The organism is Cupriavidus metallidurans CH34, from assembly GCF_000196015.1.
Classification (GTDB): Bacteria; Pseudomonadota; Gammaproteobacteria; order Burkholderiales; family Burkholderiaceae; genus Cupriavidus; species Cupriavidus metallidurans.
Genome location: NC_007974.2, coordinates 2000751 through 2058421, shown reverse-complemented (window position 1 = coordinate 2058421; position 57671 = coordinate 2000751). Strand labels below are relative to the sequence as shown.

47 protein-coding genes and 1 pseudogene (2 of these 48 cut by a window edge) are annotated in these 57671 nt (G+C 64.9%); 21 read left to right on the top strand and 27 right to left on the bottom strand.

Going from position 1 to position 57671, the window contains the following annotated elements; all coding sequences use genetic code 11:
- From RMET_RS27315 to RMET_RS27290, 7 genes and pseudogenes are all read left to right on the top strand, one after another.
- On the top strand, positions 1–4806 hold the 3' portion of the coding sequence (locus RMET_RS27315) for a hemagglutinin repeat-containing protein (RefSeq protein WP_011519745.1). It extends 4209 nt beyond the left edge of the window; 4806 of the gene's 9015 nt are visible here — the last part of the coding sequence; its start codon lies off the left edge, out of view; it ends in the stop codon at positions 4804–4806.
- A 630-nt stretch (positions 4807–5436) separates the two neighbouring features.
- A pseudogene (locus RMET_RS33785) lies at positions 5437–5556 on the top strand (IS5/IS1182 family transposase); the annotation flags it as partial.
- A 304-nt stretch (positions 5557–5860) separates the two neighbouring features.
- A complete protein-coding gene (locus RMET_RS27310) occupies positions 5861–6052 on the top strand; it encodes a hypothetical protein (RefSeq protein ID WP_011519743.1) in 192 nt (63 codons plus the stop codon).
- Positions 6053–6055: 3 nt separating this feature from the next.
- Positions 6056–7822 (top strand): ShlB/FhaC/HecB family hemolysin secretion/activation protein, encoded by a 1767-nt coding sequence (locus tag RMET_RS27305; RefSeq protein WP_011519742.1) that lies wholly within the window; start codon positions 6056–6058, stop codon positions 7820–7822.
- Between the two features lie 58 nt (positions 7823–7880).
- The gene (locus tag RMET_RS27300) at positions 7881–8555 is read left to right on the top strand and encodes a CsgG/HfaB family protein (protein ID WP_011519741.1); all 675 of its coding nucleotides are present in this window, start codon (positions 7881–7883) and stop codon (positions 8553–8555) included.
- A 46-nt stretch (positions 8556–8601) separates the two neighbouring features.
- Positions 8602–9039, top strand: a complete 438-nt coding sequence (locus RMET_RS27295) for a DUF4810 domain-containing protein (protein WP_011519740.1) — start codon at positions 8602–8604, stop codon at positions 9037–9039.
- The gene (locus RMET_RS27290) at positions 9036–9695 is read left to right on the top strand and encodes a DUF799 domain-containing protein (RefSeq protein WP_011519739.1); all 660 of its coding nucleotides are present in this window, start codon (positions 9036–9038) and stop codon (positions 9693–9695) included. Before RMET_RS27295 ends, RMET_RS27290 begins: the two co-directional genes overlap by 4 nt.
- A gap of 119 nt (positions 9696–9814) precedes the next feature.
- Here RMET_RS27290 and RMET_RS27285 read toward each other — a convergent pair whose 3' ends face one another.
- A complete protein-coding gene (locus RMET_RS27285; protein WP_011519738.1) occupies positions 9815–10300 on the bottom strand; it encodes an adenosine-specific kinase in 486 nt (161 codons plus the stop codon).
- 191 nt (positions 10301–10491) lie between these two features.
- Here RMET_RS27285 and RMET_RS27280 point away from each other — a divergent pair, with 191 nt between their 5' ends.
- The gene (locus RMET_RS27280; protein ID WP_011519737.1) at positions 10492–11547 is read left to right on the top strand and encodes an MBL fold metallo-hydrolase; all 1056 of its coding nucleotides are present in this window, start codon (positions 10492–10494) and stop codon (positions 11545–11547) included.
- A gap of 39 nt (positions 11548–11586) precedes the next feature.
- Here RMET_RS27280 and RMET_RS27275 read toward each other — a convergent pair whose 3' ends face one another.
- The 4 genes from RMET_RS27275 to RMET_RS27260 form a co-directional block, all read right to left on the bottom strand.
- Positions 11587–12303, bottom strand: a complete 717-nt coding sequence (locus tag RMET_RS27275) for an MgtC/SapB family protein (RefSeq protein ID WP_029310007.1) — start codon at positions 12301–12303, stop codon at positions 11587–11589.
- A gap of 118 nt (positions 12304–12421) precedes the next feature.
- A complete protein-coding gene (locus tag RMET_RS33780; RefSeq protein WP_152560239.1) occupies positions 12422–12628 on the bottom strand; it encodes a hypothetical protein in 207 nt (68 codons plus the stop codon).
- Between the two features lie 282 nt (positions 12629–12910).
- Positions 12911–14326, bottom strand: a complete 1416-nt coding sequence (locus RMET_RS27265) for a sensor histidine kinase (protein WP_011519734.1) — start codon at positions 14324–14326, stop codon at positions 12911–12913.
- Between the two features lies 1 nt (position 14327).
- On the bottom strand, positions 14328–15005 hold the full coding sequence (locus tag RMET_RS27260; protein ID WP_011519733.1) for a response regulator transcription factor: 678 nt from the start codon (positions 15003–15005) through the stop codon (positions 14328–14330).
- A gap of 177 nt (positions 15006–15182) precedes the next feature.
- On the opposite strand from RMET_RS27260, the gene zneB reads away from it, so the two are divergent.
- The 3 genes from zneB to RMET_RS27245 are packed head-to-tail and all read left to right on the top strand — an operon-like array spanning position 15183 to position 20987.
- On the top strand, positions 15183–16340 hold the full coding sequence (gene zneB, locus RMET_RS27255) for a zinc efflux RND transporter periplasmic adaptor subunit ZneB (protein ID WP_011519732.1): 1158 nt from the start codon (positions 15183–15185) through the stop codon (positions 16338–16340).
- Entirely contained in the window at positions 16333–19452 is a 3120-nt protein-coding gene (locus RMET_RS27250; RefSeq protein ID WP_011519731.1) for an efflux RND transporter permease subunit, read from the top strand. Before zneB ends, RMET_RS27250 begins: the two co-directional genes overlap by 8 nt.
- Positions 19452–20987, top strand: coding sequence for an efflux transporter outer membrane subunit (locus tag RMET_RS27245; RefSeq protein ID WP_011519730.1), 1536 nt, complete (start codon positions 19452–19454; stop codon positions 20985–20987). Before RMET_RS27250 ends, RMET_RS27245 begins: the two co-directional genes overlap by 1 nt.
- Here RMET_RS27245 and RMET_RS27240 read toward each other — a convergent pair.
- From RMET_RS27240 to RMET_RS27230, 3 genes are read right to left on the bottom strand one after another with little or no spacing between them, the layout of a single operon-like run.
- Positions 20972–22414: an ATP-binding protein gene (locus tag RMET_RS27240; protein WP_011519729.1), complete on the bottom strand. Its 1443-nt coding sequence runs from the start codon at positions 22412–22414 to the stop codon at positions 20972–20974. The two genes, RMET_RS27245 and RMET_RS27240, sit on opposite strands and share 16 nt — an antisense overlap.
- Positions 22390–23055: a response regulator transcription factor gene (locus tag RMET_RS27235; RefSeq protein ID WP_011519728.1), complete on the bottom strand. Its 666-nt coding sequence runs from the start codon at positions 23053–23055 to the stop codon at positions 22390–22392. The genes RMET_RS27240 and RMET_RS27235 overlap by 25 nt, the downstream gene beginning before the upstream one ends.
- A gap of 48 nt (positions 23056–23103) precedes the next feature.
- Positions 23104–23868, bottom strand: a complete 765-nt coding sequence (locus RMET_RS27230; protein WP_011519727.1) for a COG4705 family protein — start codon at positions 23866–23868, stop codon at positions 23104–23106.
- Positions 23869–24172: 304 nt separating this feature from the next.
- On the opposite strand from RMET_RS27230, the gene RMET_RS27225 reads away from it, so the two are divergent.
- Complete coding sequence (locus tag RMET_RS27225) at positions 24173–24484, top strand: hypothetical protein (RefSeq protein WP_008651852.1); 312 nt, start codon at positions 24173–24175, stop codon at positions 24482–24484.
- A gap of 7 nt (positions 24485–24491) precedes the next feature.
- On the opposite strand, the gene RMET_RS27220 is transcribed toward RMET_RS27225, so the two are convergent.
- Positions 24492–25112, bottom strand: a complete 621-nt coding sequence (locus RMET_RS27220) for a response regulator transcription factor (protein WP_011519726.1) — start codon at positions 25110–25112, stop codon at positions 24492–24494.
- 73 nt (positions 25113–25185) lie between these two features.
- Here RMET_RS27220 and RMET_RS27215 point away from each other — a divergent pair, with 73 nt between their 5' ends.
- Positions 25186–26811 (top strand): sensor histidine kinase, encoded by a 1626-nt coding sequence (locus tag RMET_RS27215; RefSeq protein ID WP_049799810.1) that lies wholly within the window; start codon positions 25186–25188, stop codon positions 26809–26811.
- Here RMET_RS27215 and RMET_RS27210 read toward each other — a convergent pair.
- Complete coding sequence (locus RMET_RS27210; protein ID WP_011519724.1) at positions 26801–28357, bottom strand: efflux transporter outer membrane subunit; 1557 nt, start codon at positions 28355–28357, stop codon at positions 26801–26803. The two genes, RMET_RS27215 and RMET_RS27210, sit on opposite strands and share 11 nt — an antisense overlap.
- Before the next feature lie 169 nt (positions 28358–28526).
- Here RMET_RS27210 and RMET_RS27205 point away from each other — a divergent pair, with 169 nt between their 5' ends.
- The 3 genes from RMET_RS27205 (at position 28527) to RMET_RS27195 (ending at position 33748) form a co-directional block, all read left to right on the top strand.
- Positions 28527–29741 carry an efflux RND transporter periplasmic adaptor subunit gene (locus RMET_RS27205; protein WP_011519723.1) on the top strand — a complete coding sequence of 405 codons (1215 nt, stop codon included), beginning with the start codon at positions 28527–28529 and terminating at the stop codon, positions 29739–29741.
- 51 nt (positions 29742–29792) lie between these two features.
- Positions 29793–32930, top strand: a complete 3138-nt coding sequence (locus RMET_RS27200; protein WP_011519722.1) for an efflux RND transporter permease subunit — start codon at positions 29793–29795, stop codon at positions 32928–32930.
- Between the two features lie 161 nt (positions 32931–33091).
- The gene (locus tag RMET_RS27195; RefSeq protein WP_029310010.1) at positions 33092–33748 is read left to right on the top strand and encodes a response regulator transcription factor; all 657 of its coding nucleotides are present in this window, start codon (positions 33092–33094) and stop codon (positions 33746–33748) included.
- A gap of 8 nt (positions 33749–33756) precedes the next feature.
- Here the strand turns inward: RMET_RS27195 and RMET_RS27190 are convergent, their stop codons facing one another.
- The 7 genes from RMET_RS27190 to RMET_RS27160 form a co-directional block, all read right to left on the bottom strand.
- Positions 33757–34146: a response regulator transcription factor gene (locus RMET_RS27190; RefSeq protein WP_029307050.1), complete on the bottom strand. Its 390-nt coding sequence runs from the start codon at positions 34144–34146 to the stop codon at positions 33757–33759.
- Between the two features lie 33 nt (positions 34147–34179).
- On the bottom strand, positions 34180–34455 hold the full coding sequence (locus RMET_RS27185; protein WP_008651867.1) for a XapX domain-containing protein: 276 nt from the start codon (positions 34453–34455) through the stop codon (positions 34180–34182).
- A 65-nt stretch (positions 34456–34520) separates the two neighbouring features.
- Complete coding sequence (locus RMET_RS27180) at positions 34521–36140, bottom strand: MFS transporter (RefSeq protein ID WP_011519719.1); 1620 nt, start codon at positions 36138–36140, stop codon at positions 34521–34523.
- A gap of 18 nt (positions 36141–36158) precedes the next feature.
- Positions 36159–36581 carry a DoxX family protein gene (locus RMET_RS27175; RefSeq protein ID WP_011519718.1) on the bottom strand — a complete coding sequence of 141 codons (423 nt, stop codon included), beginning with the start codon at positions 36579–36581 and terminating at the stop codon, positions 36159–36161.
- 30 nt (positions 36582–36611) lie between these two features.
- Positions 36612–38477 carry an amidohydrolase gene (locus RMET_RS27170; RefSeq protein ID WP_011519717.1) on the bottom strand — a complete coding sequence of 622 codons (1866 nt, stop codon included), beginning with the start codon at positions 38475–38477 and terminating at the stop codon, positions 36612–36614.
- 86 nt (positions 38478–38563) lie between these two features.
- Positions 38564–39385 (bottom strand): alpha/beta fold hydrolase, encoded by an 822-nt coding sequence (locus RMET_RS27165; RefSeq protein ID WP_011519716.1) that lies wholly within the window; start codon positions 39383–39385, stop codon positions 38564–38566.
- Positions 39386–39442: 57 nt separating this feature from the next.
- The gene (locus RMET_RS27160; protein ID WP_011519715.1) at positions 39443–40129 is read right to left on the bottom strand and encodes a hydrolase; all 687 of its coding nucleotides are present in this window, start codon (positions 40127–40129) and stop codon (positions 39443–39445) included.
- A 314-nt stretch (positions 40130–40443) separates the two neighbouring features.
- Between RMET_RS27160 and RMET_RS27155 the strand changes: the two genes are divergently transcribed.
- From RMET_RS27155 to RMET_RS27145, 3 genes are all read left to right on the top strand, one after another.
- Complete coding sequence (locus RMET_RS27155; RefSeq protein WP_011519714.1) at positions 40444–41130, top strand: response regulator transcription factor; 687 nt, start codon at positions 40444–40446, stop codon at positions 41128–41130.
- A 97-nt stretch (positions 41131–41227) separates the two neighbouring features.
- Positions 41228–46414, top strand: a complete 5187-nt coding sequence (locus RMET_RS27150) for a trifunctional serine/threonine-protein kinase/ATP-binding protein/sensor histidine kinase (RefSeq protein ID WP_049799854.1) — start codon at positions 41228–41230, stop codon at positions 46412–46414.
- Between the two features lie 160 nt (positions 46415–46574).
- Entirely contained in the window at positions 46575–46874 is a 300-nt protein-coding gene (locus tag RMET_RS27145; RefSeq protein ID WP_008651884.1) for a TFIIB-type zinc ribbon-containing protein, read from the top strand.
- Positions 46875–47110: 236 nt separating this feature from the next.
- Here the strand turns inward: RMET_RS27145 and RMET_RS27140 are convergent, their stop codons facing one another.
- Positions 47111–48316 carry an NnrS family protein gene (locus RMET_RS27140; RefSeq protein WP_011519712.1) on the bottom strand — a complete coding sequence of 402 codons (1206 nt, stop codon included), beginning with the start codon at positions 48314–48316 and terminating at the stop codon, positions 47111–47113.
- 315 nt (positions 48317–48631) lie between these two features.
- Here RMET_RS27140 and RMET_RS27135 point away from each other — a divergent pair, with 315 nt between their 5' ends.
- Positions 48632–50260: a methyl-accepting chemotaxis protein gene (locus tag RMET_RS27135; protein WP_035821769.1), complete on the top strand. Its 1629-nt coding sequence runs from the start codon at positions 48632–48634 to the stop codon at positions 50258–50260.
- Here the strand turns inward: RMET_RS27135 and RMET_RS27130 are convergent.
- Positions 50230–51531, bottom strand: coding sequence for a cytochrome-c peroxidase (locus tag RMET_RS27130; RefSeq protein ID WP_011519710.1), 1302 nt, complete (start codon positions 51529–51531; stop codon positions 50230–50232). The genes RMET_RS27135 and RMET_RS27130 overlap by 31 nt on opposite strands.
- Before the next feature lie 10 nt (positions 51532–51541).
- Positions 51542–53071, bottom strand: a complete 1530-nt coding sequence (locus RMET_RS27125; protein ID WP_011519709.1) for a metallophosphoesterase family protein — start codon at positions 53069–53071, stop codon at positions 51542–51544.
- Positions 53072–53123: 52 nt separating this feature from the next.
- Here RMET_RS27125 and RMET_RS33775 point away from each other — a divergent pair, with 52 nt between their 5' ends.
- On the top strand, positions 53124–53279 hold the full coding sequence (locus tag RMET_RS33775) for a hypothetical protein (protein ID WP_196776427.1): 156 nt from the start codon (positions 53124–53126) through the stop codon (positions 53277–53279).
- A 27-nt stretch (positions 53280–53306) separates the two neighbouring features.
- Here the strand turns inward: RMET_RS33775 and fliR are convergent, their stop codons facing one another.
- The 7 genes from fliR to fliL all read right to left on the bottom strand — a co-directional run.
- A complete protein-coding gene (gene fliR, locus RMET_RS27120) occupies positions 53307–54092 on the bottom strand; it encodes a flagellar biosynthetic protein FliR (protein WP_011519708.1) in 786 nt (261 codons plus the stop codon).
- Between the two features lie 45 nt (positions 54093–54137).
- Positions 54138–54407, bottom strand: coding sequence for a flagellar biosynthesis protein FliQ (fliQ, locus tag RMET_RS27115; protein WP_011519707.1), 270 nt, complete (start codon positions 54405–54407; stop codon positions 54138–54140).
- Between the two features lie 13 nt (positions 54408–54420).
- Positions 54421–55215, bottom strand: a complete 795-nt coding sequence (gene fliP, locus RMET_RS27110) for a flagellar type III secretion system pore protein FliP (RefSeq protein ID WP_011519706.1) — start codon at positions 55213–55215, stop codon at positions 54421–54423.
- Positions 55212–55772 (bottom strand): flagellar biosynthetic protein FliO, encoded by a 561-nt coding sequence (gene fliO / locus RMET_RS27105; protein WP_011519705.1) that lies wholly within the window; start codon positions 55770–55772, stop codon positions 55212–55214. The genes fliP and fliO overlap by 4 nt, the downstream gene beginning before the upstream one ends.
- On the bottom strand, positions 55769–56239 hold the full coding sequence (fliN, locus tag RMET_RS27100) for a flagellar motor switch protein FliN (RefSeq protein ID WP_011519704.1): 471 nt from the start codon (positions 56237–56239) through the stop codon (positions 55769–55771). Before fliN ends, fliO begins: the two co-directional genes overlap by 4 nt.
- Entirely contained in the window at positions 56232–57242 is a 1011-nt protein-coding gene (fliM, locus tag RMET_RS27095) for a flagellar motor switch protein FliM (protein ID WP_011519703.1), read from the bottom strand. The genes fliN and fliM overlap by 8 nt, the downstream gene beginning before the upstream one ends.
- A gap of 146 nt (positions 57243–57388) precedes the next feature.
- Positions 57389–57671, bottom strand: partial view of a flagellar basal body-associated protein FliL gene (fliL, locus tag RMET_RS27090; RefSeq protein ID WP_017514583.1) — the 3' portion only. 206 nt of this gene lie beyond the right edge of the window; 283 of the gene's 489 nt are visible here — the last part of the coding sequence; its start codon lies beyond the right edge, outside the window; it ends in the stop codon at positions 57389–57391.

Genomic DNA, 57671 nt, shown 5'->3' with positions numbered 1-57671 from the left:
GCCACGCAGGATACCTCGACCTTCTACTGGCACCAGTCCAATGGTCCGAATAGTGATACGCAGGTTGTGGCCTATCCGACTACGCCGGCCGCTTCGACCACAATCGAGGCGCTGCCGGCCATTACTTCGGCAAACAAAGCCGTACAGACCACTGCGCAAACCATCGATGTTGCAACCGTCGATCCGCTGGGGCAGACCGTCACAGGCAGCAGCCTAACGGGTGGCATAAAGGGCGGCGGCGCAACGGGGACGCAGGCCGGTGGCGCGTCGGGTAGCCAGGGCAAGCCGACGCAGACCCTTGGCACCGCGCAGGGCGGTATCCCGAACCTCACGCTGCCAACCAACGGCCTTTACCGATACCAGCCCGCGCCAGGATCTACCTACCTGATTGCGACTGATCCGCGCTTCACGCAGTACGCCAGGTTCATCTCCAGCGACTACATGCTCGGTCAACTCGGGCTGGATCCGCTGATGACGCAAAAGCGTCTCGGTGATGGCCTCTATGAAGAGAAGCTGATCCGGGACCAGGTCACGCAACTGACGGGCCGTACGTATCTGGCCGGCTTCAGCAATAACCTCGACGAGTACCAGAGGCTGATGGACAACGGCGTTCAGTACGCCAGATCCTTCAGTCTGACGCCCGGCATCGGCCTGTCTGACGCGCAAATGGCGCAGCTTACGACCGACATGGTGTGGCTGGTCAGCCAGGATGTGACGCTGCCCGATGGCACGCGCCAGACGGTGCTGGTGCCCAAGGTCTATCTCGCGCAGGCAAGCACGGTGAACCTGCAGGACACCGGCGCGCTGGTCAGCGGCAACACGGTGAGCATGAACGCCACTGGCGACCTGTCCAACAGCGGCAGGATCGTGGGCGATCTGGCGACACAGGTGATTGGCGCGAACATCGTCAATCGGGGCGTGGTGGGCGGCACGGGTACAACGGTCGTCGTTGCGCAGCAGGATGTGCGCAACCTTGGCGGACGGATCACCGGCACCGACACGCTCGTATCGGCTGGCCGAGACGTGATCAACGCCTCGCAAACGATCACCAACACCAACACGTTGGCCAATGGCAACAGCGCAAGCGCTACTGCCGTCGGCTCCGTGGCTTCCATCGGCGGCACGAGCAACGTGGCGGTTCTGGCAGGGCGAGATATCAACATGGCCGGCGGCGACGTCAATGCGGGAAGCACTGCGTCGCTTGTGGCTGGCCGTGACCTGAACCTCCGTACTGTGGCTACGGGTACAACTCAGGATGCCACCGCGAATGGCGCACAGGACTGGCTGCGCAACCAGACCACAACCGGCGTCGGTAGCTCGGTGCAAGCCGGCAGCAATGTGGCCGCCGTCGCTGGCCGCGACGCCACGCTATCCGGTTCACTCATCGACGCCGGCGGCAATGCCACGCTGCTGGCGGGCCGCGATGTTGCCGTGACCGCGGCCATGGACACGCAGACCCATGACTCCGGCGCCTTCAGCAACAAGCAGTCGCAATTCACGCAATCGTGGTACGACGAGACAGCGCGAGGCAGTGCCGTCCAGGCCGGCAACAATGCGACGCTCGGGGCCGGGCAGTCGGCGACGGTGAATCAGGTGCTGCAGGCCAACGGCATCTCTCCCGCTGCCGACGCGATGGGTGGCACAGGCAACCTGACCGTGCTCGGCTCATCGGTCAGCACGGGCGCAGCCAATGGCGGCGGCGGGACTGCGGGCCTGATCGCCACGGGAGACGTCAACATCGGTACGGTCAACGAGACGCACGCGTCCGACAGCTGGTCGCAATCGCGCTCGTCGGGCTTTCTCTCGAAATCGGAGACCACGCGCGAGTCGAGTTCGCGCGAAAGTACCGCGGTGGGCTCGGTGGTCTCAGCCGAGACCGTGACGGGCAGCGCGGGGCGAGACCTGACAGTCAGTGGCTTTACCATGGCTGCCACGAAAGACCTGACCCTTGACGCCGGTCGCGATCTCACGATTACGACGGCGGAAAGCACGAGTTCGAGCCACAGCTTCGAGCGCACGACATCCACGGGCTTCGGCGCTGCCGGCGCAGGCATCTCCTACGGCAAGCGGGAAACCAAGGACACCGTCAACGACAACGCCGTGACGCACACCGGCAGCCTGGTCGGCAGCACAGAAGGCAATGTCAGCCTGCAGGCCGGCAATACGCTGCGCGTGACGGGTAGTCAGGTGATCGCCGCGAAGGATCTGAGCGGGGTGGGTGCCGATGTCGTGATCGAAGCGGCCAGGGGCATGGCACACCACGACGAAACCCACGAAGTGAAGCAGACCGGCTTCACGCTGGGCGTGGGCGGCGGCGCGATCGGTTCGGCCATTAACGCGGGGCAGAAGGCGGGGGCCGCGACGAAGAGCCAGGACGGCCGCGCGTCGGCGCTCTGGGGGATCGCGGCAGGGCGGGATGCCTACGACGCGGCGATGGGTGCAGGGGATGCCGTCAAGAGCCTGGCCGATGGGAAGGGTCCGGTGGGCACGGCGCTCACGCTGTCGTTCGGCACCAGCCAGAGCAAGCAGACGCTGACGCAGGACAGCACCACGCACACAGGATCGAACATACAGGCAGGCGGCACGGCCACGTTCATTGCCACGGGCGTGGATGCTGCGGGGAACAAGACCGCTGGCAATCTGGACATCATTGGCTCGGACATCGCGGCCAACAAGGTCGGGCTCGACGCCAAGGGCGATGTGAACATCGTGTCGGCCACTGACACGTACGAGAGCCGCAGCACGAACAAGTCGAGCAGCGGGAGCATCGGGGTGTCGGTCAGCGCGGCGGGCTTCGGGGTCTCGGCATCGGCCTCGACCAGCAAGGGCCATGCCGATGGCACGGGCACGACGCAGGTCAACAGCCACGTGAGCGGCAGCGAGTCCGTGTCGATCGTATCGGGCAAGGACACCAACCTTCTGGGTGGTGTCGTTAGCGGCGGCAAGGTATCAGCCGATGTCGGCGGCAACCTGAACCTCGCGAGCCGTCAGGACACCGAGGACAGCGAGGCCCGTCAGCAGAGCGTGGGTGGCGGTATCGGGTGGAGCCAGGGCGCTGGGCTCTCGGGATCGTTCACCGCGTCGATGGGCAAGGGCGACGGCAAGTACGCCAACGTGAACGAGCAAACGGGGATCCGGGCGGGCGAAGGCGGCTTCGATCTCGATGTGAAGGGCAACACGGACTTGAAGGGGGCGGTGATCGCGAGCACGGCCAGCCCGGACAAGAACCGGCTGTCCACGGGCACGCTGTCCTGGAGCGACATGGAGAACCAGTCGGACTACAGCGCCACGTCGTTAGGGGTGAGTGGTGGCTTCACCTTCGGGCCGAAGGTGGAAGACAAGAACTCGGGTCCGACGTCGGGCAGGAACACCGGCGGCGTGAGCCCGATGATTCCGCAGCACGAGAGCGGCAGCCAGCGGGGCGTGGCGCAATCGGGCGTCGCGGCGGGCACGATCGTCATTAACGATGAGGCGAACCAGAAGCAGGACGTGGCGACGCTGAACCGGGAGACGTCGAACACGAACACGACGGTGGGTAAGAACCCGGATCTGGCCAACGTGCTGGGCAAGCAGGCCGACATGATGGCGGCGGCGCAGGCGGCTGGGGAGGCGGTGGCGAAGACGGTAGGGGATATTGCGGGGAGCAAGGAGCGGGCCGCGCTCGCGAAGGCCAAGGAAGCCAGTGACGCGGGCAATCAGGCGTTGGCGCAGCAGTATCGGGATGAGGCGGCGCAATGGGAGGAGGGCGGAGCGAATCGCGCGGCACTCCATGCCGCGGGCGGCGCGCTGATCGTGGGGCTGGGCGGCGGCAATGCGGTCGCGGGTGCGGCAGGTGCGGGCGCGGCTTCGCTGGCGGGCAAGACGCTGAACGAACTGAGCCAGACGATCGCCAGCAGCGTGGGAAGCGGCAATGCCGATCTGAACGAGGCGATTGGCAATCTGGTGTCGAACGTCGCAGCGGGCGGGATTGGGTTGGCGGTGGGAGGCGGATCGGGGGCTGCGACAGCGGCGAATGTGGATCGGTTTAATCGGCAGTTGCATCCGGATGAGAAGGCCAAGATACAGGCGCAAGCGAATGGGGACAAAGTCGCAGAAGAACGATTGACCAAGGCGGCATGTTACGAAGTGAAATGCTGGGCTGAATATCCCGTCAGCAGCGATGCCTACAACAAGAACTACGTGAGCGCGGTTGAAGCATCGCAGCTTGGGCCCGAGCTGGATTGGGTGCGTCAGCAACAACAAGCGAACCTGTTTGCCTATACTCCCACGCAGAAGGCGGGGGATGCCATTCAAAGCGATCCCTTGGGCGTAGCGAAGAATGCGGCCAAAATTGTAATCGGCGGCGTAACGGCCAAAACGGGAGCCACCATATGTGGCACTACCGGAATTGGATGTGTACTTGGCGGCGGTGGGATGGTTGCATTTGGGCTCAGTGATGCCGGAGAGGGGATCGGTGGTCTTTACAACCGATTCAATGGGATAAACTCTCCAGGAACTAACATCCTTAGATATGGTTTTGATCAATTGAGCCCGACATGGGGAACGACGGCCTATGATGGCCTTAACCTGTTCTTCAGTGTTGGGGCGATGCGGGCGCAGGTCCCTTTGAAGATGGGGGTTGCAGATGGGCTTGGACGCCCGAGTTCCATGTTTGATGTTACGGTTCCAAGGTTTAATAATCCAACGCTAGTTCCTGTCATTAACAAGGCATTACCAAATGGAACCTCGCAGACAATTCTGCTATTTGGTGCTGGTGCCAAGGGTGCTACGTTAGTCAATGATGCAACTAAGGCAGGAACGCAATGAATTGGCGGAAGATGATCGCAAATGAGCGAAATATTATCCTGGTGGGCAGTATCGCCATTGCCTCTAGTGGGTTGTATGCATTCTTGCTGGCTGGTTGTGTACGACTACTGCTTGGTATAGAAGAGCGTTCATGCTTTCTCTGGGTTGGTCTGCCGGCGTTTGTTGTTCTGCTGGTCGTCCATGTTCTTCTACTCCCAAAGTATCTGCGTAAGGCCGGATTATTAGACTAGGAAATTACCCAGCTGCGAGCCGGGTTATTCGTCTATAAGACATCTATTGCTCATGCCTACGGCGGGCCCGCTGCCATTGAAATTGGGCTGGTAGCATCAGGGCTGTTTTCCGGCGCTATACCATATTTACATACTCAATCCCAGGCACTGAGGAAAGAGATAGGAGGGAGCTAGATATGGCAGCTTTTCCAGGGCCAACCTCTGAGCAGTATAAGAAGATGTCAAAGACAGCAAAGATCACTTACTGGTTGGTAATTTTATTGGTATTTACTTCGATAGCCTATGTGTGGCTATTCAAGTAGCGCTGAAATCGATGAGGCATGGGAATCAGACTAGGCATAGCCAGTGGAAGAGTGCATTTTGACACCGGTAGGAACAGGGGGTGGAATAGGCTCTTGCCAAGACGCTTACGGGACACAGTCTGTGGACACGCGCAATCGGGTCGCAGGCCACCGAAGTAGCCATCCGTGCGGAAGTGCTTAACCGCATGGTCGCGCTCGCTCGCGCACCCGCAATCCGCTCGTATCGCCTGAGTTCAGCCTCACCGAGGAGCCCCTGTTTTCAATCTCGATTTATGCAACAACGCCTCACGGAGGCGACGTGCATGCAGTAGCTTTCATAGTCGGAAAACGCTGGTGGACTGCTTGTATTGTAAAAATTACCGGGAGCAAGACTAATGCCCCTGCCGTGAAAAAAGCTTCCCGGCCACTGATCTTCATTTCGGCCAGATTTCAGAGCCAGTAGTCATCAATTACTCCAACCAAAACGGCACCAGACCGACAAACGCCCCCCCAAACCAACTCTCCGATGAGGGGCATAACTGCATGAAGAAGACGCTCGCATTTTCCCTGCCCGCAATGGCTGCCGCCATTGCGGCCTGTGGCGGCGGTACCGACAGTGGCACGACCACCGGCGCCACTGGTGTCGCAAGCAATCTCATGGCACTACTTGACGCATCGTGTATCGCCGCCATGCCTACGGGCGGCACGATGACTGGCGTCGAATTGAAGCATTAACCCATGAGAATCAAGTCGATGGCGATGACTCGCCCACTTCATGCGAGCCTGCTGCTGCTCGGCCTGTCCACGTGCGCGGAGGCGCAGCCGACTGGCCCGGGCCGGAGCCCGGCCACCACCGCCGCCGATCAACAACAACTCACCCGCCAGCAACAGGAAGCCCGCGAGCGCGCCCAGGCCATCGAGGCTCCCGGCGTGCGCGCGCAGGAGATCACGCCGCTCGTCTATCCGACGCTGCCGACCGAGACGCCATGTTTCCGCATCGACCGCTTCGTGCTCGAAGTCCCGGCCGATCTGCCCGATAGCGTCCAGGTACACGGTGCTTCTACGCTGCCGATGGACCCGTTTGCTTTTGCCCGAGCATGGCTCGATCACTATCAGGGTGCGTGTGTCGGCAGGCAGGGCCTGGATATGCTGACCATGGGTGTGTCTCAGGCCATTCTGAGTCGGGGCTATGTCACCACGCGCGTGTTACTGCCGCAGCAGGACCTCAGCACCGGGACCTTGCGATTGGCGCTGATCCCCGGCGTGATCGGCGAGTTGCGTTTTGCGGAACCGGATACGCGTGGCACATGGAAGTCCGCGTTTCCGGCACGTTCGGGCGATCTCCTGAATCTGCGCGACCTGGAGCAGGGGCTGGAGCAAATGAAGCGTGTGGCCAGTCAGGATGCCGAGATGCAGATCGTGCCGACTGCCGTGCCGGGCGTGAGCGATGTGGTCATCGCGGTCAAGCGGGCGAAGGCGTGGACCGTGGTGGCGTCGATTGACAACTCGGGCACGGAGGCAACGGGAAAATGGCTCGGCAATCTGAGTCTGGGCATCGATAACCCACTGGGTCTCAACGATCTGTTCAACGTCGGCTATATGCAGGACGTTGAGCTTGGCAATCGGAAGCACGGCACGCGCGGCTGGAACGGCTTCTACTCGGTGCCGTGGGGTTACTGGACGGGCACGCTGTCCGCGTACTCGAACACGTACTACCAGCAGATTGCGGGCGTCAACCAGACCTTTGTCTCGAGCGGGAATTCGCAGACGGTGGACATGAAGCTGCAGCGCGTGATTCGCCGCAGCCAGAGCGACGTACTGGGTCTGCAGTTCCGGCTCTCGCGCCGCTTTGGCGAGAGCTTCATCGAGGATACGGCAATCCCCCAGCAGCGGCGCAACAACACGTTTGTGGAGGCCGGCTTCACCGATCGCCATTACTTCGGCTCGGCGCAGTTCGATGGCAGCCTCGTGTATCGCCAGGGCATCGGCGGATTCGGCTCGCAGGCCGACACGCTGGCTGTGAACGGCGGGCCGACATGGCGCTACAGCATGGTCGTGGCCGATGCCAATCTGTCGGCGCCCTTCCGGCTCGGCGACCAGATGTTGCGTTACGTGACGACCTTCCGTGGCCAGTACACCGGCGATCGCCTGTATGCGCTGGACATGATGACCATCGGCAGCCGCTATACGGTGCGCGGCTTCGACGGTGAGATGCTGTTGGCCGGCGATAGTGGCTTCTACTGGCGCAACGAACTGCAGGCACCCGTCGCCAACACCGGGCAGGCGCTGTATGCGGGGCTGGACTACGGACGTGTGTTCGGGCCGTCGACGGTCGGGCTGGTTGGTACGCAATTGATCGGCGCGGTGCTGGGCCTGCGCGGTGGCTTTGGTTCGAAGTTCGGGCGGCTGTCCTATGACTTCTTTGTCGGCCTGCCCGTGTACAAGCCCGCCGCCTTTCATACGTCTGGCGTCACCGGCGGGATGCAGGTGGCGTACCAGTACTGAGTTTTCATACCGGCGGCTGTCGCCGCTTTCATCAACGTAGTCAAACAGGAGAAATTACGTGATTCGATTCAAGACCTATGCTGCGGTGGGCTTCGTGGCGGCGCTGGGGTTGGCAGGATGCGCGACCGAGACGTCCACGGCGGTGGCCGTGCAGAAGGTGGAAAGCGCCAGCCGCCCCTACAACGGCGTGCGCACGCCGATCGCCGTGGGCAAGTTCGATAACCGCTCGAACTATATGCGCGGTGTGTTCTCGGACGGCATCGATCGGCTGAGCGGCCAGGCGAAGACCAGTCTGGTGACCCACCTCCAGCAGACCAATCGATTCAATGTGCTGGAGCGCGAGAACCTGGACGAGATGAAGCGCGAGGCGACGATCAAGAATCAGGCGCAGAAGCTCAAGGGCGCCGACTATGTCGTGACCGGCGACATCACCGAGTTTGGCCGCAAGGAAGTCGGCGACGTGCAGCTGTTCGGCATTCTGGGCCGCGGCAAGGAGCAGGTGGCCTATGCCAAGGTCAATCTGAACATCGTGAACATCAGTACCTCCGAGGTCGTGTACTCGACACAGGGCGCGGGCGAGTACAAGTTGTCGAACCGGGAGGTGATCGGCTTTGGCGGCACGGCGAGCTATGACTCCACGCTCAATGGCAAGGTGATGGATCTGGCCATGCGCGAGGCGGTGAACAACCTGGTGGGCGCCATCGAATCCGGCTTGTGGAAGCCGCAGCAGTAATCGCTCTTCTTAGTAATCGCTGTTCTTTGTACGACGGGAAGAAAAAATGATGAGCATGGTCACGCTGCGCAAGGCAGCGTTTTTGTCGGCGGCCGGCCTCGTGCTGGCCGGTTGTGCGAGTGGGCCGAAGCCCCTCTATCAATGGGAGGGGTATCAGACCCAGGTCTATCAGTACCTCAAGGACGGCGCGAAGGAGGAGCAGGTGCTGGCGCTGGAAAGCGGGCTGGACAAGATGAAGGCGAAGGGTGGCTCGGCGCCGCCGGGGTATCACGCCCAGCTTGGCATGTTGTATCTGAATCTGGGCAAGGGCGACCAGATGGTGAAGGAGTTCCAGACCGAGAAGACGCTGTTCCCGGAAGCCACACCCTATATGGATTTCCTGATGCGCAACGTGAAGACCGATAAGCGGCCCGACACCAGGGCTGCGGCCAAGGCTGACACGACGGAAGCGAAGTCCGACGCCACCACCGGGAGCGCCAAATGATGCGTCGAATCCTGACCTATATCGCGGGCCTTGGTGCGGTGACGCTGTTCGCAGGCTGTGCCGTGCCGACCAAGCAGATTGACTACTCGGCGTACAAGGCCAGCCGGCCGCGTTCGATCGTGGTGCTGCCGCCGTTGAACGAGTCGCCGGATATCAATGCAACCTACGCGATGCTGGCGCAGACCACGGCGCCGTTGGCCGAATCGGGCTACTACGTGCTGCCCGTGGCGCTGGTTGACGAGACGTTCCGCCAGAACGGGTTGACCGTGCCGGGTGACATCCACGCCGTTCCGGTGGCCAAGCTGCGCGAGATCTTCGGTGCCGACGCCGCGCTATATGTGACCGTGAGCGAGTACGGTTCGAAGTATCAGGTGCTTAGCAGCGTAACGCGCGTGGCCGCGAGCGCGAAGTTGGTGGATCTGAAGACCGGCGACGCGCTGTGGAGCGGTTCGGCCGCCGCGGCCACCGACGACTCCGGTAATGCCGGCGGCGGGCTGGTTGGCGCGCTGATTGCCGCGGCCGTTGCCCAGGTGATCAACCACACGGTGGATCGCAGCTACGGCGTGGCTGGCGCTGCGAGCGACCGGTTGCTGTCGGCGGGTCAGCCCACCGGTATTCTGTACGGGCCGCGTTCGCCGAAATACCAGTCGGACTAACGGTAGGCGGCGTACATCGTCAGGCCACGACCTCGGTGATCCGGGGTTGTGGCGGTGCCTCAAGGACGATGCCGGCAATACAAGCGATACGCGCGATACGGGCCATCGCTCCCTCCAACTCAAAGCTTGTAGCCAATCTGCCGCAGCAGTTGCTTCCGGTCGGCGATATCGGCGGTGGTCTCGATGCCCAGCGGCGGTTCCCCGTCGACGACGCCGAGCACAGCCCGGCCAAGATCCGTCTGCGCGACGATGACCTCAGTCGGGTTCGCGGTGGCACAGTAAATGCGGCATACCTCCGGCACGGCGCGCACGGCGCCGAGCACGTTGACGGGAAAGAACCCACCCCCAAGAAAGATCAGGAAGGTATGACCGGCCGCGATCGCGGTGGCGTTCTGGCAGGCCAGGTCGATCATCGCCTCGTCAGTGCCAGACCAGCGCACGAGCCGTTTGCCCGACGCCTCACAGAAGGCGATGCCGAAGCGGATGCCGGGTACCGTGCCGACGAGTGCCTCGTGCAGGTCCTCGACGGTCTTGATGAAATGTGACTGTCCGAAGATGAAGTTGGTGTCTGCCGGCTTGGATACCGGCACCGCGCTGAGTTCCATGACTTGCTCTCCCGCATGGGTGCCTATCCAGTCAATGGTAGGCCGCGCGTCTTCGAATGCAAGCCGATGCATCCCGGGTGGATTAAGATAGCCGTTACGCCGCGCCGGCGTCGCCGCAGATGCAGCACGCCGGCACGTGTTCTGCGGCATCGTCAGTTTCCATCGACATCTACATTCAGAAGGACTCTCTCATGAAGCTGCATTCAGCTCCGCTTCGTGCCGGAATGGGGTCCGGCAGGCGCGTGTTCCAGACGCTGGTTTCCGCCACGCTGCTCGCGGTCGCGGCACTGGTCCTGCCCGCGATGCCGACCGATGCGCGCGCGCAGGCGCCCGCGCACGCGCAAAAGAAGACGCAGGTGCCCGGCTACTACCGCATGATGGTCGGCCAGTTTGAAGTCACCGCGCTGTACGACGGCTATATCGATATCGATCCGAAGCTGTTCAAGTACACCAGCGCGCGCGAGGTGCAACGGCTGCTCGCGCGCATGTTCGTCGAATCGACGCCCGGCATGCAGACCGCCGTCAATGCCTATCTGGTCAACACCGGCAGCCATCTGATTCTGGTCGATACCGGCGCATCGGCATGTTTCGGCCCGACGTTGGGACGCATTCGCGAGAACCTGCACGCCGCCGGCTACGAGCCGGAACAGGTAGACACCATTCTGCTGACCCACCTGCACGCTGATCACGCCTGTGGTCTGCTGTCCAATGGCACGGCGGTGTTTCCCGCCGCCACTGTCTATGCCGACAAGGCCGACGCGGACTACTGGCTCGATGAGTCGAAGGCTGCGGCAGCACCCAAGGATGCGCAGGGTCTGTTTGCCATGGCACGCGACGCGGTGGCGCCGTACCGGGCAGCCGGCCGGTTCCGCACGTTCAGTGCCAGTGCCAGTGCCGGCGCCGGTGACGAACTCGTGCCCGGCGTGCGCGCGGTGCCCGAGTTTGGCCACACGCCGGGGCATGTCGGCTATCTGTTCACGTCCGGCAAGGAAAAGCTGTTGCTGTGGGGCGATGTCATCCATAGCCACGCGGTGCAGTTCCGCAGCCCGCAGGTGGCGATCGAGTTCGATACCGACAGCCATCAGGCCGTGATTACGCGTAACCGCGTGCTGGCCGACGCCGCCCGCGACAAGCTCTGGGTAGGCGGCGCGCACCTGCCGTTCCCGGGAATTGGACATGTGCGGCGCGAGCAGGTCGGCTATACATGGGTGCCCGTCGAGTACGGGCCGATCCGCAACGATCGCTGAACGGCGCGGGGTTCACTCTGGCGGCGCCTTCGGGCGCCGCTATTCCGTGGTGCTCGGACTCCAGAACGCCTGGGTTACCGCTTCACATGCCGAAAGCCGCGCCACCACGGCATCCAGCTCGTCGCCGTCGACTGAAGTGGCCATGAGCACGGCTTCGATCTCGATATCGTTCGCGCCGAATGCGTGAACCACCAGATCGCGCGTGGGATGGTTGCTGGCTTCCAGCATGTCCGACAGCAGCCGCAATGCCTCTTTCTGGCGATGGCGCGGCGTGATCACGTAGACCGTGTTGGTCACCTCGACCGCAGGCGTGTCGATTGGCTGCTGGTTGATGCGATTGACCACGGGACGCAGCAGCGTGTTGGCGGCGAGCACGAACATGCTGCCCAAGCCGGCCTCGATGATCAGGTCTGCGCCCGCGCTGGCGCCGACCGCGGCGGAGCCCCACAGCGTGGCTGCGGTGTTCAGGCCGCGCACATTGCCTTCCTCGCGCATGATCACGCCTGCACCAAGAAAGCCGATGCCGGATACCACGTAGGCCACCACGCGCACCGCGCCGTCGTGGCCGGCCAGCCGGTTGGCCATGTCGACGAAAATGGCCGCGCCCACGGCGACCAGCACGTTGGTGCGCAGGCCGGCGGTGCGCTGGCGGTACTGGCGTTCATAGCCGATGACCCCGCCAAGCACGAAGGCGGTAACCAGGCTGATGCTGGTGTCGAGGAGCGACTCTAGGTTGATGTTCTGGATGGCTTCGATGGACATGCTCGACGGATGTGGAAATCATGACGCCACATGGCAGCCGTGGCTGGCATGTGGCGGGACACGGCACGTGCGTGCCGTGGCGTGCAACTGGCGTGCGGATCGCGGACGCGTCTTACCAGAGCGTGCGGCAGAACCGGATGGCCGCGTCGGCGTATTCCCGATCGGATCTCGGGGCGTCCGTGCGGCCGGCCTGGCCGAGTGATGTCGAGTTCGTGGTCGAGGTCGAGGTGTTCGACTGCGTCTGGGCGCGCAGGAACGGGGAGACCAGACGCTCTGTGAGCGCGGAGGTCCGGGTGGTGGATGCGAGGAACTTGCGCATTTCCTACTCCTTCGCTGTCCTGCCGACCATGGCGGAACAGCATGGTGCCTGCCGGGACAGGCGCGTGCGAGTGGCGCGCGGCGGGCTGGGGCGCCCGTGATTGCCGCTGCGTGACTTGCGATGGATCGATGCAAGCCAGCGACAAAAATGGATGCGGGTGGCCTGCTTAACCTTGTGTTGGATATCGACTAGAACAACAGTCCATTTGAGGGTCCTCCCCAGGCGAGCTTTGATGGGACGCAGTGTATCGACGGGGTGCTGCTCCGTACACTGAATTCTTCTTCAGGAACCGGCTTCACGCGGCGCCAGCGGAATCCTGACCGTGAACACCGCGCCGCCGTCGGGCCCGTTGGCGGCCTCGATACGCCCGCCCTGGGCATGGATGATCGATTGCGACAGGGCCAGGCCAAGACCCACTCCTTCGTTCTCGGACGCGCGCGCGCCAGCGCCACGGAAGAAGCGGTCGAACAGGAAGGGCAACTCGTCCGGGGGGATGCCGGGGCCTTCGTCGGTGACACGCAATGTGGCCTGGTGCGCGTCGGCGGCGCAGTCCACCACGATCTTGCTGCCCTGTGGCGAGAACTTGAGCGCATTGTCCACCAGATTGGCCAGCACCAGCCCCACCGATCCGTGCGACACCTTGGCGCCGCCCACCGCTTCGCTGCGTGCCACCAGTTCGACCTGCCGTTCACGGGCGGCTGGGCCGGCGCGCAACAGCGTTTCCGCGATCAGCGCATCCAGTGCCTGTGGCTCGCCAGCCTGGCGATCCTGCCCCGCGTCGAAGCGGGCCAGCATCAGCAGTTCCTCGATCAGCCGGGTCAGGCGGCCCACTTCATCCAGGCAGGAGCGCAGCGTGTCCACGTACTCCTGGCTCTCGCGCGGCCGCCGCAACGTCACTTCGATCTCGGTGCGCAGGCGGGAAAGCGGCGAGCGCAGTTCGTGCGAGGCGTCGGCCGTGAAGCGCCGCTGCTGGTCGAAAGCCTGCTCGAGCCGGTCCAGCATCGCGTTCAGCGTATCGACGAGCTGGCCGATTTCGTCCGTTGTGCCGGGGTGCGGCAGGCGTTCGCCAAGGTTGGCATCGCCGATGAGCCGGGCTTGCTTCACCACGTCGTTGATGCCACGGAACGCGCGCCGCGTCAGCACGCTGCCGGCGGCGCCCACGGCGGCCAGCAGTGCGGCGGCCATGATGCCGAACAGGATCGTGGCCGACTCCAGCACGTTGTGCACATCGTCCAGCGATCCCGCCACCTGGATCACCACGGGCTTGCCGTTTGCCACGGCGGGTAGGGACACCATGCGCAGCGGCTCTTCCCCAAAGCTCGGCAGCGTCTGAAAGACCGCCTGCCCCCCGGACGCGAGTTCGTCGAGCAGCGCGGGCGGAGCGGGCAGCATGGCGTCGCCCAGGTTTGAGCTGCGGGCCAGGATTTCGCCCTTGGCATTGACGATCTGCACCAGCCGGTCCAGGCGCACTAGCGATGGCGGGGCTGACCCGGGCGGGCGCTCGTGCACGCGGACCGGTTGCCCGTGGCTCTCCACCTGCATGCCGGCCTCGGTATCGGCCAGCGTCAGCAGCGCCGCGTCGAGCTGCCCGTGCACCAGGCGCGATAGCTGCCACCACCCGGCCAACGCCGAGCAGGCCACGATCACCACGATGACGGTCCAGTGGGTCAGGACCAGCCGCTGCCGGAAGTTCAGCACGTCAGAGGGCCCCCGATGGCGAGATGCGGAAGCCCTGGCCCCGCACGGTTTGGATCAGCGCCGCCATGCCCGGTGGGTCGAGCTTGCGGCGCAGGTTCTTCATGTGCACGTCGATCAGGTTGTCGATGGCGATCAGGTCCGCGTGCCAGATGTGTTCCGCAAGCTGTGCCCGGCTGACGATCTCCCCGGCGTGCGTCACCAGCAGGATGAGGATCGCGTACTCCTTCGGCGTGAGATCGAGCCGCGCGCCGGCCCGCGTGACGCCACGGGTCTGCGGGTCGATGACAAGGTCGTTCAGCGTGATCGGGGCGGGTTGGGCCAGCTCCACACGCCGCAGCAGGGCCCGCACGTGCGCGAGCAGTTCCTCAAAGACGAAGGGTTTGGTCAGATAGTCGTCGGCGCCCGTGTCCAGCCCGGTGATGCGGTCATTGATTGCATCGCGCGCCGTCAGCATCAGGATCGGCGTGCGCACGCCCTGCTCGCGCAATTCCCGGCAGAACTCGACGCCACTTTTGCCCGGGAGCATCCAGTCGAGAATCAGCAGACTGAACGCGTAACAATTGTGAGCCGCCGCCACGTCAACCGAATGGGCGGTCTCCACGTCATAACCTTCTTCTTGCAGACCACGGGCCAGCAGTCGCGCTGCCTTCTGGTCGTCATCTACCAATAGGATCCTCATGGGTTCGCCTTTCCGGGTCGGGTCTGATTCTATCAGCCGACTTTTCCGCATGTTACGCATACGGCCCTGCCTGAAGAAGAATTCAGAGTGCACGGGGGCTTGCGTGCGTACCATTGGCGGCAAATTCCCGCATGTGGCGATTCCATATCTTTTGAAACATCAGCATCGGAGTGAATGATGAAAAACAAGCCAGCCTTTCCCGGGCGCGTTGTCTACTGGCTTGCCGCGGCGGTCATACTGGGTCTCGGCGGTGCTGGTGTCTGGACGATGCGCGCCAAGGCCGAACAGAAGCGCGCGGACCCGCCCGTCGCCCTGCGTCATGAAGGCGAGCGCCTGGTAGTCCCGGCCGAGTCGCCATTGCGCCGCACCTTGGCCGTCGCGCCCGCCACGCGCGAAACCGTGGCTGCACCGTTCAATCTGCCGGCCATGATCGAAGCCGATCCGGCCAAGCTCGTGAAAGTGCTGCCGCCGCTGGCCGGCCGTATCGTCAGCCTGAACAAGCAGCTTGGCGACGAGGTCAAGGCTGGCGACGTGCTGTTCACGATCGATTCGGCCGATCTCGCGCAGGCCAACAGCGACGCCGCCAAGGCCCGCGCGGCCATGACAATGGCACGCCGCAACCTGGATCGTCAGCGGGAACTGGACAAGTCAGAGATCGCCGCAAAGCGCGACTTCGAGCAGGCCCAGAGCGACTATGACCAGGCCGCCAGCGAATCCCAGCGCGCCGATGCGCGTCTGGCGCAACTTGGCGCCAAGGGTGGCGGCACGTTGCAGGCGGGCGGCGGCCACATCCTGGCCGTGCGATCGCCGATCAACGGGCGCGTGGTCGATCTCAATGCCGCGACCGGCGCGTATTGGAACGACACCACGGCCTCCCTGATGACCGTTGCCGATCTCTCGCACGTGTTTGTCACGGCCAACGCGCAGGAAAAGGATCTGGGCCACGTGTATGTCGGCCAGTCGGCCACCGTCAAGTTCGACGCCTATGACGATCCGCAACCGGGCAAGGTGCGCTATGTCGGGCAGATCCTTGATGCGGACACGCGCACGACCAAGGTGCGCATGGTGTTCGACAACCCCGACGGACGGCTCCGTCCCGGCATGTTCGCGCAGGCTACCTTCCTGTCCCAGCCGCATGAAGGCATCGTCGTGCCGATGTCGGCCATCGTGCAGAGCGGCTTCTACACCCGCGCATTCGTCGAAGTGGCGCCGTGGCAGTTCGAGCCCCGTGTGATCAAGCTCGGCGCGCAAATCGGCGACCGTATGGAAGTGAAGTCGGGCCTGTCCGCGGGAGACCGCGTGGTGGTGAAGGAAGGGGTGCTGCTGAATGATTGAGCGCCTTGTTACCCTGTGCTTCAACCGGCGCGGCATCGTCGCGCTGGTGTTCGCGATGGTCGCGCTGTACGGCTGGTACGCGTGGAAGCAGCTGCCCCTGGAAGCGTATCCGGACATTGCCGACACCACCTCGCAGGTGGTCACGCAGGTCAACGGACTGGCCGCCGAGGAAGTCGAACAGCAGATCACAATCCCGCTCGAGCGCGAAATCATGGGCGTGCCCGGCATGCACGTGATGCGCTCCAAGAGCACGTTCGGCCTGTCCCTGATCACCGTGGTGTTCAAGGACGGCGCGGAGGACTACTGGTCGCGCCAGCGCCTGCAGGAGCGCATCAACGGCGTTTCGCTGCCGTACGGCGCGCAGCCGTCGCTTGACCCGCTGACGTCACCGATCGGTGAAATCTACCGCTATACGCTCGTCTCGAAGACACGCGATCTGCGCGAGCTGTCGGAACTCCAGTTCTGGAAGGTGATTCCGCGCCTGAAGCAGGTGGCGGGCGTGGTGGACGTGGCCAACTTCGGCGGCCTGACCACGCAGTTCATGCTCGAGTTCGATCCGGTGATGCTGTCGAAGTACAACATCTCGCTGAACCAGATCACGCAGGCGATCTCCGAGAACAATGCCAACGCCGGCGGCAGCATCCTGAATCGTGGCGAGCAAGGGCTCGTGGTGCGCGGCGTGGGCCTGATCCGTAATCTGGACGATCTGGGCAACATCGTTGTCACCCAGAAGAATGGCGTACCCGTGCTGGTGAAGGATCTTGGCCGTGTGGTGCTCGGCAACCCGCAGCGCCATGGCATCCTGGGCATGGACCGCAATCCGGACACGATCCAGGGCATCACGCTGTTGCTCAAGAACGAGAATCCGTCGGTCGTGATGGAGGGTGTTCATGCCGCCGTGCGTGACCTGAACGACAACATCCTGCCCAAGGACGTCAAGGTGGTGCCGTATATCGACCGGAGCAATCTCGTCGATGCCACGGTGCATACCGTGGGCAAGACGCTGATGGAAGGCATGTTCCTGGTGTCGCTGGTGCTGCTGCTGTTCCTGGGCAGCCCGCGCGCGGCGATCATCGTGGCCGTCACGATCCCGCTGTCGCTGCTGATGGCGTTTATCCTGATGCATCACTTCAAGATCCCGGCGAACCTGCTTTCGCTCGGCGCGATCGACTTCGGCATCATCGTGGACGGCGCCATCGTGGTGATGGAGAACATCCTGCGCCGGCGCGAGGAGGACGCGGAGAAAGAACTGCATGGCCGAGACATCATGCAGTCGGTGTTGCAGGTGGCGCGCCCGATCTTCTTCGGCATGATCGTGATCATCACGGCCTACCTGCCGTTGTTCGCGTTCCAGCGCATCGAGTACAAGCTGTTCTCGCCAATGGCCTTCGCCGTGGGTTTCGCGCTGTTCGGGGCGTTGCTGGTCGCGCTGCTGCTGATTCCGGGGCTGGCGTACTGGGCCTATCGCAAGCCGCGCAAGGTGTTTCACAACCCGGCGCTGGTCTGGCTCGCGCCGCGCTATGAATCGGTGCTGAACCGGCTGGTGGGCAGCACGCGCACGGCAATCGGTATCGCGGTGGCAACGCTGGTCGGGGTGATGATCCTCGGCGCGACGATCGGGCGGGACTTCCTGCCGTATCTGGACGAAGGCTCGATATGGCTGCAGGTGACGCTCCCGCCTGGCATCTCGCTCGAAAAGGCTGGCCAGATGGCCGATAACCTGCGTGCCGCGACGATGGAGTTCCCGGAGGTGGAGCACGTGGTGACGCAGGTGGGCCGCAACGACGAGGGTACCGATCCGTTCTCGCCGTCACATATCGAGACCGCGGTGACGCTGCACCCGTATAGCACCTGGACCTCCGGCCGCGACAAGCAGCAACTGATCGAGGCCATGGCCACGCGCTTCCGCGATCTGCCGGGTACTCAGGTGGGTTTCTCCCAGCCGATGATCGACGGTGTGCTCGACAAGCTGGCGGGCGCGCACAGCGACCTGGTGGTCAAGGTGTACGGCAACGACTTCGCCGAGACCCGGCAGGTGGCCACCGCGATCACGCGGCTGCTGAAGACGGTGCCGGGCGCGCAGGACGTGATCATCGATCAGGAGCCGCCGCTGCCGCAGGTGCGTATCGATGTCGATCGCGCCGCCGCCGCGCGGCTGGGCATCAATGTGGCCGACGTGATGGCGCTGATCCAGACAGGGATCGGTGGCAGCCCCGTCACGCAGGTGTTTGTCGAGGACCGCAGCTACAACGTGGTGGCGCGCTTCATCGGCAGCTCGCGCAACGACCCCGAGGCAATCGGCAACCTGACGCTCACGGCCGCCAATGGCGCGCATGTGGCGCTGGCCCAAGTGGCGCATATTCGTCTGGCCGAAGGCGAGACCACGATCACGCGCGAGATGAACAAGCGGCACCTGACGGTGCGCCTGAATCTGCGCGGCCGCGATCTGTCGACGTTCCTTGAAGAGGCGCGGATGCGTATAGACAAGGAAGTACCGTACGACCGTACCCATATCCAGGTGGCATGGGGCGGTCAGTTCGAGAACCAGCAGCGCGCCCAGGCACGTCTGGCGGTGATCCTGCCGATGGTGCTGGCGCTGATGTTCGTGCTGCTGTTCGGCGAGTTCAAGAACCTGCGGCAGCCCGCGCTGATCCTGATGGCGGTGCCGCTGGCAACGTTGGGCGGATTGGTTGCGCTGCATCTGCGCGGGATGACGCTGAACGTGTCGTCGGCGGTTGGCTTCATCGCGCTGTTCGGCGTGGCGGTATTGAACGCGATCATCATGATCGCCAACCTGAACCGGTGGCGCGATACCTCTGGCGTGAGCCTGAAGGAAGCGGTCGTGCGTGGCGCGGGCGAGCGGATGCGGCCGGTGCTGATGACCGCGACCGTGGCAGCGCTGGGCCTGATTCCGGCGGCGCTTGCGCACGGGCTGGGCAGCGACGTGCAGCGTCCACTGGCCACGGTGGTGGTGGGCGGGCTGATCACGGCAACCGCGCTGACGCTGGTGCTGTTGCCCGCGTTGTATTACCTGATCGAGACACGCGCGGCGAAGCAGGTGCGCGAGGAGCCGCCGGTACAGTTCGGCCCCACCAGTGAAGGGGATTTGTAATGGCTAAAATCACTTCGATCAGCGTGGCGACGCTGCTGGCGCTGGCCACCGCGGGTTGCGCGGTGGGCCCGGACTTCCAGCGCCCGGCCGCGCCCGAGACCGATCGCTACACGGCGACGACATTGCCCGCGGAGACCGCATCGGCATCCACGCCGGATGGGCAGGCGCAGCGCTTCGCGCCGGGGCAGGATGTGCCGGCGCAGTGGTGGACGATGTTTGGCTCCAGCGAACTCAACGCGCTGGTGGACGCCGCATTGCGCGCGAACCCGGACCTGCAGGCGATGGAGGCCGCGCTGCGCGTGGCCCAGGAGAACGTAGCGGCGCAGCGTGGCGCGTTCTTCCCGAGCGTTGACGCGTCGTACACGCCGTCGCGCCAGAAGATCGCCCAGATCATCGCGAGCCCGCTGTCCGACAACAGCGATCTGTTCACGCTGCACACGGCGCAGTTGAGTGTCTCGTACGTGCCCGACGTCTTCGGCGGCACGCGCCGGCAGGTGGAGTCAGGCGTGGCGCAGGCCGACGTTGCCCGGTTCCAGTGGCAGGCCGCGTACCTGACGCTGACGTCGAACGTCGTCAATGCGGCAATCCAGGAAGCCTCGCTGCGCGCCCAGATCCGCGCGACGCAAGACGTCATCGCGCTATCCACGCGCCAGCTCGAGGCCGTGCGCAAGCAGCAGCGCCTAGGGCAGGTCGGCGCCGCCGAGGTCGCCGCACAGGAAGCCACGCTGGCGCAGGCGGAAGCGGCATTGCCGCCGCTGGACCGGCAACTCGCCCAGCAGCGCAACCTGCTCGCGGCATTGACGGGCCGGTTGCCGAGCGACGCCGTGCCGCAGCAGTTCGAGTTCGAAGCGCTGACGCTGCCCGGGACATTGCCGCTGAGCCTGCCGTCGAGGCTGGTTGGCCAGCGCCCCGATATTCGCGCGGCGGAAGCGCAGATGCACGCGGCCAGCGCCCAGATCGGCGTGGCCACTGCGGCCCGCCTGCCGAATATCACGCTGACCGCCGCGCTCGGTAGCTCGTCGCAGGCGATTGGGGATCTCTTCACGGCCGGCACCGGCTTCTGGGGAATCTCCGCGGGCCTGATGCAGCCGATCTTCAAGGGCGGGATGCTGCTGCACCAGCAGCGCGCGGCCGAGGCGGCCTACAAGCAGGCATCTGCGCAGTACCGCAGCACGGTGCTGACCGCCTATCAGGGGGTGGCCGACGCGCTGCATGCGATCGAGGCCGATGCGCGGGGACTGCGCACTGCATCGGATGCCGAGCGTGCCGCGTACCGGAGCTTCAACATCGCCCAGGCGCAGTGGAAGGCCGGACAGATCGGTTACCCGGCCGTGATGCTGGCCGAGCAGACGTATCGGCAGTCGGCGATCACGCTGGTACAGGCGCGCGCGAGCCGTTACTCCGATACCGTGGGCCTGATGCAGGCGCTGGGCGGAAGCTGGGAGGATGAACCGGGCAAGACGCCGGAGAACCAGTCGGACAGCAAGCCGGCCGCAGCGCCGGAGGCCGTCGGCAAGGCTCAGGGTAACGGCTGATCCGTGGTGGCAGCCGCGTGCTGCCGACGGACGCCGCTCTCGTTGGTACCGTAGTTGCCACCACAGTTGTCACCACACGGCACGCGCACCGTCACGCGCGTGCCGTGGCGCGCGGCCGCGTCGGCGTAGTCGATCTCGACCGTGGCGCCCACCCGCTCGGCAATGACCCGGACGATGGAGAGACCAAGGCCGGAGCCGGGCGCGTCGTTGCCCGGAATCCGGTAGAACGGATCAAAGATCCTGCTTCGTTCCTCCGTGCTGATGCCGGGTCCGGAATCGGTCACGATCATCGCCACCGCATTGGGGGAAGTCTCCACCGACAGATCGACGCGGCCGTGTTTGGGCGTATAGCGGATGGCGTTGTCCACGAGGTTCTTGAGCAGCGTGATCAGCTCCACCTCCTGAATTGGCACCTGCGCGTCGGTGTCGCCAACCGCGCCAATGTCGATGTGACGCGAATCGGCCAGTGGCATCAGGTCTTCCAGCACGCGCCGGAAGGCGTGCCGCACGGAGATGCTTTCCGCTGGCGCTGGCGCGGCGGTTGCCGATTGGGCACGTGCGAGACTCAGCAACTGTTCCAGCAGGGCGCGGCTGCGTTCGATGCCGCGCCGCAGGGTGGCCAGCCGGGTGCGCGCCGCCTCGGGCATCTCGGTGCGTTCGAGCCGTTCGGCCTGCAGCGATAGCGCGGTCATCGGCGAGCGCAGTTCGTGCGCCGCGTCGGCGACGAAGCGGCGCTGCATCTCCATGGCCTGCGCGATACGGGCCAGCAGCCGGTTGATGGCCACCACGAAAGGACGGACTTCGGCGGGAAGCTCGTCTTCCGGCAATGGATACAGTTCGTGCTCGCCGCGCCGGTCGATGTCAGTGGAAAGGGTGGAGATGGGGCGGAACATCTGGCGGACCAGATAGGCCACGATCAGCAGCAGCACCGGTACGAGCACCAGAAACGGCAACACAGTAACTTGTGCGCTGTTGCGCGCGATCTCGTCGCGCATGCCGGTTTCCTGGGCAACGGCAATGCGTTGGCCGGTCGGCAGCGTCCGGATCAGCACGCGGTAGGACTCGTGGTCGACTTCGAAGGTGCCGAGACCATCGGGCGCGCTGGCGGGCAATGCCAGTATCTGCCGGGCGCTGTCACCGCCCGGTGACAGGGTCTGCACAATGACGCGGGCTTCCTCGTCGCTGTGCGGCAGTCTGCCAGCGTCCGCCAGATGGGGCGCGGGCAGATGCTGCGCGTCGAACAGCATCGACACCTGCCGCAGCAGGTCGTCCTGCATGATGTTGGCTTCGCGGAACGCGGAGGCAAACGAAAAGATGCCGCCGATGAGCGCCACCGCGAGGATCGCCAGCGATACCCAGAGGGATAGCCGTTGCTGGACCGAGTGCTTTGGCCCGGCGTGTTTCAGCCTTCCTTCGGCACCTGCCATCCCACCCCCCTGACGTTTCTGATGATGGTGCTGCCAAGCTTCCTGCGCAGGCCGTGGATCAGGAACTCGACCGCATTGCTTTCCACTTCATCGCCCCAGCCATAGATGCGCTCTTCAAGCTCGGCACGCGACAGGATTGCGCCTGGGCGTGCCAGCAACGCCTGCAGCAGCGCGAACTCGCGATTCGTGAGTTGCTGGGGCGCGCCGCCCGTCAGGGTGGCCTGCCGGGTCGACAGATCCAGCGAGACGCGGCCATTGCCGAGCACCGATGACGCCAGACCACTTCTCCGGCGCCACACAGCCCGCATTCGCGCGAGCAGTTCATCCATCTCGAATGGCTTGACCAGATAGTCGTCGGCACCCGCATCGAGCCCGCCGATGCGGTCTTCGAGTGCGTCCCGCGCCGTGAGGATCAGCACCGGCACGGCGCTGCCACGCGCGCGCAGCGAAGTCAGCACCGCATGGCCGCTCTTGCGTGGCAGGCCCAGATCCAGCAAGACCACGTCATAGTGTTGGCGATCCAGCGCGTCCAGTGCGGCCTGTCCATCCTCGACCCAGTCGGCGGCGCAGGAGGCGTCCTTCAGGGCGTCCTGCACCACCTGTCCGATCATGCGGTCATCCTCGACCAGCAGCACCCGCATCGCGTTCTCCATGCCAACGGTGTCCGACATCACGCATCATAGCGCCGCTCAATGGCTTGCGCGGGCCGCCGCCCGCTGGGGCAGCAGCAGGATGCAGATCACCATGAACGAGACCAGCGCGGCAGACGCCGAGAAGCGGCTCAGCGCCAGCCCACCCGATTGCAGCGGCTTGTCAAGAAAGTCGCCGACCACGGCACCGAGCGGACGGGTCAGGATAAAGGCGGCCCAGAACAGCAGGGTGCGCGAGATGCTGGTCCAGTAGTAGGCCGCGGCAAGCGCCGCGAGCAGCGTGACGAAAACGAGCATTCCGCCCAGATAGCCCAGGCCGATGGTGTCGGCGGTCCAGTCGCCCAGCGCCGTGCCGAGTGTCTGCGAGAACATGATCGTCACCCAGTAGAACAGCTCGGCCTTCGGCGAGTTGACCGTGTCCACCGACACCGTTCCCATCGAGCGATACCACGCGGCCAGCGACAGCAGGAGCAGCGCCAGCAGCAGTGCGCTGCCTCCGGCATAGCCGATGCCGAGCGAGCGGTCCGCGAAGTCCGCGAGCGTGGTGCCGACGGTGGTCGTGGCGACGATGGTCAACCAGTACAGCGCGGGCCGGAAAGCGCGCGCGCGGATCTGCGCGGACACGGCGGCAAGGAATACCACCGCGAATATCGCCGTGCTGACGAGGTAGCCGAGATTCAGCGACATCGACAAGGCATCGCCGCCGGTTTCCCCAAGCGTGGTGGCGGCGATCTTGATGAGCCAGAAGCCCAGCGTGATCTCGGGCACCTTGCTGAGTGCGTGATGTGTGGTGGAAGTGTTCATCGCATGTTCGTTGTCTTAAGGCTGGATTAAGCCGCGGTGCGTGCGCTAAGGTTGTACAAGGGCCGCATTAAGTCTTCATTAAGCAGCGGCGCTGCGAAAACGAGAAGCCATTCTTTCGTACAAGACTTAGCGTAGCCATAGTGCGCAACGCGGCAACAATCCCTTACAAAGCTTCCGGCCAAGGATGTGTCTGATTCGTCAACGTTCGATGGATATCTCCGTTACACGTCATAACCGCGCTAACAGTTCGCAAAGACAAGACGAACCCGGGCGCTCATAGACTTGCACGCAGGAGGTACTGCATATGAAACGAATCATGATTGCTGGCATCGTGGCCGGCGTGGCGGCACTGGCATCGGGCAGCGCGCTGGCTCGCGTGGACGTAGGGATTGGCATCGGCATTCCCGGTGTCGTTGTGGCACCGGCGGCGCCGGTCTACTACCAACCGGCCCCGGTGTATGTCGCGCCGCCGCCTCCGGTCTATGTGGCACCGCGGCCGGTCGTGGTGGCGCCGGGCTACTACGATGGCTGGCGCGGCCGGGAGTGGCGCGAGCACGAATGGCGCGAGCACGAGTACCGCCGTCGTGAGTGGCACCGCTGGCACGACGACGACTGATCGGCGCCTACGGTTTGATGAACCCCTCGGTGGCCGCGCGCACCACGGCTTCGACCCGCGTGGCCACGCCCAGTTTCTCCCTGGCGCGGTCGATATGGAAATCGACCGTCCGCTTCGACAGCCCCAGGATCGTCGCGATCTCGCCCGACGTCTTGCCGCGCGCGGACCATGAAAGCGCCTCGATCTCGCGCTCGCTCAGCGTGACGTTCTGCGGGGTGCGTTGTTGCGGTTTGACAGCGCGCGACAGCCGCGCTTCGATAATGCTCTCAAGGATGTCAAAATCCACGGGTTTGGCGACGTAGTCGTCCGCGCCCAGACGGCGTCCCTTGAGTTCGGCATCGCGCTGGGCCAGTGCGGTTAGGAAAACGAAAGGCACTTCAGCATAGCGCGGGGCCAGCGCGCGCAGTTTCGCGAGCACCTCGAAGCCGTCCATGACAGGCATGCCCACATCGCACAGGACAAGATCGGGTGGCATGCGCAGAATGGCGGCAAAGCCTTCCTGGCCGTCATGGGCGACGGTCACGGCGAAGCCTCGCTCGGTCAGTTCTTCCGCGATGAGCGTAGCGGTCTCTGCATCGTCTTCGATGCATAGAATCTGGTGGGGAGTATTGTCTGCGGATGTGACCATGTAGGGGCACTACTGTAGGGGAGCGGGCCGCAACCCGTCAATCGAACGGCATCTTGCAACTTCAAGGTAATGTATGCGCCACTTGTCTAGCGCAGAGGGAAAGATAGCGGTGGGCAGGCTTTCCGTAGCCCCGCTGGCACAGCTCAATCGATTGCGCGTGCGTCTGTCGCTGGTGTTCGTCCTGTTCCTGCTGCTCGTAATCGGGCTGGGCGCTTTCAGCATCAACCGGCTCAGCGCCTTTCACAACGTCGCGGCCGAGATCAGTGGCCGCTGGCTGCTGAGCAACCGCATCGCAGGCGATCTCAACAACAGCATCTCGGACTTCCGTGCTACCGAGGGTGAACTGCTGACCGCGCGTCGCGGCAAGGATCGGGGGCGCGCGGAAGGTTCGCTCGCGGTACTCGATGAAGAAATCGCGGATGCCAAACGGCGCTACGAAACGATCGAGCATGACCCCATCGAACTGGACCTCTACCGGCAGTTCAGCGAGCAGTGGCGGGCATATCGCGAACTGGCCAACCGAGTGCTGGTGCTTTCCCAGCGCGATGACAAGACCGACGCCATCGCGCTTTACTACCAGGAGTCCCGACGCGCCTTCACTGTGGCCAATGCCACGCTGGCCACGCTGACCGAGCGCAACGTCACCGGCGCGAACGAGGCTACCCAGGCGGAGGCCGTAGCCTACCGGCATGCCAGGGACCTGATCGTGAACGCGATCATCGTGGCGGCGCTGCTGATGATTGCCGGCGTGCTTTACTTCGTCACGGCTGTGACCAATCCAATCGCGGAACTGGTTGACCGGATGCACCGGATCTCCGACAACGAAACCGAGATCGACATCCCATCGACCGAGCGCCCCGACGAAGTGGGCGAGATCGCTCGCGCCGTGGTCCGGTTCCGCGATAACACGGTGGCGCTGGCGCAAAGCCGCGCCACGCTGGCCGAGCAGGCCCGCACGCTGGAAATCACGCTGGCCAACGAGCGGCGCATGGCGGAGCTGCAGCGCAACTTCGTGTCGATGGTGTCGCACGAATTCCGCACCCCGTTGACCGTGATCGACGGCTACGCGCAGCGCCTGAGTCATATCAAGCCGCCGCTGTCGCTTGAGGCGGTGCAGGATCGTTCGAGCAGAATCCGCGCGGCGGTGCGGCGGATGACCGCGCTGATCGAAGATATGCTCGGGGCATCGCAGGTGCTTGACCTGGCAACACCGGGGGCGTTTCAACGCACGGAGTTCTCGTTACACCTGCTGGTGCACGAGGTCTGCGAGATGCATCGCGAAAGTTCGCCGGATGCGCAGATTGTCGAGCAGTGGCACGCCGACGTACCCGAGGTTTTCCATGGCGATGCGCGTTTGCTGTTCCAGGCCGTGAGCAATCTGATCGGGAACGCCGTCAAGTACTCGCCGCCGAAGACGCCGGTCAGCGTGGATGTATCGATGGAATCGGGCGCGATCCTGATTTGCGTCGCGGACCAGGGCATCGGCATTCCGGAGAAGGATCTCGGCCACGTGTTCGAGCGATACGTGCGTGGCGCCAATGTGACCGGCACCGCCGGCGCGGGCGTGGGTCTCTATATCGTCCGGCTGGCCGCCGAATTGCATGGCGGCACGGTGTCGGTGCGAAGCGCGGAAGGCACGGGCTCGCGCTTCTTGCTCAGGCTGCCAGAAGCGCCAGCGCCAGCGCCGCTCAGCGCGTAGCGACTTCGGCGCGGGCCGGCTTGCCCGCGTCACCCACCTGCGTACCTTCGGCCTGGCGATTCCACCAGCCGCCACCCAGAGACTGGTAGAGCGCCACGGTATCCGTGAAGCGCGCGGCCTGCGCCTGTGCCGTGGCCTGCGTGGCCGTGCGCATCGTCTGTTCGGCGTTGAGCACGGCCAGCACATTGACGTAGCCGCTCGACAGTTGCTTCTCGGTGATCTCCAGCGTCGTGCGCGCGGCCTGCTCCGAGGTGATGGCCGCACGCAGCGTTTCCGCATCGGCGTCGATCGCGTGCAGCGTATCGGCCACGTTCTGGAACGCGTTGATGACGGTGCTGCGGTACTGGGCCTCCGCCTGCACGAGCGCGGCATCGGCGCCGTGCTTGAGCGCCAGCATCGTGCCGCCCGCGAAGAAGGTTTGCGCGACGTTGCCCGCCAGGCTCCAGAAGACGTTGCCGGCGCTGAACATCTGGTTGAACACGGTGGCCGTGCCGCCGTATGAGCCAGTGATGGTGAGCTGCGGCAGCATGTTGGCGATAGCCACGCCGACTTCCGCCGTGGCCGAATGCAGTTGTGCTTCGGCCGCGCGCACGTCCGGGCGCTGCCGCACCAGTTCAGACGGCAGCGACACCGGAAGTTCCGCCGGCAACTTGAAATCGTCGAACGTGAACTCGGCGTCGAGCGGATCGGCCGGCAGCTTGCCGGCCAGCGCAGCCAGCAGGTCGCGCTGCAGGGCCAGTTGCTTGCGCAGTCCTGGCAATGCCTGCTCGGCTTGCGCAAGCTGGGCCCGGGCCGCGGCCACTTCGAGACCGCTGACGAACCCGAGCGTGAATTGCTTCTGCAGCAGGTTGTACAGCTTGGTCTCGATGGCGACGATGCGTTGTTGCGCGTCGATCTGGGCGCGCAACGAAGCTTCCTCGATAGCGGCCAGGCTGATGTTCGATGCCAGCGTCAGGTAGGTAGCCTCCACCTCGAAACGCTGCGCATCCTCGAGCGCCTGCAGCGATTCCACCCGTCGGCGGTTCAGGCCGAACACATCGGGCGCGTAGCTGATCGACAGTTCCGCCGTGTGCAGGTTGAAGAGCGGATCGCCAGACGTCAGCGTCGGCGAGATCGTTCCTACCGCATTGCGCTGCCGCGATGGCGAATAGGAACCCGAGATGGTCGGGAAGAAGAAGCCCTGCTGCGCGCGCACTTGCGCCTGGGCCTGCCGCAGCGCTGCTTGCGCGGCCGTCACCGTCGGATTGGCCTTCATCGCTGCCGCGATAAAGCGGTCGAGCTTTTCCGAGTGCAACATGCTCCACCACTGCTCGGGGATCTGCATGCCTTCCACGAAGCGCTGGGCTTCGCCGCCTTGCACCGGCGCGGATGCCGTCTCGGTGGGCAGCGGCTTGGGTGTGTACGCGGTGGCATCAGGCGCCTTGGGCGTCTGGAAATTGGGGCCGACGGCGCACGCCGTCAGAACGCCGCAAACGGCCAGGGCGCAAGCCGTGCCGGCGAATGGGATTCTCGAACGAATGGAAGGGCTGCGGTGATCTGGCAGCATGGGCCGTGACCTCAAAGCGATGGCTGGTGCTGTTGGTAGAGCTATTGGTAGCGCTGGGCGGATTCTATGAGCGATGCGCCGGCCAGGCCACTGTCATTAATCACAGTAGACCGTGACGCGGCGAACTCTCATCATTTGCCCAAGTTTTCAGAATCCAGAGGGTTAGTCCATGCGTTTCGATGCCAAGTCCGCCATCCTGGGCGGGGGCGCCACCGCTGTGGTCCTGGTGGGGTTGATGTTCGCATTCAACGCGTGGACGCAGCCCAGCCCGCTCTACGGCCCGGAAAAAGGCTTTGGTCAGGGCGGTCCGTCGGCGCCCAAGGTGGCGCCGCGCGGGTCGTCCGTCACGCTGACCCAGACTCAGATGGGTACGGTCAAGGTCGTGTCGGTGCAAGACTATGCGTTCGCCAACCAGCGTGAAGCCGTCGGCAATATCGACTTCAATCAGGACCGCTCGGTCCAGGTGTTCACCGCCTACCAGGGCAAGGTCCGCAACGTGTTCGTCAAGGTTGGCGAAGACGTGGCCAAGGGAGCACCGTTGTTCGATATCGAGAGCCCGGATCTGGTCCAGGCCGAATCGACGCTGATCTCCGCAGCCGGCGCGCGCAAGCTCAATGCCAAGGCGCTGGAGCGCGCGCATCAGCTCTTTGAGATCCAGGGTATCGCGCAGAAGGATCTCGACCAGGCCATCTCCGATCAGCAGGCCGCGGAAGCCGCCTACAAGGCAGCGCGCGACGCCGTGGCCATCTTCGGCAAGAGCGCGTCCGAAATGGATCGCATCATCGAACAACGTCGCACCGATCCGGTCCTGACCGTGTTCAGCCCGATAGCGGGCCGCGTGACGGCGCGCAATGCACAGCCGGGCCTGCTGGTCCAGCCCGGCAACAGCCCGGCACCAATCACGGTTTCCGATATCTCTACGGTCTGGATGCAGGCATTCGTGACCGAAGCAGACAGCCCGCTGCTGAAGGTGGGACAGGCAGTCAAGGTCCATGCGATGGCCTTTCCGGGGCGGGAGTTCGCCGGAACCATCACGACGACGGGTGCGTCCATCGACTCCGCCACGCACCGTCTGATGGTCCGTTCCGAGGTCAAGGACCCGAAGCACGAACTGCGGCCGGGGATGATCACATCCTTCTCGATACGCACCGGTGAGCCAGATCATTCCGCGGCGGTCGCCGCCGATGGTCTGGTGCGCGAAGGCGACGGCACGATGACCGTATGGACGACCACGGATCAGCGCCGCTTCGAGCGCCGCGTGGTCACGGTCGGACAGACCCAGGACGGTCTGGTGCAGATTCTCAGCGGCCTTGCGCCGGGCGAGCTTGTGGCGAGCGAAGGGGCATTGTTCCTGAGCAATGCCGCGGCACTGGCCGCTCAGTAAGCGTATCGACCGCTCCCCAGTCATCCCGAAGAATTCGAAGACGAGGCCTCCGTGCTCAGGAACGTACTTCGGTTGTCGCTGACGCGACGGCCGCTCATTCTGCTTTTCCTCCTGGTATTTGCCGGGGCCGGCTTGTTCGCCTACTCGAAGCTGAACATCGAAGCCTATCCGAACCCCGCACCGGTGATTCTCGAGATCACCGCGCAGGCGCCGGGCTTGTCCGCCGAGGAGATGGAGCGCTACTACACGGTGCCCATGGAAGTGGGGCTGGCCGCCACGCCGGGCGTGGAAAGCATCCGCTCGACCTCGTTTTACGGCCTGTCGTTCGTGCGGGTGACGTTCAAGTACGGCGTCGACTACTACTTCGCCTATACGCAGGCCGCGCTCAACCTGCAGCAGAACGTCAGCCTGCCGAACAACGTGCAGCCGCAGATCCAGGCGTCGAGCCTGGTCGGTGAAATCTACCGCTACCAGCTCAGGGGGCCGGCGCACTTCGGGCTGACAAACCTGCGCACGCTGCAGGACTGGGTGCTCGAACGGCGACTGAAGACGGTGCCGGGCGTGGCGCAGGTGGTGAGCTGGGGTGGCACGACTAAGGAGTACGACGTCGAGGCCGACCTGCACAAGCTCGACGCGTACAACATTACGCTGCAGCAGATGATCTCCGCGCTGGGTAACGCCAACATCAACGTTGGCGGCCGGACCATCAACCTTGGACAGCAGTCGGTCAACATACGTGGCGTAGGCCTGATCGAGGACACCAAGGACATCGAGCAGGTGGTACTGACACAGCACAATGGCGTGCCCGTGCAGGTCAAGGACGTCGCCAAGGTCAAGATCGGCTACACGCCACGCCTGGGTCGCTCCGGGCGCGACAACCAGGACGACGTGGTCACTGCCATCGTCGTGATGAACCGGACGCTGCAAACCAACGAGGTGGTGGCGCGCGTCAAGGCCGAGATCGACAAGATCAACAGCGATGGCACGCTGCCTGCCGGCGTGAAGATGGAGCCGTACTATGACCGTTCGACGCTGGTCTCGGTCACCACGCACACGGTGCTGCACAGCCTGCTGTTCGGCTGTCTGCTGGTGTTCTTCATCCAGTGGGTATTCCTGGGTGATCTGCGCAGCGCGGTGATCGTTAGCGTCAACATACCGTTCGCGCTCTTCTTCAGCATCATGATCCTGGTGATGCTGGGAGAATCCGCCAACCTCTTGTCGGTGGGGGCGGTCGACTTCGGGATCATCGTGGACTCCTCGGTGATTCTGGTGGAGAACATATTCCGGAACTTCCAGATGCCGCTGGCGGATCAGCAGCGGCTGCTGATGAGTCGGGACGCGCGGGCGATCGGCAAGGGCGCGGGTATCACGGACCGCATCCGCATGATCTTCGTGAGCGCGCTGCAGGTGGACAAGGCGGTGTTTTTCTCGGCGGCCATCACGGTGGCGGCGTTCGTCCCGCTGTTCACGATGCAGGGTGTGGAAGGGCAGATCTTCGGGCCGATGGCGCGTACCTATGGCTATGCGCTGCTGGGCGCGCTGATCGCCACGTTCACGGTGACGCCGGTGCTGTGCACCTATCTGCTGCCCAAGCACATCGAGGAGAAGGAAACCATCTTGGTGCGCTGGCTGCATCGTATCTATGAGCCCGCGCTCAAATGGTCGCTTGGCAACAAGAAGCTGTCGGTGGCGATTGGCGCCGGCGTGCTGGCGGTGACGGGGGCGTTGATGCCGCTGCTGGGCACCGAGTTCCTGCCGGCGTTGGAAGAGGGCAACCTCTGGATTCGCGCCACCATGCCGCCAACCGTTTCGCTGGAGGCCGGCGTGCCGTCAGTGGCGCGAATGCGCAAGATCCTGCTGTCGCATCCTGAAGTGGCGACGGTGGTGTCCCAGCATGGCCGTCCAGACGATGGCAGCGATGCGGCGGGCTTCTTCAACGCGGAGTTCTTCGTACCGCTCAAGCCGATGGATGAATGGCCGGCGGGCATGACCAAGGACAAGCTGGTCGCGCAGGTGCAGAAGGAGTTCGCCAACGAGTTCACAGGGATCTCGCTGAATTTCTCGCAGTACATCCAGGACAATGTCCAGGAAGGCCTTTCCGGCGTGAAGGGCGCGAACTCGGTGAAGATCGTCGGCCGCGACCTGCCCACGCTCGAGAAGCTGGCCGACCAGGTGCTGCACGAGATGAAGGAGATCCGGGGCGTGTCGGACCTTGGCGTGTTCCGCGTGCTGGGTCAGCCCAACCTGAACATCAAGATCAACCGCGAGGCGGCGGCGCGTTACGGGCTTAACACCGGCGATGTCAACTCGGTGGTGGAGGCCGCGCTGGGTGGCACGCAGGCGACGACCGTGCTCGAAGGCGACCGGCAGTTCTCGCTGACGGTGCGTATGGCGCCCGAGTATCGCGGCAGTATCGACGCGATCCGCAACATCAAGGTGGCGTACCAGACAGCGGATGGCGCGAATGCCTATATTCCGTTGAGCGCGTTGGCGGACATATCACTGGATACCGGGGCGTCGTACATCTATCACGAGCGCAACCAGCGATACATCCCGATCAAGTTCAGCGTGCGTGACCGCGACCTGGGCAGCACGGTGGCGGAAGCGCAGGCGCGTATCGCCAGCAAGATCAAGCTACCCGAGGGCTACCGCATCCAGTGGGCGGGCGAGTTCGAGCAACTGGAACTGGCGAAGAAGCGGCTTGCGCTGATCGTGCCGATCAGCATCGTGATGATCATGGTGCTGCTGTACGGTCTGTTCAACTCGCTGCGGGACAGCGTCATGACGCTCGCGGGCATTCCGTTCGCCATCGCCGGGGGCGTGATCGCGCTGTTCGTGACCGGTCTGGATTTCAGTATCTCGGCGGCGATTGGCTTCGTCTCGTTGTTCGGGGTATCGGTCATGGACGGCATCCTGATGATCACCTACTACAACCAGTTGCGTGAACAGGGGCTGAAGTCCGAAGCGGCGATGTCGCAGGCGGCCCAGCAGCGGATGCGCCCGATGCTGATGACGGCGCTTTCGGCCTGTATCGGTTTGCTGCCGGCGGCCATCTCCACCGGGATCGGCAGCCAGGTGCAGCGTCCGCTGGCCACCGTGGTGGTGGGTGGCATGTTGATCGGACCGATCATGCTGCTGGTGATCGTGCCGGCGCTACGCATGGTGTTCATCGGCAAGAAGGAGACCTGACCGTAGACCTCAGACCGGCTTCTTGCCGGTAGCTTGTGACGCGCAACGGCCACGTCGATGAGTCCCGGGACAGAATGCCGGGACGCATCGCGTGGCCGCTTGCATTTCAGGGGAAAGCGCCGATAATCCCACTTCCCGGAACAAATGCCCCCAGGATCGCCATGACGCGCGACAGGATCGAAGAGGGTGGTGAAAGTGAAGAAAGCGCGGTGCTGGTCGTCGATGACGATCAGGATGTGCGCGTGGCGCTATCCAGCCTGTTCCGCTCGGCGGGACTCGCGGCGGAGTCGTTCGCCTCGGCCGAGGAATTGCTCGCGCACGGCATTCCGGATCGGCCCACCTGCATCGTGCTCGATGTGCATCTGCATGGCGCGAGCGGCCTCGACCTGCAGGCCACGCTCAACCGGGCGGGCCGCCATGCGTCGATCGTATTCATCTCCGGCCGTGGTGACGTCCCGATGACTGTGGCGGCCATGAAGGCCGGCGCCGTCAACTTCATCGCCAAGCCATTCCGCGACCAGGACCTGCTCGACGCGGTTGACGAGGCCTTGCAGCGCGACCGGGCGCAGCGCGAGGCCGAGGCGCAGAGCCGGCAGCTTCGCGATCATTTCGACACCCTGACCGGCCGGGAGCAGGAAGTCATGCAACTGGCGGCGCGTGGCCTGATGAACAAGCAGATCGCCGACGACCTCGGCATCAGCGAGGCCACGGTCAAGATCTATCGCGGTCACGCCATGCGCAAGATGCAGGCCCGCACTTTCGCCGAACTGGTCATCATGGCCCAGTCTCTCGGGCTGGTGCAGGACGACGCCGGATAGCCCGCGCGTCAGATCCCCGACCCACTCTCGCCGCTGGCCAGCGCACGCGCCAGGCACCGGAGCAATTCTCTCTCCTGAAACGGCTTGCCGAGGAATCCGGTGGCGCCCACGTCAAGGGCGCGCTGTTCGTCGCCATCCTGGGCATAGGCGGTCATGAGGATGACCGGCACATCGAGCCCGAGCGCGCGCAGCGCCGTGCAGAGCGCGAACCCGTCGATGCCCGGCATTCGCACGTCGCAGACCACGCACCGGATACGCCCGATCGAAGCGGACTGCAGCAGTGCCTGCCCGCTGGCGTAGAGTTCCACGGCCAGGTCGAACGAACGCACCAGTTGCCCCATGGCGTCCCTGACGGAGGCGTCATCGTCAACGATCGCGATTAGGGGAAGGGCAGTCACACGGTGCTCCGGACATTGGCCTCAATGGGGCCCTCATTGCTCCGGCTTGCTCTCCTTGGTGTCGGCCGCGGCCAGTGTCGGGCCGGGCGTGCCCGTGATCTTCGGCATGCATTCCTGGTGGAACCACGCCACGGTGACGGGCTCCCCCGCGATCATGCGCTTGATCGGCGGTACTACCTGCTCGCCGATAAGCATACCGAGCAGGCCGATCAGGGCCACCGCTGGCGGGGCGGGCGAGCGGACCTGCATCAGCGCGTAGATGATGCCGACCAGGATGCCGGCGCCCAATGAGATCAGATAGAGCTTCATGCGAGCCTCACGATATGTCGCAATACGAAACGGGTCATAGGAAACAGGGGGGGACGGCAGGTGCGTCATCGCTTGTTCGGTGGCAGTCCCACGCCCAGCAGATGCCGCACACGCGGTGGCGTCGTGCCACCATGGAACGCGGTCACTTCTCGCTGCAGGTCGGCATCGGCGTTCGGCACGCGGCGGTGTTGCCGCAGGTGCTCGGCCCATGACTCGACCAGAAACCACTCGGTCATCAATTCGGGATTGGTGGGGTCTTCCATCACGCCCCAACTGAATGCGCCATCGCGCAGCCGCTCTTCGGAGAGCCGGTGCACGGCGTGCAGGAAGCCGTCCCGGTTGGCCGGGGCAATCAGGTACTCGATCAGGATCATCACCGGGCCGCGATCGTGCGCGATCTCGTCGGCCATTTCGGGCTCGGGCCAGTGGCCGGCCGGGCCAAGGTCGTCTTCGCCGTGCGGCAGACGCAGCCGGTGCAGCGCCAGCGCGGCGACTACCAGGCCCGAGCCGGCGATCAGCAGCGCGGGGGGCGTGCCGAGCGCCTGCGCCACGAAGCCCCAGAGCAGGCTGCCACCGGCCAGCGCGCCGTTGAAGACCATCTGGTAGACCGCCAGCGCGCGGCCACGCACCCAGTTGGGCAGGATGGCTTGCGCCACGCCGCCGAACGTGGTCAGCGCCATGATCCATGCCGCGCCCAACAGCAACAGCAGCACCAGCGCCAGCCAGACGGGTGGCGCGACGGAGAGCGCGGCCATCACGACGGCCGTGACGATGGCGGACAGCAGCACCATCCCGTCGGCGTCGAGCCGCTTCTGCAGACGCGGCATGAGCAACGCGCCAAGAATTGCGCCCACCCCGACCGCCCCGAGCATCACGCCGTAGAGCCCCGCGCTGCCATGGAGCAGCTTGCGCGCCACGAGCGGCAACAGTGCCCACACACTGCTGCCGAACGCGAAATGCACGGCGGTACGGGCCAGCACGACATGGAGCTTGCTGTGCGCCCGCGTGAAACGCAGCCCGGCGCGGGCCGCGCTGAAGAAGTGCTCGCGTAGCGGGTCGACCGGTCGCTGGGGTCGATGCCACCAGATCAGCGCGGCAACCACGAACACGTAGCTGAGCAGGTCCACGCCGTAAGTCGCGGCCGCGCCGAACGCAGCCAGCAGCAGGCCGCCGGTGGCCGGCCCGATGGCGCGCGCGATGTTCACGCCAAGCGAGTTGAGCGCCACGGCCTGCCGCAGCGTGTTGGCGGGAACCAGTTCCGGCACGATCGACTGCCAGGTCGGCCCCATCATCGCCGAACCGATGCCGCCGGCGAACGCCAGCGCGATCAGGAGTTCGATCGTCAGCGACTGTCGCCATGCCAGCAGCATCAGCGAGCCGCTGACCAAGGCCAGGCAGAGCTGGATCACGATCAGGAAGCGGCGGCGGTCAAGGATGTCGGACAGCACGCCGGCGGGAATCGCGAGCAGGAACACTGGCAGCGTCGATGCAGCCTGGATGGTGGCCACCGCGGCCGGCGAGGTCGACAGGTCGGTGGCCAGCCATGCGCTGGCGACGTCGCGCATGAAGCTGCCGATATTGCCGAGGATCGTCGCTACCCACAGGACCGCGAAGGTCGATTGCGCAAGCGGCGCGAAGGTACCTGTGGAGGCGGGAGCGTTTGCCGTCGAGGCGGATTGCGTCATGTGGACTATCTGTCGTCTCTACGCTCGCAGGTCATGCCAGGCCACCAGCACGAAGCCGCCGACCAGACCCAGGTGCTCGAAGAATGCATTTGCCATGCCGAAACGGGCATCGGGCGGAGCGCTCCAGAAGCTGTTGGCCAGGAATGTCGCTGCCAGTGTGAATGCGGCCAGCGCCAGCGCGCCGAGCCAACGGCCGCGTCCGCTCAGGATCATGGCCGATGCGCCCAGTTCCAGCGCGATGGTTCCCGCCGCCAGCGGGCCAGCCGGCGACAGGCCGAAGTGCTGCATCTCGGCCATCGCGCTGGGAAAGTCGAACAGCTTGACCAGTCCGCCCTGCAGGTAGGCCGCGCACAGCAGCAACAACGCGACCCAGTGCAGCCAGCGCGGCAGCCGGTGAGGGCTATCGCCGGCGGATGACAGCGAAGGCATCGAGGAAGGCATGACCGGTCTCCGTTCAGATTGGCACGTGGCTCAGAACGCCCAGCACGAACAGCCGAGCGCGCCCCAGAATCCGCTCTCGTCGGACGTCGGCATGTTCGATGTCCAGGCCTTCGCGTGCGCATGGCCGTGCACGCCGCATGACGACGCGCAGCCGCAGGCGGTGTTCATCGCCAGCGTCTTTGCTTTGGCGGTTGGCCGCGGCTGATACTGGCTGCCGTAGCGGGCTGGCGACCAGTCGGGCATCGCGGGCGGAATCTCCGGCGAATGCTTGCCGAACTCGCCGTCGCCGTAGACCACCTTGCCGCCGAGCACGGTCATCACGGACGTGATGTCCTGGATGTCGTCACCGGGCACCGAGAAATAGTCGGCAGACAGCACCGCGAGGTCGGCGAGCTGGCCGGCCTTGATCTGCCCTTTCTTGCCTTCCTCGGACGAGAACCACGTATTGGCCTCGGTCCACAGGCGCAATGCGGTTTCGCGATCGAGCAGATTGGCTTGGGGGTACATCGACATGCCGCCCACGGTCTTGCCCGTGGTTAGCCAGTACAGCGACACCCACGGGTTGTAGGACGCCACGCGCGTCGCATCGGTGCCTGCGCCCACCTTGACCCCCTTGTCGAGCATCTTGCGGATCGGCGGCGTGGCCTCGGCGGCTTTCGCGCCATAACGTTCGACGAAGTACTCGCCCTGGTAGGCCATGCGGTGCTGCACGGCGATGCCGCCACCGAGCGCGGCGATGCGGTCGATATTGCGATCGGAGATCGTCTCGGCGTGATCGAAGAACCAGTTCAGGCCGGTGAACGGAATGTCGCGCGCCACCTTCTCGTAGACATCGAGCGCGCGCGTGATCGTCTCGTCGTAGGTGGCGTGCAGGCGCCACGGCCAGCGCTTCTCGGCCAGCAGACGGATCACCGGTTCCAGATCGGCTTCCATCGACGGTGGCATGTCGGGCCGCTCGACGCGAAAGTCCTCGAAGTCGGCGGCGGTGTAGACGAGCATCTCGCCAGCGCCGTTGTGCCGATACAGGTCATCGCCCTGGCCCGGCTTGACGGTGGACGTCCAAGTGGTGAAGTCGTTCAGCTCGGCCTTCGGCTTCTGCGTGAACAGGTTGTAGGCCAGGCGCACCGTCAGGTTGCCTTCCTTGTGCAGATCCTCGATGACGCTGTAGTCCTCGGGGTAATTCTGGAAGCCGCCGCCGGCATCGATCACGCCAGTCACACCCAGCCGGTTCACCTCGCGCATGAAATGGCGCGTCGAGTTCTTCTGGTACTCGAGCGGCAGCTTTGGCCCCTTGGCCAGCGTGGCGTAGAGGATGGTGGCGTTGGGTTTGGCCAGCAGCAGGCCAGTGGGGTTGCCGCTGGCATCGCGCACGATCTCGCCGCCCGGCGGATTGGGGGTGTCCTTCGTATAACCAACCGTGCGCAGCGCCGCGCCGTTCAGGATCGCGCGGTCGTACAGGTGCAGGATAAACACAGGGGTGTCCGGCGCCACGGCGTTCAGTTCGTCGATGGTCGGCAGCCGTTTCTCGGCGAACTGGTGCTCGGTGAAGCCGCCTACCACGCGCACCCATTGCGGCGCGGGGGTGCGGTCCACCTGGTCCTTGAGCATCCGCATCGCATCGGCCAGGGAGCGCACGCCATCCCAGCGCAGTTCCATGTTGTAGTTCAGGCCGCCACGGATGATGTGCATGTGGCTGTCGATCAGGCCGGGGATCGCTCGCCGGCCGTTCAGGTCGATCACCGTCGTCTGCGCGCCCGCGAGTTTCATGATGTCGTCGGGCGTCCCCACGCTGGTGAAGCGCCCGTCCTGGATGGCTACCGCGTCGGCTTGCGGGTTGGACTTGTCGAGCGTGGTGAACTTGCCGTTGACGAGGATGAGGTCGGGGGTCGATGACATGGTGAAAAGCTCCAAAGAGGCCGCCGCACGATGGCGGCGGTCGGGGCGATGTGTTGCCCGCGAGTAGCGGGTTGGGTGGCGTTGGCCTAAGTATTCAGGAAGGCCAGCAGATCCGCATTGACCGCGTCGGCATTGACCACGCACATGCCGTGCGACGCGCCCGGGTACACCTTGAGCGTGGCGTTCTTCACCAGCTTGGCAGAGAGGCGGCCGGCGTTGTCGATCGGCACGATCTGGTCGTCGTCACCGTGCAGGACCAGCGTGGGCACGTCGATCTTCTTCAGATCCTCGGTGTAGTCCACTTCCGAGAACTCGTGGATGCAGGCGTACTGGCCGACGATGCCGCCCGCCATGCCCTGGGCCCAGAATGTGTCGATGGTGCCTTGCGAGACCTTGGCGCCGGGACGATTGAAGCCGAAGAACGGCACGGCCAGGTCCTTGTAGAACTGCGAACGGTTGTCGGCTACGCCTTTGCGGATACCGTCGAACACGTCGATCGGCAACCCGTTGGGATTGGACGCGGTCTTGGCCATAATCGGCGGCACCGCGCCGATCAGCACGGCCTTGGCCACGCGCTGCGTGCCGTGCCGGCCAATGTAGCGCGCCACTTCGCCGCCGCCGGTGGAGTGGCCGACCAGCGTGGCGCCCTTGATGTCCAGCGCCACGAGCAGCGCAGCCAGATCGTCGGCATACGTGTCCATGTCGTTGCCCCGCGCGGGCTGGTCCGAGCGGCCGTGGCCGCGGCGGTCATGCGCGATCACACGAAAGCCCTTCTGCACCAGGAACAGCATCTGGGCATCCCACGCGTCGGCATTGAGCGGCCAGCCGTGCGAGAACACGACCGGCCGGCCGGAGCCCCAGTCCTTGTAGAAGATCTGCGTGCCGTCCTCAGCGGTGATGTAGCTCATGGTCTGTTCCTGGAGAGAAGGGTAGGTGGATGCCTGGATGTCCCTCTGCGGCGCGGATCAGCGGGCCGGGACCGGCGCCAGGGACTCGTGCGTCGTGGCGGTGCGCTGCGCTGCCTTGTGGACCATCGTGTAGGCGTAGTCGACGCCCATGCCGTACGCGCCCGAGTGTTCCTTGACCAGCTTCATCACGGCGTCATACGTGTCGCGGTGGGCCCAGTCGCGCTGCCATTCGAGCAACACCTGCTGCCAGGTCACGGGCACCGCGCCGGCCTGCACCATGCGTTGCATCGCGTAGTCGTGCGCTTCCTTGCTGGTGCCGCCCGACGCATCACCCACCATGTAGATCTCGTAGTTGCCTTCGAGCATTGCGCACAGCGCGAACGTGGTGTTGCACACCTCGGTCCACAGACCGGCCACCACGACCTTGTTGCGGCCGTTGGCCTTTAGCGCGTCACGTACCTTCTGGTCGTCCCACGAGTTCATCGAGGTGCGCTCGAGCGTCTTGGTGTTGGGGAAAACGTCCAGCAGTTCCGGGTAGGTGAAGCCCGAGAACGACTCGCTCTCCACCGTGGTGATGGTGGTCGGGATATTGAAGATCTTTGCCGCCTTGGCCAGACCCACCACGTTGTTCTTCATCGCCTGGCGGTCCATCGACTGCACGCCGAAGGCCATCTGCGGTTGATGGTCGATGATGATGAGCTGGCTGTTCTGCGGGGTCAGGACTTCGAGCTTGGGGTTGGACATGGGGTCGCTCCTTGGGTAGCGGGGTTGGCGAAGGGGCGTGGGCGGAGGATGTGCTGGCCGCGTGCCTTCGCATCGGCTGTTCCGCCCATCGGCTCCACCCGCCCCATCCGCAAGAGGCAGTGCGCAGCGTAGGTGCCGCGGGGAGGCTACGCCATACACCTTTCGTATAGGTGGACGGCATCGGTCGGGGGGGGAGGGCAGCGGCGGGCTGGCAACTACGACATTGGTATGGGTGGCACGCATCCGGGCGCTATGCTGAAATGCACCGCATTGGCGCGCCGGCGCATGGACCATGAACTTCCTGTGACATTGCCGTGACTTCTACTTGCCTGGAACCCGCCGCAAGTGCCGAGTACGAACCTGGCACGGTACTCGTGCTGGACGACGACGCCATGGTGCTCGACGCGCTCGGCGGCCTCTTTCGCTCGCTGGACATGGATGTGGCGCTGTTCGCATCGGAAGCCGAGCTGATGGCCTATCCGCTTCCCGATACGCCGTGCTGCCTGCTGCTAGACGTCAGGCTGGGCGGCGCCAGCGGGCTTGATCTGCAGTCGCGGCTCGGCCAGTCCGGCGTGGGGATGCCGATCATCTTCATGACGGGGTATGGCGATGTGGCGATGACGGCGGCCGCAATGAAGGCGGGCGCGGTGGATTTCCTGACCAAGCCGATTCTGGAGACGTCGCTGATTGCCGCCGTGTCCGCCGCCCTTGACAGGGACAGGTCGCGGCGGCGTGGGATGCGCAGGACCGATGCGATCCGTCGCGGCTTTGCCACGCTGACACCACGCGAGGCGGAAGTCATGGGTATGGCGGTGTCCGGCCTGCTGAACAAGCAGATTGCGGGCGAGATCGGCATCAGCGAAGTGACGGTCAAGATTCACCGGGGCCAGGCCATGCGCAAGATGAACGCGCGCTCCTTTGCGGATCTGGTGCTGATGGGTCAGGAACTCGGCCTTTACAGGGATGCCGCGCGGCGGGCACGCCAGTTCGCCGACGCATAGCAGTTGACCACCAAACGCGCAATACACGTATTGCGGGGGCACGGCTAGAATGCGTGACGACGCACTCGCCTCCACGAGCCAGCCCATCGCCACCAGCATGACCTCCCTCCCCCGCATCGAACACGCTCCCGTGCCGGCCTTCGACCCTGTCTGGCTTGCGCGGGTCGAATCGACCGTGCTGCTGACGGGAGATCACGTCCAGTCCTGCCGACTGTTTGACCCGGTCTCGCAGACCCACTGGTTTGCCCAAAGCGCGCCGCTGACGGCCACGGCCGTGTGCGAGCGCCTGCGGAACGCGGCGCGGCTTGCCACGCGCATGGAGTCATCGTGGGCGGCGATACCGGCGGCCACGATCTGGACGCCTGACCGGCTTGTGCTGATCAGCGACGCCGAGGCCTCCACCCAATTCGGCATGGTGAACGCCAGCGAGCGCGAAGACGTCCCGATCGCCGCCCGCCTGGAACTGGCAATCGGCGCGGTCAGGGCCGTGGCGGCCATGCATGGGCGCGGCCTGCTGCAAGGTGTGATCCGGCCAGAAAGCTTCCTGCTCGACGACGATGGGCGCATGCGGCTCACGGGGTTCGGATATGCCGTGGCCGTTGAGGAACCCTGCGCCGCGCTGCGGCATCCGGCTGATACCGTCTTGCCATATCTGGCACCGGAACTGATGCGGCAGGATGGGGCGCGGCCGAGCGTCGGCGCCGATCTCTACGCGCTCGGTGTCACGCTATACAAGCTACTGACCGGCGAACTGCCGTTCGTTGCGGACTCGCCGTCCGGATGGCAGCACGCGCATATGGCCATCGAGCCGGCCCCGCCGCAGTCGCGTCGGCCCGATTTGCCTGCCGTGCTTGGCCAGATCGTCATCAAGCTGATGGCCAAGGATGCCGGTAGCCGCTATACCTCGGCGGCGGCGCTGCTGGCGGACCTGCTACGTGTCCGTGCCGAGTGGCTGCAGCGCGGGCGTATCGAACCGTTCTGCCTCGACATGCCGGGCACGCTGCCGTTGCCAGGGACGGGGTCGGGCCTTCAGGGGCGGCTGTCCGGCCGCGCCAGGGAGATGGAGGTGCTGCATGGCGCGCTGGCACGTGTCCGTGCGACCGGGGTATCGGAACTGGTACTACTCGCCGGTGCGGCCGGTGTGGGAAAGTCGGCATTGGCCGAATGGCTGTGCGGGCACGCGGACCAGACCGGGGCCCGCTTCGCGGTGGGCAAGAGCGATCAGTTGCAGCGCGATATTCCCTATGCGCCGGTGGTGCAGGCCATTACATCGCTGACCATGACGTTGCTCGGCCAGGACGATGCGTCGTTGCAGCAGGTGCGCCTGCGCTGGCTCGATCGGCTGACCGGGCAGGGGCGCGCGGTCGCCGAACTGGCGCCCGTCGTCGAGTACGTACTGGGCGCCACCGTGCCGCTCTCGGAAGTGCCGGCCCGTCAGGCTCAGGCGCGGATCGAAAGCGCGGTACTGCGTACGTTTGCTGCGTTCGCCGCACCCGGTGAGCCGCTGGTGCTGTTCATTGATGACCTGCAATGGGCCGATGCTTCCACGCTTGGCCTGCTCGAGGCGTTCGCGGCACATCGCCCCGCCAACATCCTGCTGATCGCAGCCTATCGCGAGCCCGGCCACGAAATGGCGCAGCGCCTGGCGTGGTTGCAGCAGGGCAGTCGTAGCGGTGGATTGCCGGTGTCGAGCATTGCGCTCCAGTCACTGCCCGGGCGGGCCGTGGCCGATCTGGTGGCCACCGCGCTCGATGCGCCGGTGGCGCAGGTGGCGCCACTTGCCCGTGCGATCCACGCCAGAACCGGCGGCAATCCGCTTTTTTGCGTGCAGCTGCTGCGGGCGCTGATTGACGACGGCGTGCTTGCGCGTGGCGAAGCCGGCTGGGCCTGGGACGATGCCGCGCTGGCGCACCGGCGCTACTCGGACAACGTGATCGAACTGATGCTACGGCGCTTCGCGCGGCTGCCGAAGTCGGGCACCGCGCTGCTGCAGCATCTGGCATGCGTGGGCATTCGCGGTGAAGCGGCGTTGCAGGCCCGCGTGGCCGGCGTCGGGCCGGATGAACTGGCCCACGGGCTGCGTCCGTTCATCGATGCCGGGATGATCGTCGAGGTGCCGGAGGGCTTCGCGTTCCAGCATGACCGCGTGCTGGAAGCCGCCTATTCGTTGGTGGAACCGGAGGCGCGCCCGGCCGCGCATGCACGTGTGGCACGCGTCATGATCGAACACTGGGGCGAGCACGCGGCGGACCACGCGTTCGAGATCGGCAGCCAGATCGAGCGGACTGCGGGGCAGGCGCTATCCGAGCCCGAGCGGGTGATGTTCGTGCGGGCGCTCAATGACTCGGCGAGACGGGCCAAGCGTGCGGCCGTGCTGACGCGCGCGGCCAGCCATGTGGATCTGGCGTTCACGTTGATGGATGCAACCTGGTGGGACACCCACTACCCGCTGGCGCGCGACGCGCATCTGTTGCGCTGCGAGTGCCTGCTGGCGCAGGCCGATCTCGACCGCGCCGCGCGGGAGATCGACACCTTGCTGCAACGCGCGATGCCGGCGGTCGACAAGGCCGCCGTGTATCGCCTGCTGGCTACGCTGCAGACCGTACGGTCCGACTACGAAGGGGCGATCAATGCCGCGCTTTCAGGGCTGGCGCTGGTGGACGTGCATCTCGAACGACACCCGTCGCCCGCGCGAATGCGGGAGGCCTACGAATCGGTCATGGTGTTGCTTGGCGAAAGGTCCATCGACAGTCTTGGCGAGCTTCCCGTCACGGCCGACGCGCGGATGCACACGGTCATGGGGTTGCTATCGACGCTGATTTCTTCGCAGTTCGTGCGCGATGGGATCAGCTTCCTTCATGTGGCGACGATGGTGGAACTCTCGCTCGCGCATGGCGCGACACCCGAGACGCCCTATGGCCTTTCCTGGTTCGGCGTCTTTATCGCCAGCCTTTATGACGCGTACGAAGACGGCCTCGCCTTTGGGCTGGCGGCGATGGCGCTGGTGGAGCGGCATGAGTTTCAGGCCGAGCAAATTGCCACGCTGGTGGCGGTGGACCAGGTCAGCGTCTGGACCCGCCCGCTGGCGTTCGCGCTCGGACTCGCCCAGGAGGCCGTGGCACTGGGGCGGGAGTCGGGCGATATCGGCATGGCCTGCTATGCCTGCAATCACATCGTCTCGGATTTGCTGGCGATGGGCGAGCCGCTTGCACTTGTCGATGAAGAGATCGAACGTGGCGTGGGCCTGACACGGCTGGTTCGCTATGCCGATATCGAGCGGATTCTGGCTGCACAGCGGCTCTTCCTGCGCAGCCTGCGCGACGGTGGCGATGGCCCGGCATCGACGGTCGCGCAGCGGGCCGATGACGCGACCTCTTTCTCGACGCGCTTCTGGGTCTGGCTCCACGACGGCATGGCGTGGGCATACCGTGGCCAATGGATGCACGCGCTCGGCAGCCTGCGGCAGGCGGAAGCGCTGGCATGGTCGGCGCCGGCCCATATCAACGTGGCCGATTGCCGCTTGTACCTGGCATTGGCGCTGGCACATGCCGCGCCGGCCGATGTCGATGGTGTCGATGGTGTCGAGGGTCTCGATCGTGCCGTAGTCCTCGCCGCGCTGGCCGGTCACCGGGACCGCTTTGCGCGCTGGACTGCGCTGAATCCGCTGACGTTCCGGAACAAGCTGCTGCTGATCGACGCGGAAATGCTGCGTCTGCAAGGCGATGCCATGCGGGCGCTGGCGAGTTACGAGCAGTCGGCGCGGGTCGCGGCGGCATCGGGGTTCGTGCACGAGCAGGCGCTCGCTTGCGAGCTGGCGGGTGCGCTGTGTCTGGCCAACGGGCTGCCGGACTCAGGGCTGCACCATCTGCATTCGGCACGCGACGCGTATCGCCGCTGGGGTGCTCACCACAAGGCGGACCAGCTCTGCTGCCAGTATCCCGAGCTTGGTGATGCCGGTGCGGGTGGCCCGGAGCCGGTGCCAGCCGAGCCGGCGCGGGTGGCAGCCGGCTGGGAACTCGGCATGCGGGCCGCCCAGGCCATGAGCAGCGAGCGCGTCATGGATCGGCTGATTGAGTCGCTAATGGCCGATGTGGTGGTCCATGCCGGTGCGCAGTACGGGTTGCTGCTGCTGATGCGTGGCGATCGTCCGATGATCGAGGCGTCCGCGCGCGTGGTCGACGGCGCCGTTTCCACCACGCTTGGCGCCGTAGAGCCGAACGACGACCTTCTGCCGCTTACCGTCCTCAACAGCGTCCTGCGCACGCGTCAGACCTTCGCGCTGGCTGATGCCTCGGCCGATGCGCCGTCGATCCGGATGCGCGGCGCGTCCGGGCGGCGGTTGCGCTCGCTGTTGTGCCTGCCGCTGGTGCGCGGCGGCACGTTGATCGGCGCGTACTACCTTGAAAACAACCTGGCGCCGGGCGTGTTCGGTGCTGGCCGGATTGCCGAACTGGAGGTGCTGGCGCCGCAGGTGGCGATTGCGCTGGAGACTGCGCGGCTCTACGAGCAATTGATCGACGAGAACGATCGCCGCCTGGCAGCCGAGATGGGCCTGCGTTCGGCCCGTGCCGAGCTTGCGCGGACCTCTCATCTGACGGTGATGGGCACGCTGGCGGCCTCCATCGCCCATGAGGTGAACCAGCCGCTGACGGCGATCGTGGCGTCGGTCGATGCCAGCCTGCGCTGGCTCAACCGCGCCACACCAAATCTCGGCGAGGTTCAGGACGGGCTCGCGCATATCCGCAAGAATGGCCTGCGCGCAGCCGAGATCATTCGTGCCTTGCGCGCGCTGGCCAGGCAGACCCCATCGGTGATGACACCGCTGCAGCCAGACGAGGTTCTGAGCGAAGTGCTCGATATGGTGCGTATGGAAATCGCCGGACACGGCGTGCGGGTCTCGACGAGCTTGTCCACGGGCGGCGCGCTGGTGGCGGCAGATCGCGTGCAGTTGCAGCAGGTGATGCTGAACCTGATCACCAATGCTATCGACGCAATGGCGACGACGCCGCCGGATGCGCGCGATCTGGTGATTGCTTCGGCGCTGGAGAATGCCGACGTCGTGATCCGGGTCGAGGACGCCGGCCGCGGCATTCCCGACGCCATGCGTCAGCGGCTGTTCGACCCGTTCATCACCAGCAAGCAGAGCGGCATGGGCATGGGGCTTGCCATCTGCAAGTCGATCGTCGAGGCCCACGGCGGCGAGCTCGATGCGGCGCCGCGCGATGGCGGTGGCACGGTGTTCACGTTCCGGCTGCCAGTTCTGGGGAGCGCGACGCGCCCTTGATCCGCGCGGCGGGAGGAGGCCGGTGTCGTGCGAGGCACCCGTGCATAAACGGCGGATGACACCGAGATGACATTGCTGTCATGCAGCGCTTGGTGGCAGGGGTGCGCCATAGAATGGGCCGCAACGCGCCATGCGCGCACCCCACTGCAAGGAGCCCCAAATGAAATGCCCAACCTGCCCCGACTCGGTACTGATCATGGCGGATCGACAAGGTGTGGAGATCGACTACTGTCCGCGATGCCGGGGCGTCTGGCTGGACCGTGGCGAGCTGGACAAGATCCTGGAGCGCTCTGCAATGGCCACGCCAGTGTCACAGGCCTCGGCGCCGCGCGAACGGCCGGCATCACCTGCCTACCACGGTGATGACCACGGGCGCGGTGGTCATGACGGTTATGGCAGTCGCAATGGCCATCACGGCAATAAACGCAGGAAGTCCTGGCTGAACGAGCTTTTTGACTAAGATGACCAAGGCGGTCGAAGCGGTTGATACGACGGCAGGAAGCTGAAGGAAGAAAGGGGGCGATCGAGCACTGTTGATCGCCCCCTTTGACTGTAGAAGCCGTGTCAAAACGATTCTGGCGTCGTTGCGGGGACTTGCCGTACGACTTGTACTGTCTGCGGCCCCGCGTCTAGCCCGAACCGCTTCGCTTCATTTTGAAACGGCTTCTTAGTGCCTGATAACACCCAGCCCTCCGCTCAACCCTCCTTGCCGTCGATGCGTGCGCGCGTCAGGTAAGGCGTGTATTTGACAAGGTAGAGCACGAGGGACAGCGCCCACAGGACGCCCGACGCGGCGATGGCCTCGGGCTTCAGCGCCGGCAGGGCGATCGGACCGGCCACCCGCGCAATGGCGGCCAGCGCCATGCACAGGTAGGCCAGGTGTTCCATGCGGCCCGTTTCCAGGCGGCGGCCGGAATGGCCCAGCGCCGTGCGTGTCACCATCGCGATGATGGCGCCCCCGATCACGCCGACGGTCAGCGCATGGAGCGCGGTGGAACGGTCCACCCAGCCCAGCGACGCTGCGGCGATCAAGAGGAAACCTATCGGCAGGAATGCATAGGCGGCGTGCAGGATGCTGACGATCGGCTTGCGTACCGTGCGCAGCGAATCCCATCCGGCCAGACGGACGCCCTGCGCGATGGCGGCGGCGAGCGCCAGCGGCGCCAGGATGATCGCAGGTGCCAGCACTGCGCTGGCCAGCGCCGCCAGCAGCGTCAGCGGGATCACGCAGCGTTCGACCCACGCCCAGCGGCGAATGCGGATACCGGGAATCGCATTGGCGGTGAACATTGGAATCACGCGGCCACCGATCACCGTGACAAAGATGGCGACGAGCCCGATCGCGGCTTCTGACGCGTGCAGTGCCCAGTCGATCCGGCCGCTCAGCACGGCGGCGTGGAAGCCGATGTTGAAGGCCCCCATCACGCCGAGCGCGATGGCCAGGCCATAGTTGCGCTGGCTCTTGGCGCGCCGGAGGATGCGGTAGAAGCTCAGGCTGCACAGTGGCAGAAACAGCACATCGACCGTGATGGCCGCCCATGCCGGGCCGCTCCACATCAGCACACGGGCCAGCAGCCACACGCCGACCAATGCGCCGAGCCAGGCCCCCTGCGGCGTTTGCAGTCCGGTCCAGTTCTTGCCGGCGGTGAACAGAAAGCCGACCACTACCGCTGCCGAGAAACCAAACACCATCTCATGCGCGTGCCAGACCATGGTGCCGGCCCACGGCTGGCTGGCCGGCGTCCACCAGCCAAGGTACATGGCGACCCAGGCCACCACGGCCAGGGCGCCGAATGCGGCGGCCAGCAGATAAAACGGGCGAAAACCCAGCGCGAGCACGGGCAATCCGCGATAGCCGGCCTGGGAGCGGGAGGGTGGGGAGATTTGCAGCAGGACTGACATGATCGGAGGGGAAGGTGCGCGTGACGCAATCGATTCTATGAAACATGCATCTTAAATGCAATTTAAAACTTCGGATGTCATGCGTCGGGTTGCATGAGTGCAAATCCCTAGGCGCTGTTACCCCGACCCCCTACCGGAGTAGGGCGAAATCGAGGGGCCCACAGCCGTTAGCCAGCAAACAACACATGCAGGGCGTTGGCGTGATGGCGCGGACGACACCTGTAACGCGTGATACGGGGATTTTCAGTGCTCAATGCATCACACTGTGATGCAACAACATCCATATCGCCGAGGAATCGGCAACTGGGGGTAGCTGTGAAAATCCGCGATCTGTCGATCAAGACCAGGCTCCTTGCGGGGTTTGGCGCGCTGGCACTCATCGTGCTGGTGGTTTCGGGGCTGTCTTTGCGTGCGCTGAGTCAGGCGACCGACGGGTTCAGTGCCTACATCAACGGGCTCAACGCCCGTGGCGAGATGGCGTCCAAGGTGCGCACGTCAGTCGATCGTCGCGCCATCGCCGCGCGCAATCTCGTGCTGGTCACCACGCCGGCAGACATCAGTCTGGAAAAGGAAGCGGTGCTCAAGGCGCACGACGACGTGAAGGCGCGGCTGGGCCAGCTTAACGAGATGATCAAAGCCGAGGGTGTAAGCGAGACCGCCCGAAATCTGGTGGCCGAGGTCGACCGCATCGAGGCGCGTTACGGTCCCGTGGCCACGGCCATCGTCGCCCTGGCGCTCGAGGGCAAGCGTGACGCCGCCATCGAGAAAATGAACAACGAATGCCGCCCACTGCTGGCCGAGCTGATCAAGGCGACCAACACCTATGCCAGCTTCACCAAGGAGCGCCAGGACGAAATGATCCGGAAGCTGCAGGACGACTATGTCGCGCAGCGCAATCTGCTGATCATCGTGTCGCTAGCCGCGGTGGCCTTTGCCATGACCGGCGGCATGTTGCTGACCCGCGCGATCACCGGGCCGATAGAGCGCGCCGTGGGCGTGGCCAGCACCGTCGCGCGCGGCGAGCTTGGCATGCGCATCGAGGTGAATTCCACCGACGAGACCGGCCGGCTGCTCGGCGCATTGCGTGACATGAACGAGCGCTTGAGCGAAACGGTGGCGCGCGTGCGCGAGGGCAGTTCGAGCATCGCGGTGGCCACAGGCCAGATCGCCGAGGGCAACATGGACCTGTCGAGCCGTACCGAGCAGCAGGCGGCGTCACTGGAGGAAACCGCGGCGAGCATCGAGGAACTGGCGGCGACGGTCCGCCACAACACCGAGAACGCCCGACAAGCCAGCGAACTGGCCCGCAACGCCACCGAAGTGGCCCAACAGGGCAGCAGCACCGTGGGCCGCGTGGTCGATACGATGGAAGGCATCAGTGCAAGCTCGACCAAGATCGCGGAGATCACCGGCATCATCGAAGGCATTGCATTCCAGACCAATATCCTGGCGCTCAACGCCGCAGTGGAAGCTGCGCGTGCCGGCGAGCAGGGGCGCGGGTTTGCCGTGGTGGCCAGCGAGGTGCGTGGGCTCGCACAGCGGTCGTCGAGTGCGGCCAAGGAAATCAAGGAGTTGATCGACGCATCGGTTGCCCAGGTGCAGGCTGGCTCGTCGTTGGCCAGCGAAGCGGGCAAGACCATGACCGACGTCACGCAGGCCGTGGCTCGCGTCACCAATATCGTCGACGAGATTGCCACCGCGTCCGCCGAGCAGAACCGTGGCATCGAGCAGGTGAACCAGGCGATCGTGCAGATCGATCAGGTCACGCAGCAGAATGCCTCGCTGGTGCACGAGGCCGCGGAAGCGTCGAAGGCGCTTGAGGAGCAGAGCCGGTCGCTGGACGATGCTGTGGCGTTCTTCAAGCTGCCATCGGGCGGCGGGCGCCTTCATGACGCGCACCGCGCCGTCGTTGGTCAGCGGACGGCAGGCATCGCGTTCACGTAAGCCGCGTCTGTAAGCGTGCGCAGGAAGGCGACGATGTCGTCGATCTCGCCTTCCGTCAGCGCGGCCGGCATGTCTGGCCGCCGGTTCATCGGCGGCGAGTTGACGTTGATGTTGTCGCGATAGGCAGCGGGCACATCGTCGAACGTCCTGCCGCTGGCATACCACTTGCCCGGATCGATCGATCGCGTGTTGTAGAACGCCACGGCATCGCGCAGCGTCGTGAACACTCCGTTGTGCATGAAGCGCTGACGAACGGCCACGTTGCGCAGGCCGGGTGTGCGTATGTACCCGCACCACTGGTCGGGATCGGGCCAGCGCAACGTGCGCGCGGTGGCGCAGAGCCCGTTGTCGAAGTGCCTGGGATCGCGGTTGGCGGGCAGGGCGCGGTTGCGCGGCACGGCGATCGCGTCGTAGCCGAAGTCCGTGAACAGCGACCGCTCCGGCCGGCTCGCGGTATCAGACAGCGTATGGCAACTCATGCAGTTGCCCTTGTCAGGGTTCTTGAATAGTGCCAGTCCGCGCATCTCCTGCGGCGCCAGCGGTGTGCGGCGGCGCAGGTAGTCGTCAAAGCGTGACGTGAACGGCGCCATCTCGTCGCTTTGCATGTACGCCTGCAGCGCTGCGCCCAGGGCGCGGAGCATTGCCTGCGGGGCCTTGCGCACCGCCGGGCCGAACTGCGCGGCCATTGCCGGCGCCAGATCGGTGTCGTTGACGTTGCGCAGCAGCCGGGCCGGGCTGCCGTTGTTCATCTCGTTCGGATCGAGCAGCGGGCCGCGTACCTGCTCGGCAAGCGTGTCTGCGCGGCCGTCGGCGAACAGGCCACCGAACGGTGATGCCGCAGGGGCATCGTCGTCCTGATAGAAATGCCGGCGCGGCACGTAGCGCACATATAGCAACGAAGGTGGATTGCGCAGACTGAAGTGCCCTGGGCGACTGCCTTGCGGCACGCCGGGGCCACGCTTTCCGTCGTCTGGCAGCGTGGGCGAGAACGCACGCGCCGGGTCATGGCAGCTTGCGCACGACTGCCCGCGCGGTATCGACAGGCGCGGGTCGAAGAACGCGCGCTTGCCGAGCGCCACCAACGCCGGATCTGGCCGAAAGATGCCGGTAGTGGCATCGACCTTCGCGGTCACCTTGGGCGTGCCATTGCCGATGGTCGCCACCACCCGCGCGGGCGGTGCGCCGGGCAGCAGCACGGTGCCCACCGCGCCGGCGTGGCCTGTCACCGCCCAGAGTGCAAGGGCGGCGACGGCAGGTCTTGTTGGTGTCATCAAGGTGCGATCAAGGTGCGATAAAGCCGGTCTTGTCGCACGTCACCGTGTTGCCGGTCTGGTTGCAGGTGGCCATCAGCTTGCCGTCCTTCGCGTAGGCCTTGAAGGTCCACCCGGTGGCCGGCGAGGCCTTGCGGTCCATTACCAGGAAGCCGAAGCTGGCATGGTGCGTGATCCGGTCGATCGTCGTGCCCGGAGCCGGCACGCTGCCGGCAGGCAACGGATCGGGCAGCGCGACGTCGAGGTTGTCGCCGCCGTTGCCGGTCACGATCGTCGCCGGATGCGCCGACGCGAAGTTGATCGCCTGGAAGTCATGCACGTGGCCGTGCAGCGCCACGTGAATGCCAGTCGGGTAGTACGCCTGCGCATTCAGGTTCGACATCACCGACTGCAGCGCCAGGTTGCCCGGCGCCGGATTCGCGCCGGCTATCGGGGCGAAGCCGAGGATCGGGTGGTGGTTCGTGAAGATCGTGGTGGTCATGCCCGGCTTGGCAGCCAGCGTGGCCACGGTCTGGAACTGCTTCTGGTAGGCGATGAACTGCGGATCGGTGGTCGGCAACGCTGCCTTGCCAGCCTTGGCCGAGTCGAACACGATCACCTGCGAACCGCCGCCCAGCGACACCGCGTAAGGGTCGGCGTAGTTGCCGGTGCTGTCATTGACGGGGTCGTCGCACGAACGCGTGGTGTCGAACGGGCGCGGATCGAGGAAGCGAGACCAGCCCTGGCCGGCACGCGCGCATTCCTCGTGGTTGCCGCGCACCACCACCCACGGCGCCTTGGCCAGCAGCGGCGCGGCGGGCTTGAACAGGTCAGCCTGCCACGTATCCCAGCCATAGCCCCACGGGCTGCCCTGGCAACCGGCGATGTCCGGCGGGCAGGCGTTCTCGCGATAGTGGTAGTCGCCGATGTGCAGCACGAGGTCGGGATTGAAGCCCGCTGCCGTGGTTGCCACCGTGGAGAGCGGCCAGGCGTCGGTGTCGCTGCACGCCTGCCATGCGTTGTCGGCCTTCTTCAGGCGGCAGCCCGTGTCGGCCAGCACCACGATGCGCTGCGGCAATGCCTTGGGCAGCGGCAGTGTCTGCGTGCCGATGGCCGCGCTGGTGGCGGTGGAAGCCACGGTGGCCTCGCACACCGATACCGGGAACTCGGACGGCTTCGAATCGGCCGGAGCGCTCGCAGTGGTCCGCAGCGGCACGGTGGCGGGGCCCACGCGCAGCGTCATGCGCGTTGCCTTGCCATCGACGGTCAGCATCGGGCAGACGCCATTTGCACCGGCGTCGGCTGGCGCGACATAGCTGGTGACGGCGCGTGCGATGGCCTGGTTGCTGTCACCGATCTCGACCCACGCGGCCTGGATGTTGGCGCTCGCGGTGGCCGCGTCGGCCGGCGTGACCGTGGGTGGCGTGGTGGTGCCGCCGTTGCCGCTGCCGTTGTTGCTGCTATTGGCGTTGGTGTCGTCGCTCCCGCAACCGTGCAATCCAGCCACGGCGACGAGCGCTACCATCCCGGCTGTCCAGCCGAGGGCTTTTTTTGTGCGCATGGATTTCTCCCCTGTTAGGGGCGCAACCGTACAGGCCGAGTGTGTAATAAATATGACGGTCTATGCTCACGCTGAGGTGCAAGCCCGAACGCGCGGCAACGATACGTACGTGTTCGCGATCAGCCTGGATATGCCGAACCCGGGCGTCGCGCCGAAGCGCCAGGAGATTGCGCGCGCGGTGCTCAAGCAGGTGGGCGCGCTGTCCTGAGCGACGGCCCGGGTCTCTGTCTGATCGCTAGGGCGCGAGCTGGTCGAGCACGGTGGCGGCGGTCTGGAGGCCGCTTTCGATCAGGTGCTGCACGTAGGCGCCCATGTGCGGCATCACCAGCGCCAGGACCAGCATGCCGCCCAGCAGCGTGACGGGGAAGCCCACGGCGAAGATTGAAAGCTGCGGCGAGGCCCGGTTCAGGATGCCCATGGCCAGGTTCATCGTCAGCAGCGCCGCGATCATCGGCAGCGAGAGCAGCGTACCGGCGGAGAAGATCATCGATCCCGCGCGAGCCAGCACGCCCCAGCCGTGCCCGGAGAGCGGCACGCCGGAGATGGGCAGGCCCTGGAAGCTGTCGATCAGCGCGGCCAGCATCATCAGATGACCGTCGAGCGCCAGGAACAGCAGCATGGCCACCATGTTCAGGAAGCGTGACAGCACCATGGTCTGGCCGCCGGCCGCGCGATCGTAGAACGACGCGAACGACAGACCCATCTGCAGGCCGATGACTTCACCTGCCATCTGCACCGCGGCGAATACCAGGCGCATTGCGAAGCCCATCGACAAGCCGATGCCGACTTCGTTGAGGACGATCAGCAGGCCATCGAGCGAGTAGACCGGCACGGTGGGGATATTGCCGATCGTAGGGGAGATGATTATCGAAAGAGCGGCTGCCAGCAGGATCTTGAGACGCCGGGGAATCGTCGATTCGCTGAGCAGCGGCGCGGAAGAGATCAGCCCCAGCATCCGGAACATCGGCCACAGGAAGGTGGCGATCCAGCCGTACATCTGGGCGGTGGTGACCTCGATCACGGCGGGCTATTGGGAAGGAAAAGGGAAAAGGGTACGGCGGCCGGATCAGTGGGCCAGGGCGGGGATGCTCTGGAACACCTGGCGCATGTAGTCCACGAAGGTGTTGATCATCCACGGGCCGACCAGCACCATCGTCGCGAACAGCGCGATGAGCTTGGGGATGAAGGTCAGCGTCATTTCGTTAATCTGCGTCGCGGCCTGGAACAGGCTCACCACCAGACCCGCCGCCAGCGCCACCAGCAGAAGCGGTGCGGCCAGCATCAGCGTCATCTTCATCGCCTGCGTGGCGATGGTCATCACCATTTCCGGTGTCATGGCGGGCCTCCGGTCAGTTCATGAAGCTCTGCGCCAGGGAGCCCAGCAGCAGTTGCCAGCCATCGACCAGCACGAACAGCATCAGCTTGAACGGCAGCGAAATGGTGGCGGGTGGCACCATCATCATGCCCATCGCCATCAGCACGCTGGCCACGACGAGGTCGATGATGAGGAACGGGATGAAGATCGTAAAGCCGATCTGAAACGCGGTCTTCAGTTCGCTGGTGACGAACGCCGGCACCAGCACCGTGAACGGCACGTCCTCGGGGCCCTGCAGTTCGGGCGTTTTGGCCATCTGCGCGAACATCGCCAGGTCCTTCTCGCGAGTCTGACGCAGCATGAACGCGCGCAGCGGCACGGCGGCGCGCTGGGCGGCGGTCTCGAGGCTGATCTTGTTTTCGGAGAGCGGCTGGTAGGCGTCGGTGTAGACCTTGTCGAACACCGGCGACATGACGAAGAACGTCAGGAACAGCGACAGGCCCACGAGTACCTGGTTGGGCGGCGACGATGCCGTACCCAGCGCGTTGCGCAACAGGCCCAGCACGATGATGATGCGAGTGAAGCCCGTCATCATCAGCATGGCCGCCGGCAGGAACGACAGCGATGTCAACAGGACCAGCGTCTGGATCGACAGCGACCAGGTCTGGCCGCCGCCGGGTCCCGGCCGGCTGGTCACGCCGGGCAGCGACTGGGCCAGCGCCGATTCGGGCGCGAGCCACAGCACGAGCGGCAGCAATGCCAGCAGGGTGGCGGCCACGCGCGGCAGGCGCGCGGGATGCCGTGCGACGTCGGCACGCAGCGAGTTCATTTCTTGAGGTTTTCCTGCATGGCGCGCATCAGTCGCTCGCCGAATCCGCCCTGCATGTTCCGGGACACTCCTGAGTCCGCCTGGGAGCCCGGCCGCGAATCGTCCGGAGAACCGGTGTGCGGTTGTGCTTCCAGCGTGTGAAGCGGACGGATTTCATTGGGCGACACACCAAGCACCAGCCAGGTACCGCCCACTTCCACCGTGACCACCCTCTGGCGCGGACCAAGCATCAGGCTGCCGACCACCTTCATCGACGCATTGCCCGAGCCCTGGCGCACCAGGCCGACGCGCCGCGCCACCCATGCCATCGCCAGGATCAGCGCGATGACGGCGAACAGGCCCAGACCGGCTTGCGCCAGGCTGGCCCCACTGCTGATGACGGGAGCGTTGGCGCCGGTGTTGCTAGTAGTGGCGCTGGTAGTGGTGTTGGTCGCGGCGCCGCCGGTGGGCATGCCCGCCTGGGCCGTGCTGAGTACGACGTCGGCAGCCTGCGCGCCGGAAGCGGCAACGCCCGCAAGGGCAATGCCCGCGGCAAGCCGGCGCGCGGCAACCATCATTTGTTGAGCTTCCGGATACGTTCCGACGGCGTGATGATGTCCGTCAGGCGGATGCCGAACTTGTCATTGACCACCACCACTTCGCCCTGGGCGATCAGGTAGCCGTTGACAAGCACGTCCATCGGTTCGCCGGCCAGGCCGTCGAGTTCCACGACCGAACCTTGCGCCAGTTGCAGCAGGTTCTTGATGGGTACCTTGGTGCGGCCGAGTTCCACCGTGAGCTGCACGGGAATATCGAGAATCATCCCGATATCGTTGTGGAACCCCGGCGGCGCTTCCTGCGCCAGCGGCGGGAATACCGTGGAAGCTGCCGGCGTGGCGGCAGGCATGGCTTGCGCCGCCGGTGCGGCAGCGCTGGGCGCCGGCGCGGCAGTGGACGTTGCCTGCTCGGCGCTGGTCTGCTCCGCGAGGGCGCTGGCCCAGTCGTCCATTGGATCGACCGGCTTGTCCTGGGTGCCGTCAGTCATGATCGGTTTCCTTGTTGGAATCGCTGTCTTGGTAATTGAGCATCCGTTCCACGCGCAGCGCGTACTGGCCGTTCATGGTGCCGAAGCCGCACTGCATGACGGGCACGCCGTTCACCTTGCCGAAGATGTGTTCCGGCAGTTCGATCGGCAGCACGTCGCCTTCGCGCATTGCCAGGACCTCGGCCACGGTGCTGCGCAGGTGCGTGAATTCGGCCACCAGTTCCACTTCGGCGGCACGTAGCTGGTTGGAGAGCTGGCCGAGCCAGCGCTTGTCCACCTCGACCTCGTCCTGCAGCGGGTTCATCAGCAGATCGCGCAGTGGCTCGATCATCGAGAACGGGATGCAGATATGAAGCTGCCCGCCCACGGCGCCCAGTTCGATGTGGAACGCGGTGGTGACCACGGCATCGTTCGGGCCGGCGACGTTGGCGAACTTCGTGTGCATCTCCGAGCGGACATAGTCGAACTCGATCGGATGCACGGTGCGCCAGGCCTGGCCGTAGCTGGAAAGCGTGAGGTCAAGCATGCGGCGGATGATGCGCTGCTCGGTCTGGGTAAAGTCGCGGCCTTCCACGCGGGTGTGGAAACGGCCATCGCCGCCGAACAGGTTGTCGACGACGAGAAACACCAGGTTCGGGTCGTACACGAATAGCGCGGTGCCCCGCAGCGGCTTCATGTGGACCAGGTTCAGGTTGGTCGGGACGGGCAGGTTGCGCACGAAATCGCCGTACTTCTCGATCCGCACGGTGCCTACCGAGATGTCGGCGCCGCGGCGGATGAAGTTGAACAGCGCGGTGCGCAGGGCGCGGGCAAAACGCTCGTTGATGATCTCGAGCGTGTGCAGGCGGCCGCGGACGATGCGCTCCTGGTTGGCCAGGTTGTACGGACGCACGCCGCCATCGTCGGCGACCGGCGCGCTTGCCACGGGCGCATCGGATTCGCCCGATACGCCTTTCAGTAGTTCATCTACCTCGTCCTGCGAGAGGAACTTGTCGTAGGCCATCTAGTGTCCTGCCCCGTGAACGGCTTTAAGGATGAAACGGTCCATGGCCGGCTTCAGGCGCCGCGCGCGATGCGGCGGCAGAGGTGAAGTTCGGCGGGCAGTTTCATATCGGATTTGGTTCAGGGTTCGCGAGGCAGGCACACGGCTTACTGCACCACGAACGATGTAAACAAGACGTCCAGGATCTTCTGCGGCGGTAGGCCTGCGGCAAACGGCTGGCTGATGGTCGCCTGGATGTCGCGTGCGAGCTTCTGCTTGCCCTCGACGGTGGCGAGATCGGCTGGCTGGCGTGCCGAAAGCAGCAGCAGGATGCGGCTACGCGCTTCGGGCAGGTACTGCGACAGCCGTGCCTGGGTGTCGCTGTCCGCCACCTTCAGAGACAGGCCGGTGTGCAGGAAACGGTCGCCATCCTCGCTCTTGAGGTTCACG

Coding starts and splice junctions, on each gene's coding strand:
- RMET_RS27310 (WP_011519743.1), top strand. CDS start 5,861: ATGAAGAAGACGCTCGCATTTTCCCTGCCCGCAATGGCTGCCGCCATT.
- RMET_RS27305 (WP_011519742.1), top strand. CDS start 6,056: ATGAGAATCAAGTCGATGGCGATGACTCGCCCACTTCATGCGAGCCTG.
- RMET_RS27295 (WP_011519740.1), top strand. CDS start 8,602: ATGATGAGCATGGTCACGCTGCGCAAGGCAGCGTTTTTGTCGGCGGCC.
- RMET_RS27290 (WP_011519739.1), top strand. CDS start 9,036: ATGATGCGTCGAATCCTGACCTATATCGCGGGCCTTGGTGCGGTGACG.
- RMET_RS27285 (WP_011519738.1), bottom strand. CDS start 10,300: ATGGAACTCAGCGCGGTGCCGGTATCCAAGCCGGCAGACACCAACTTC.
- RMET_RS27280 (WP_011519737.1), top strand. CDS start 10,492: ATGAAGCTGCATTCAGCTCCGCTTCGTGCCGGAATGGGGTCCGGCAGG.
- RMET_RS33780 (WP_152560239.1), bottom strand. CDS start 12,628: ATGCGCAAGTTCCTCGCATCCACCACCCGGACCTCCGCGCTCACAGAG.
- RMET_RS27260 (WP_011519733.1), bottom strand. CDS start 15,005: ATGAGGATCCTATTGGTAGATGACGACCAGAAGGCAGCGCGACTGCTG.
- zneB (WP_011519732.1), top strand. CDS start 15,183: ATGAAAAACAAGCCAGCCTTTCCCGGGCGCGTTGTCTACTGGCTTGCC.
- RMET_RS27250 (WP_011519731.1), top strand. CDS start 16,333: ATGATTGAGCGCCTTGTTACCCTGTGCTTCAACCGGCGCGGCATCGTC.
- RMET_RS27245 (WP_011519730.1), top strand. CDS start 19,452: ATGGCTAAAATCACTTCGATCAGCGTGGCGACGCTGCTGGCGCTGGCC.
- RMET_RS27240 (WP_011519729.1), bottom strand. CDS start 22,414: ATGGCAGGTGCCGAAGGAAGGCTGAAACACGCCGGGCCAAAGCACTCG.
- RMET_RS27235 (WP_011519728.1), bottom strand. CDS start 23,055: ATGCGGGTGCTGCTGGTCGAGGATGACCGCATGATCGGACAGGTGGTG.
- RMET_RS27230 (WP_011519727.1), bottom strand. CDS start 23,868: ATGAACACTTCCACCACACATCACGCACTCAGCAAGGTGCCCGAGATC.
- RMET_RS27225 (WP_008651852.1), top strand. CDS start 24,173: ATGAAACGAATCATGATTGCTGGCATCGTGGCCGGCGTGGCGGCACTG.
- RMET_RS27220 (WP_011519726.1), bottom strand. CDS start 25,112: ATGGTCACATCCGCAGACAATACTCCCCACCAGATTCTATGCATCGAA.
- RMET_RS27215 (WP_049799810.1), top strand. CDS start 25,186: ATGCGCCACTTGTCTAGCGCAGAGGGAAAGATAGCGGTGGGCAGGCTT.
- RMET_RS27210 (WP_011519724.1), bottom strand. CDS start 28,357: ATGCTGCCAGATCACCGCAGCCCTTCCATTCGTTCGAGAATCCCATTC.
- RMET_RS27205 (WP_011519723.1), top strand. CDS start 28,527: ATGCGTTTCGATGCCAAGTCCGCCATCCTGGGCGGGGGCGCCACCGCT.
- RMET_RS27195 (WP_029310010.1), top strand. CDS start 33,092: ATGACGCGCGACAGGATCGAAGAGGGTGGTGAAAGTGAAGAAAGCGCG.
- RMET_RS27185 (WP_008651867.1), bottom strand. CDS start 34,455: ATGAAGCTCTATCTGATCTCATTGGGCGCCGGCATCCTGGTCGGCATC.
- RMET_RS27180 (WP_011519719.1), bottom strand. CDS start 36,140: ATGACGCAATCCGCCTCGACGGCAAACGCTCCCGCCTCCACAGGTACC.
- RMET_RS27175 (WP_011519718.1), bottom strand. CDS start 36,581: ATGCCTTCCTCGATGCCTTCGCTGTCATCCGCCGGCGATAGCCCTCAC.
- RMET_RS27170 (WP_011519717.1), bottom strand. CDS start 38,477: ATGTCATCGACCCCCGACCTCATCCTCGTCAACGGCAAGTTCACCACG.
- RMET_RS27165 (WP_011519716.1), bottom strand. CDS start 39,385: ATGAGCTACATCACCGCTGAGGACGGCACGCAGATCTTCTACAAGGAC.
- RMET_RS27160 (WP_011519715.1), bottom strand. CDS start 40,129: ATGTCCAACCCCAAGCTCGAAGTCCTGACCCCGCAGAACAGCCAGCTC.
- RMET_RS27150 (WP_049799854.1), top strand. CDS start 41,228: ATGACCTCCCTCCCCCGCATCGAACACGCTCCCGTGCCGGCCTTCGAC.
- RMET_RS27145 (WP_008651884.1), top strand. CDS start 46,575: ATGAAATGCCCAACCTGCCCCGACTCGGTACTGATCATGGCGGATCGA.
- RMET_RS27140 (WP_011519712.1), bottom strand. CDS start 48,316: ATGTCAGTCCTGCTGCAAATCTCCCCACCCTCCCGCTCCCAGGCCGGC.
- RMET_RS27130 (WP_011519710.1), bottom strand. CDS start 51,531: ATGACACCAACAAGACCTGCCGTCGCCGCCCTTGCACTCTGGGCGGTG.
- RMET_RS27125 (WP_011519709.1), bottom strand. CDS start 53,071: ATGCGCACAAAAAAAGCCCTCGGCTGGACAGCCGGGATGGTAGCGCTC.
- RMET_RS33775 (WP_196776427.1), top strand. CDS start 53,124: ATGACGGTCTATGCTCACGCTGAGGTGCAAGCCCGAACGCGCGGCAAC.
- fliQ (WP_011519707.1), bottom strand. CDS start 54,407: ATGACACCGGAAATGGTGATGACCATCGCCACGCAGGCGATGAAGATG.
- fliP (WP_011519706.1), bottom strand. CDS start 55,215: ATGAACTCGCTGCGTGCCGACGTCGCACGGCATCCCGCGCGCCTGCCG.
- fliO (WP_011519705.1), bottom strand. CDS start 55,772: ATGATGGTTGCCGCGCGCCGGCTTGCCGCGGGCATTGCCCTTGCGGGC.
- fliN (WP_011519704.1), bottom strand. CDS start 56,239: ATGACTGACGGCACCCAGGACAAGCCGGTCGATCCAATGGACGACTGG.
- fliM (WP_011519703.1), bottom strand. CDS start 57,242: ATGGCCTACGACAAGTTCCTCTCGCAGGACGAGGTAGATGAACTACTG.